The organism is Mesorhizobium sp. LNJC405B00 (genome assembly GCF_000502615.1).
Classification (GTDB): domain Bacteria; phylum Pseudomonadota; class Alphaproteobacteria; order Rhizobiales; family Rhizobiaceae; genus Mesorhizobium.
This window is the reverse complement of the sequence record NZ_AYWC01000007.1, coordinates 286,236-330,810: the sequence shown is the minus strand read 5'-3', so window position 1 is coordinate 330,810 and position 44,575 is coordinate 286,236. Positions and strand designations below refer to the sequence as shown.

Annotated in this window: 39 protein-coding genes (1 of these 39 running past the window's edge); 22 read left to right on the top strand and 17 right to left on the bottom strand. The window is 63.4% G+C overall.

What is annotated here, in order from left to right:
• Positions 1–5,624, bottom strand: a 5,624-nt coding sequence (locus X756_RS13600) for a kinesin (RefSeq protein ID WP_023730186.1), incomplete at its 3' end; no start/stop codon positions are given.
• Between the two features lie 313 nt (positions 5,625–5,937).
• On the opposite strand from X756_RS13600, the gene X756_RS149750 reads away from it, so the two are divergent.
• The 3 genes from X756_RS149750 (at position 5,938) to X756_RS149760 (ending at position 7,889) form a co-directional block, all read left to right on the top strand.
• On the top strand, positions 5,938–6,276 hold the full coding sequence (locus tag X756_RS149750) for an Hpt domain-containing protein (protein WP_023688665.1): 339 nt from the start codon (positions 5,938–5,940) through the stop codon (positions 6,274–6,276).
• Positions 6,277–6,432: 156 nt separating this feature from the next.
• On the top strand, positions 6,433–6,753 hold the full coding sequence (locus X756_RS149755; RefSeq protein WP_023707481.1) for a 2Fe-2S iron-sulfur cluster-binding protein: 321 nt from the start codon (positions 6,433–6,435) through the stop codon (positions 6,751–6,753).
• Positions 6,754–6,857: 104 nt separating this feature from the next.
• Positions 6,858–7,889, top strand: coding sequence for an NAD(P)/FAD-dependent oxidoreductase (locus X756_RS149760; RefSeq protein ID WP_023730185.1), 1,032 nt, complete (start codon positions 6,858–6,860; stop codon positions 7,887–7,889).
• A 20-nt stretch (positions 7,890–7,909) separates the two neighbouring features.
• On the opposite strand, the gene X756_RS149765 is transcribed toward X756_RS149760, so the two are convergent.
• Positions 7,910–9,394, bottom strand: coding sequence for an MDR family MFS transporter (locus X756_RS149765; protein WP_023730184.1), 1,485 nt, complete (start codon positions 9,392–9,394; stop codon positions 7,910–7,912).
• Between the two features lie 232 nt (positions 9,395–9,626).
• Positions 9,627–10,247, bottom strand: a complete 621-nt coding sequence (locus X756_RS149770; protein WP_023728091.1) for a DUF922 domain-containing protein — start codon at positions 10,245–10,247, stop codon at positions 9,627–9,629.
• Positions 10,248–10,395: 148 nt separating this feature from the next.
• Between X756_RS149770 and folP the strand changes: the two genes are divergently transcribed.
• The 3 genes from folP to folK are packed head-to-tail and all read left to right on the top strand — an operon-like array spanning position 10,396 to position 12,120.
• Positions 10,396–11,241 (top strand): dihydropteroate synthase, encoded by an 846-nt coding sequence (folP, locus tag X756_RS149775; protein WP_023730183.1) that lies wholly within the window; start codon positions 10,396–10,398, stop codon positions 11,239–11,241.
• 17 nt (positions 11,242–11,258) lie between these two features.
• A complete protein-coding gene (gene folB / locus X756_RS149780) occupies positions 11,259–11,618 on the top strand; it encodes a dihydroneopterin aldolase (RefSeq protein ID WP_023730182.1) in 360 nt (119 codons plus the stop codon).
• A complete protein-coding gene (gene folK, locus X756_RS149785; RefSeq protein ID WP_023685987.1) occupies positions 11,602–12,120 on the top strand; it encodes a 2-amino-4-hydroxy-6-hydroxymethyldihydropteridine diphosphokinase in 519 nt (172 codons plus the stop codon). Before folB ends, folK begins: the two co-directional genes overlap by 17 nt.
• On the opposite strand, the gene X756_RS149790 is transcribed toward folK, so the two are convergent.
• A complete protein-coding gene (locus X756_RS149790; RefSeq protein WP_023730181.1) occupies positions 12,117–12,665 on the bottom strand; it encodes a DUF924 family protein in 549 nt (182 codons plus the stop codon). The two genes, folK and X756_RS149790, sit on opposite strands and share 4 nt — an antisense overlap.
• Positions 12,665–14,512, bottom strand: coding sequence for a monovalent cation:proton antiporter-2 (CPA2) family protein (locus X756_RS149795; RefSeq protein ID WP_023715853.1), 1,848 nt, complete (start codon positions 14,510–14,512; stop codon positions 12,665–12,667). The genes X756_RS149790 and X756_RS149795 overlap by 1 nt, the downstream gene beginning before the upstream one ends.
• Before the next feature lie 163 nt (positions 14,513–14,675).
• Here X756_RS149795 and X756_RS149800 point away from each other — a divergent pair, with 163 nt between their 5' ends.
• From X756_RS149800 to X756_RS149810, 3 genes are all read left to right on the top strand, one after another.
• Positions 14,676–15,665 (top strand): AraC family transcriptional regulator, encoded by a 990-nt coding sequence (locus tag X756_RS149800; RefSeq protein ID WP_023730180.1) that lies wholly within the window; start codon positions 14,676–14,678, stop codon positions 15,663–15,665.
• Between the two features lie 60 nt (positions 15,666–15,725).
• Positions 15,726–16,934 (top strand): MFS transporter, encoded by a 1,209-nt coding sequence (locus tag X756_RS149805; RefSeq protein WP_023730179.1) that lies wholly within the window; start codon positions 15,726–15,728, stop codon positions 16,932–16,934.
• A 183-nt stretch (positions 16,935–17,117) separates the two neighbouring features.
• Positions 17,118–17,384 (top strand): hypothetical protein, encoded by a 267-nt coding sequence (locus tag X756_RS149810; RefSeq protein ID WP_023673496.1) that lies wholly within the window; start codon positions 17,118–17,120, stop codon positions 17,382–17,384.
• Between the two features lie 342 nt (positions 17,385–17,726).
• Here X756_RS149810 and X756_RS149815 read toward each other — a convergent pair whose 3' ends face one another.
• The 4 genes from X756_RS149815 to X756_RS149830 all read right to left on the bottom strand — a co-directional run bounded on the left by X756_RS149815 (position 17,727) and on the right by X756_RS149830 (position 21,490).
• Positions 17,727–18,275, bottom strand: coding sequence for a hypothetical protein (locus X756_RS149815; protein ID WP_023730178.1), 549 nt, complete (start codon positions 18,273–18,275; stop codon positions 17,727–17,729).
• Positions 18,276–18,357: 82 nt separating this feature from the next.
• Positions 18,358–19,425, bottom strand: a complete 1,068-nt coding sequence (locus tag X756_RS149820) for a TIGR01620 family protein (protein WP_023730177.1) — start codon at positions 19,423–19,425, stop codon at positions 18,358–18,360.
• Positions 19,422–20,900, bottom strand: coding sequence for a YcjX family protein (locus X756_RS149825; protein ID WP_023730176.1), 1,479 nt, complete (start codon positions 20,898–20,900; stop codon positions 19,422–19,424). Before X756_RS149825 ends, X756_RS149820 begins: the two co-directional genes overlap by 4 nt.
• 86 nt (positions 20,901–20,986) lie before the next feature.
• A complete protein-coding gene (locus X756_RS149830) occupies positions 20,987–21,490 on the bottom strand; it encodes a histidine phosphatase family protein (protein ID WP_023730175.1) in 504 nt (167 codons plus the stop codon).
• A 69-nt stretch (positions 21,491–21,559) separates the two neighbouring features.
• Here X756_RS149830 and X756_RS1000000168835 point away from each other — a divergent pair, with 69 nt between their 5' ends.
• Positions 21,560–21,739 carry a hypothetical protein gene (locus X756_RS1000000168835; RefSeq protein ID WP_023696495.1) on the top strand — a complete coding sequence of 60 codons (180 nt, stop codon included), beginning with the start codon at positions 21,560–21,562 and terminating at the stop codon, positions 21,737–21,739.
• Positions 21,740–21,744: 5 nt separating this feature from the next.
• The gene (gene dksA / locus X756_RS149835; RefSeq protein ID WP_023673491.1) at positions 21,745–22,161 is read left to right on the top strand and encodes an RNA polymerase-binding protein DksA; all 417 of its coding nucleotides are present in this window, start codon (positions 21,745–21,747) and stop codon (positions 22,159–22,161) included.
• 175 nt (positions 22,162–22,336) lie between these two features.
• On the opposite strand, the gene X756_RS149840 is transcribed toward dksA, so the two are convergent.
• Positions 22,337–23,053 (bottom strand): flagellar biosynthetic protein FliO, encoded by a 717-nt coding sequence (locus X756_RS149840; RefSeq protein ID WP_023693371.1) that lies wholly within the window; start codon positions 23,051–23,053, stop codon positions 22,337–22,339.
• 204 nt (positions 23,054–23,257) lie between these two features.
• Here X756_RS149840 and X756_RS149845 point away from each other — a divergent pair, with 204 nt between their 5' ends.
• Both X756_RS149845 and X756_RS149850 read left to right on the top strand, forming a co-directional pair.
• The gene (locus X756_RS149845) at positions 23,258–25,828 is read left to right on the top strand and encodes a PAS domain-containing sensor histidine kinase (RefSeq protein ID WP_023730174.1); all 2,571 of its coding nucleotides are present in this window, start codon (positions 23,258–23,260) and stop codon (positions 25,826–25,828) included.
• Between the two features lie 84 nt (positions 25,829–25,912).
• The gene (locus tag X756_RS149850; RefSeq protein ID WP_023730173.1) at positions 25,913–26,623 is read left to right on the top strand and encodes a DeoD-type purine-nucleoside phosphorylase; all 711 of its coding nucleotides are present in this window, start codon (positions 25,913–25,915) and stop codon (positions 26,621–26,623) included.
• Positions 26,624–26,628: 5 nt separating this feature from the next.
• On the opposite strand, the gene X756_RS149855 is transcribed toward X756_RS149850, so the two are convergent.
• Entirely contained in the window at positions 26,629–26,931 is a 303-nt protein-coding gene (locus tag X756_RS149855) for a ribbon-helix-helix domain-containing protein (RefSeq protein WP_023670924.1), read from the bottom strand.
• Between the two features lie 220 nt (positions 26,932–27,151).
• On the opposite strand from X756_RS149855, the gene X756_RS149860 reads away from it, so the two are divergent.
• From X756_RS149860 to X756_RS149870, 3 genes are all read left to right on the top strand, one after another.
• On the top strand, positions 27,152–27,547 hold the full coding sequence (locus tag X756_RS149860; protein ID WP_023730172.1) for a VOC family protein: 396 nt from the start codon (positions 27,152–27,154) through the stop codon (positions 27,545–27,547).
• An 80-nt stretch (positions 27,548–27,627) separates the two neighbouring features.
• Positions 27,628–28,152: a twin-arginine translocation pathway signal gene (locus X756_RS149865; protein WP_023684617.1), complete on the top strand. Its 525-nt coding sequence runs from the start codon at positions 27,628–27,630 to the stop codon at positions 28,150–28,152.
• Positions 28,153–28,203: 51 nt separating this feature from the next.
• Complete coding sequence (locus tag X756_RS149870) at positions 28,204–29,775, top strand: GMC family oxidoreductase (protein WP_023730171.1); 1,572 nt, start codon at positions 28,204–28,206, stop codon at positions 29,773–29,775.
• 64 nt (positions 29,776–29,839) lie between these two features.
• On the opposite strand, the gene X756_RS149875 is transcribed toward X756_RS149870, so the two are convergent.
• On the bottom strand, positions 29,840–31,753 hold the full coding sequence (locus tag X756_RS149875; protein WP_031238704.1) for a PhoX family phosphatase: 1,914 nt from the start codon (positions 31,751–31,753) through the stop codon (positions 29,840–29,842).
• A 118-nt stretch (positions 31,754–31,871) separates the two neighbouring features.
• Entirely contained in the window at positions 31,872–32,267 is a 396-nt protein-coding gene (locus tag X756_RS149880) for a hypothetical protein (RefSeq protein ID WP_023688644.1), read from the bottom strand.
• Between the two features lie 312 nt (positions 32,268–32,579).
• Here X756_RS149880 and urtA point away from each other — a divergent pair, with 312 nt between their 5' ends.
• The 6 genes from urtA (at position 32,580) to X756_RS1000000167565 (ending at position 39,071) form a co-directional block, all read left to right on the top strand.
• Positions 32,580–33,890: an urea ABC transporter substrate-binding protein gene (gene urtA / locus X756_RS149885; RefSeq protein ID WP_023688643.1), complete on the top strand. Its 1,311-nt coding sequence runs from the start codon at positions 32,580–32,582 to the stop codon at positions 33,888–33,890.
• A 112-nt stretch (positions 33,891–34,002) separates the two neighbouring features.
• Positions 34,003–35,619: an urea ABC transporter permease subunit UrtB gene (gene urtB / locus X756_RS149890; RefSeq protein WP_023730169.1), complete on the top strand. Its 1,617-nt coding sequence runs from the start codon at positions 34,003–34,005 to the stop codon at positions 35,617–35,619.
• Positions 35,616–36,848, top strand: a complete 1,233-nt coding sequence (gene urtC / locus X756_RS149895; RefSeq protein ID WP_023730168.1) for an urea ABC transporter permease subunit UrtC — start codon at positions 35,616–35,618, stop codon at positions 36,846–36,848. The genes urtB and urtC overlap by 4 nt, the downstream gene beginning before the upstream one ends.
• Positions 36,849–36,852: 4 nt before the next feature.
• Positions 36,853–37,599, top strand: a complete 747-nt coding sequence (gene urtD, locus X756_RS149900; protein ID WP_023730167.1) for an urea ABC transporter ATP-binding protein UrtD — start codon at positions 36,853–36,855, stop codon at positions 37,597–37,599.
• 69 nt (positions 37,600–37,668) lie between these two features.
• Complete coding sequence (gene urtE, locus X756_RS149905) at positions 37,669–38,364, top strand: urea ABC transporter ATP-binding subunit UrtE (protein ID WP_023688639.1); 696 nt, start codon at positions 37,669–37,671, stop codon at positions 38,362–38,364.
• Positions 38,365–38,894: 530 nt separating this feature from the next.
• Complete coding sequence (locus tag X756_RS1000000167565) at positions 38,895–39,071, top strand: hypothetical protein (protein ID WP_023670936.1); 177 nt, start codon at positions 38,895–38,897, stop codon at positions 39,069–39,071.
• 92 nt (positions 39,072–39,163) lie between these two features.
• Here X756_RS1000000167565 and X756_RS149910 read toward each other — a convergent pair whose 3' ends face one another.
• The 4 genes from X756_RS149910 to uvrA all read right to left on the bottom strand — a co-directional run.
• Entirely contained in the window at positions 39,164–40,309 is a 1,146-nt protein-coding gene (locus tag X756_RS149910; protein ID WP_023730166.1) for a GGDEF domain-containing protein, read from the bottom strand.
• 315 nt (positions 40,310–40,624) lie between these two features.
• Entirely contained in the window at positions 40,625–41,428 is an 804-nt protein-coding gene (locus X756_RS149915) for a DUF72 domain-containing protein (RefSeq protein WP_023693383.1), read from the bottom strand.
• A 28-nt stretch (positions 41,429–41,456) separates the two neighbouring features.
• The gene (locus X756_RS149920; protein ID WP_023688637.1) at positions 41,457–41,921 is read right to left on the bottom strand and encodes an N-acetyltransferase; all 465 of its coding nucleotides are present in this window, start codon (positions 41,919–41,921) and stop codon (positions 41,457–41,459) included.
• A 34-nt stretch (positions 41,922–41,955) separates the two neighbouring features.
• Positions 41,956–44,575 carry the 3' portion of an excinuclease ABC subunit UvrA gene (gene uvrA, locus X756_RS149925; protein WP_023730165.1) on the bottom strand. Its footprint extends 302 nt past the window's final position, so the window shows 2,620 of its 2,922 coding nt (coding positions 303–2,922); its start codon lies off the right edge, out of view; the stop codon is at positions 41,956–41,958.

Here is a 44,575-nt window from a genome sequence, read left to right as displayed (position 1 = left end):
CGGCGTACCGGCTCGGCCGGGCGCTGCACTGGCGCCTGAGGCGCCGGGCGCAGGGCGCGCGGTTCGGCATTGTCGCCGCCACGTCCCGATTTCGCAACGATATCCGAAAGTTCCTTGAGCGCGTTGATCTGCTCGGCAACGGCACGGCGGATCGCCGAGGTCGATTCCTTGGCCTCTTCCGGCATTTCGATGACGCCCTTCTTGAGCTCGGCGCGGGTGAGGTCGAGCTCGCTCTTGATCGAGCTTGCGGTGCGCCGCATCTCCTCGGTCGCATCGGCGAACCGGCTGGTTGCCGAATCGACCACTTCCGTTATGGCGATGCGGATCTTGTCGGCTGATGCCAGCGTCTTGCCTTCGGCATTCTGCATCGTCTGGCCGACAAGGTTTTCGAACGAACGCATCACCTTCTCGAGGTCTTCCGACTTCTTGACCAAGCCGACGGCGAGATCTTCGAGCGACGATTGCCGCTCAAGCGTGTGCTCCAGATTGCTCTGCGCCGAGCTCAACAGATCCGAAGCCGAGGACAGCAAGCGGCTGTGCTCGTCGAACTTGGTGGCGATCGAGGCCACTTCGCGCAGGGTCGACGACGACAGTTCGGTAAGCCGCGTCGTGTTCGAATCGACCAGGCGTGCCGAGCTGGCGAAGGTCTGCGCGGCCTTTTCGGTGGTTGCCGCGAAGCTTTGCGTGCTGCCGCTCAGACGTTCGTCAACCTGGCCGAGGTTGATCGCCGCCTGTTCGATCAGCTCACCAAGCTGCGAGCTGGAGACGCTCATGCGGCCGATGAGGTCGGCGACGCTATCGGCGAGCGACGAGCGTGCGCCTTCGACGGCCGACAGCGTTTCGGCGGTGCGGCTGGCGAGCGCGTTGACGAGGGCGGCATTTTCGCTGCGCAGCTTCTCGGTCGCGCGTTCGGTGACCTCTTCCATGCTCTTTTGCAGTTCCGAGCCGCCCTGGGCGAAGCGCTCGACCAGCGGCCGCGCGGTTTCGTCCAGGATCTTCGCCATCTCGGCCGAACGCGCCGCCAGCATCGTGTTGAGCTCGCGGGTATTGGTGCCGATTGTCTTGGCAGCGTCGTTGGTGCTTTGGCCGATGTGCTGGCCGACCGCGGTAAAAGTCTCCGCAATCGTGTTGGCGCGCGAGATCAGCTGAGCTTCTGCGCTGGAAACCTGCTCGTTGAGCTTCTGGCCCATCGTCTCCGTCGTATAAAGAAGGCGGTTCTCGACGCTGGCGACCTGTTCCTCGACGCGCGAAGCTGCGGACGCAACGCTCGCGGCCAGCCGCTCGTCGGCGCCGGCAAGAGCCTGCTCCATCTCGCGGGCGTGGACGGCAAGTTCCTGGCCGGTCTGGCGTGCGCGTTCGGCAACACGCTGCTCGGTGCTGGCGAAGGCACCGACGATGTTGTCGGCATGCTCGCCGATTGTCGACGTGGAGTCGGCGATGCGCGACACCAGGCGGTGATCGGCCTCGTCGAAGATGCGGCTGATCTCGGTGGCGCGTGCCGACAGCGCGTCCGAACCCTCGGCAATGCGCGAGATCAGTTGCTGGTCGGCGGCGTCGAAGATGCGGCCAAGGTCCGAGGCGCGGGCGGCCAGCGCTTCGGCGGATTCGCCGATGCGCATGCTCAGCCGCTGGTCGGCGCCCTCGAAGTTACGCAGGATGTCGCCGGCGCGGTCGGCCAGCGACTGCGCCGTCTCGACCGCGCGGGCGACCAGCTTCTGGTCGGCGGCGTCGAACGTGCCGGCGATCTCGCCGGCGCGGGCAGCCAGCCGTCCGGCCGTTTCTTCGGCGCGGGCGAGCAGCGAGTTCGACGTCTCGTCATGCCGGGCAAGCAGCACGCTCGTTGTGTCTTCGGCGCGAGCAAGCAAGGCATTCGTCGTATCCTCGGCGCGAGCAAGCAGGGCGCTCGATGTGTCCTCGGCACGTGCGTGCAGACGGCGATCCGCGTCCTCGAAGGTGCGGGCGATGTCCTCGGCCCGGGCCAAAAGGGCGGCCGAGGTCTGCTCGGCACGCTCGGCGATCTTGCGGTCGGCGTCACTGAAGGCAGCACCGGCCTGTTCGTGCAGCGCGCTGGTGACTTCCATCACCTTCTCGCGCAGCGCGCCGGCAACGAAGACGGCGCTCTTTTCGAGCACGCTGCGGACATTGTCGACACCCACCGACAACGCGCGCTCCATGGTTCCGGCGCGCTCTTCGATGATGCCGGTCTGCTTGCTGAAGGCCTGCTCGATCTTCTCGACATCGGCAGCGATTGCCGCCGAGATATCGGTGCTTCTGCCGGCAATCTGGTCGATATGGCCCGACAGCGAGCGGTCGACATCCTTACGTATGTCGGCGAGCTTTGCCAGATCGTCTTCCAGCGCCTGGGTCAACATGTTGCGGCCTTCGGCCAACTTGCCGACATGGCCGGCGATGATGTCGTCGACCTCACCGCGGCTTGCCGACAGCTTCTGCAGGTCGGCTTCCAGCGCACGTTTCAGGATGTCTCGGCCCTCGGCCAGCTTCTCGACCTGGCCTGCGACCAGTCCGTCGATGCTCGACCGGCTCTCGGCCAGCTTGGCGAGGTCGTCCTCGAGAGCCTTCGACAGCGTCGCGCGATCCCGGACGAGCTTGTCGCTGTGACCCTCGATCAGGCTGTTGACATTTTCCAAATCCGCTTCCAGCACCCGTGCGAACTCGCCACGGTTTTCGCTCAGCTTCTGCGACTGGTCGGCAATGGCGCTCCTGATCGCATTGAGATCGGCTTCGAGCGCCCGTGTGAGGATGTCTCGGCCCTCGGCGAGCTTCTCGACCTGTCCGGCGACCAGCCCATCGATGTTGGAGCGGCTCTCCGCCAGCTTGGCGATGTCGTCTTCCAGTGCCTTTGAGAGCGCCGAACGGTCCTGGACGAGCCTGTTTTGATGATCGGCCATGATGCCGCTGACATTGTGCAAATCGTCCTGAAGCGCCTGGGATAGCGTCGAACGATCCTGGACAAGCCGGCTCGAGTGGTCGGTGATCAGGCTGTTCACATTCTGAAGGTCATCCTTAAGCGCCTGGGATAGCGTCGAACGATCCTGAACAAGCCGGTTCGAGTGGTCGGCGATCAGGCTGTTCACATTCTGCAGATCGGCCTCCAGTGCCTTGGAAAGCTGACCGCGCTCTTCCGCCACCTTGTCGGAATGACCCGCGATGGCGCCCTTGATGGTGTTGAGGTCGGCTTCGAGCGCGCGCTTGAGGATATCGCGGCCCTCGGCCAGCTTCTCGACCTGGCCGGCGACCAGCCCGTCGATGCTCGACCGGCTCTCGGCGAGCTTGGCGAGGTCGGCCTCGAGCGTCTGTGACAACAGGCCACGATCGTCGGCAAGCCGGCTCGAATGGTCGGAGAGCAGGCCTCTGATGCCGGACAGGTCGTTCTCCAGCGCCTTGCTGAGTTCGGTGCGATCCTCGGCCAGTTTCGCAGAGTGGTTCTCGATCACGCCCTTGATGCCGATAATGTCGTTTTCGAGCGCCTTGGTCAGGATGGCGCGGCCTTCGGCGATCTTTTCAACCTGGCCGGCGACCAGCCCGTCAATCGAGGCGCGGCTGTCGGCGAGCTTGCCGAGATCGGCTTCCAGGGCGCGCGACAGAATGTTGCGGCCTTCGGCCAGCTTACCGACATGCCCGGCGACCATTTCGTCAATGATCGTACGGGCTTGCACAAGTTTTCCGGAGTCTTCATGCAAAGCCTGGTTGAGCCGGTTGCGGCCTTCTTCAAGCCGCTCGAGATGGCTGCCCAGCGACGCGTCGATGGCGGCGCGCGACTCGTTGACCTTGCGCAGATCCTCTTCCAGGGCGCGCGAGATCAGGTTGCGGCCTTCGGCCAGCTTCTGCACCTGGTTCGTTACGGCCGCATCGATGCCGGCACGGCCCTCGGCGAACTTCGCCAAGTCCGCCTGCATGGCAGCCGCCATGCGTTCGCGGCTTTCGGACAGCTTGCGGCTGTGGTTTTCGACGGCGTCCTCGATGCCGACACGGGCATCGGCAAGACGCTGGATGTCGGTGTCGAATGAGCGCGACACGACATGGCGGGCGGCTTCCATCCGGCCGGCGAAATCGCTGGCGCGGGCTTCGAGCATCGACGAGGTCGACGAGACGATGTCGGCCATGTCGGCGCCGATCTGGGTCTTGCCCTGATCGATCATGGCCGACAAATGATCCTTGCTCTCGGCAAAGGTGTGGGCGATCTCGCGGGCGCGCTCGACCAGCGTTTCGTTGATCTGGCGGGCGCGCGCCTCGAGCGCGGCGTTGAGCTTCTGCGTGCCGGTATCGAGTGCTTCGGCGCGGGTCTGGAATTCGCTGATCAGCGCCTGGCCGCGCTCGGCCAGCGTCCGCTCGATGCCGTTCAGGCTGGACTCGAATTCCGAGCTCAGGGTGCGGGCGGCGCCGCCGAGCAGCGACACCATACCGGTGGTGCGGTCGTCGAGCAGGTCGGTCAGCGACCGGGTCAGGCCGTCTGTGGTGTCCGTCAGCTTGGCGATGCGGGTGTCGAGCAGCGAAGCAAAGGCTTCGCCCGATGTCGACAGCCTGTCGGTGATTGAATCCAGCCGGGTTTCGACGGAATCGAAGATCGACATCGAGCTTTCATTGATGCGGTCGATCAGCGTGTCGCCGGAATTGGTGATCGTCATCGACAGCTTGGTCGACGCGTTGAGGATAGAGTCGCGAATAATGTCGGAGGCGGCGCCGATCTCGTCCTTCAGCGTTTCATGCGCGCCGGTGATCGAGGCGCGCACGCGCTCGGCATGAGTGACGACGGCTTCGCGCTCGCTGCCCAGCCCGTCGACCAGCGACCGGATGCGCGATTCATTCTCCGAATAGGAGCGTTCGATCTGGTTGACCTCGCTGTGGACCAGCGTTTCGAGCTCGACGGCGCGCGCCAGCGTGCGCTCGATGCCTTCGCCCATCGCCGCCACTTCACGGCGAACGGCCTGGCCGATCATCATCACGCGATCCTGGGCGAGGTTTTCCGGCTCCGCCAGACGGAAAGCCACTTCCGTCATCGACTGGGCGGCAATGCGCATTTCCTGCGCGCGGCGGATCATCGCCGCGAAGGCCCAAAACAGGACGACCGGTATGATTGCCGCGATCGCCAGGCCGATCAGTTCAGGGCGGGCCAGGATTTGATCGAAAGTACGAATTTTCCAGATGCTGGGGCCAAACAGCAGATTGGCGAGGCCGCCGGCGCCGGCGATCCAGGCCAGCGACACGAACGCCACGACCCAATAGATCGTGCTCGACGCGCGCCGGTTGAGGCTGTGCAGCAGCGTCTTGTAATCTTTTTGGCGGTCATCGTTTGCCGGCTTGAAGCCGGCTGGCTGGGCGCTGTTGCGCGATTCGACCGGGCGCAGCTCGGCGGGCTTGGCTGCCGGCTTCGCACTCTGGTTTTGTTGGACGGGCGCGTTTTGAGCGGGGGCGGGCTTCTGGGGGCGGCCTTCGCGCGCCAGTTCGTCCGCGGCCTGCGATATCTGCGCTTCCAGATCTTCCATCGACGCCGCGATATCGAGATCGCCGCTGCCGTCTCCGCTGAGATCGAGGTCTAGTGCCTTTTCGAGTTCCCTGGCTACGTCGCTGTCGAGAGTTCTGGTCGTCGTTGGTTTCTTCGCCATGCCTTCGCTACCCTGTACTAGCTGCCGAGGGACTTCTTATTTTTGCCTGATTCTGGCTCGTCTTATCCCACGCAGGAGGCTGAAAATGGACCTTCGTATCGTAATGACACACAGGGGTAAAGAAAACATGCATTCCGCGAGATACGTAAAACTTTAAATATAAGGTTAACGACAACGTGATCTAACCGCCTCAGCGGCAACAATTTTCCAGCCCATTCATTAACGCGTTGGCGACGAAAATCGCCTAGTTTTTTCGGCGATCGGCACAAGGAGTTTCAAATTGGTACGCGGTGAAAGCGGCATTGCCTTCTCAATGCCGGGCGGCGATGCGTCGGGACCGGCCCGTTCGCGCCCAGTGGATCTGGCCCATCTGGCCCGTCAGACTATGGGCGATCGCGCCCTCGAACAGGAGGTATTGGCGCTGTTCGTACAGCAGGCGCTTTCCGTCCGCGACAGAATAGTCGATGCCGATGTCAGGGAGCGACTGCTTCTGGCGCATGGGCTGAAAGGTTCGGCGCGCGGGGTCGGCGCCTTTGCCATCGCCGACTGCGCCACCTCGATCGAACAGCAGCCGGAAGATGCGCGCATCCTCAAGCGCCTCGGCACCCTGATCGAGGAAGTGCGCGATTTCATCGCCGCCATCAGCCGGTAATGGCTGCCGCTCGGCAGCGGCCACCGGGATGAATCGACGGGGCCAGGGCGTGCTTTGGCCGCTTTCCGAAAAAACGTCACAAAGCGGCGCTTTCGCGCGGCAGTTGACTTGTCCGGCGGAGTGATTATCTCGGCTGGGACTCCCTTCAGGTGACAAATGACCAAGCTGACCTTCATTGCCCATGACGGCACTCCTTTCGATGTCGAGGCCGAAAACGGCTCGACCGTCATGGAGAATGCGATCCGCAACGCGGTGCCGGGCATCGAGGCAGAATGCGGCGGCGCCTGCGCCTGCGCGACCTGCCATGTCTATGTCGACGAAGCCTGGACGGCCGAGGTCGGCGAGCCGGAGGCGATGGAAGAGGACATGCTGGACTTCGCCTATGACGTCCAGCCGAACTCGCGCCTGTCCTGCCAGATCAAGGTGCGCGACGCGCTTGACGGCCTCGTCGTGCGCGTGCCGGCTCGCCAGGGTTGATCTCCCGTAGCATCTGATTTTTCCCGCCGCCGCTTGGCAGCGGGCCAATGCTCATGCAGTCTCGCGCCAGTTTCGCCCCAGTTTGACAATGAGGCTCGCCTGGCATGACCGATATAATCAAGACGGACGCACTCATTGTCGGGGCGGGGCCGGTCGGCCTGTTCGCCGTGTTCGAACTCGGCCTCTTCGACATGAAGTGCCATCTGATCGATATCCTCGACCGGCCCGGCGGCCAATGCGCCGAACTCTATCCGGAAAAGCCGATCTACGACATTCCAGGCTGGCCCTCGATCTCGGCGCAAGGGCTGGTCGACAAACTGCTCGAGCAAATTCACCCGTTCAAGCCGGATTTTACCTTCAACCGCATGGTCTCCAGCCTGGAAAAGCTGGACGACGGCTCATTTCGGGTCACCACCGACGAGAACGAGGTGTTCGAAGCCAAGGTGGTGGTGATCGCCGCCGGTGGCGGCTCGTTCCAGCCCAAACGGCCGCCCATTCCCGGCATCGAGGCCTATGAGGGCAGGAGCGTCTTCTATTCGGTGCGCCGTATGGAGGAATTCCGCGGCCACGACCTCGTCATCGTCGGCGGCGGCGATTCCGCACTCGACTGGACGCTGAACCTGCAGCCGGTGGCAAAAAGCGTGACACTGGTCCACCGGCGCGCGGAATTCAGGGCGGCGCCCGACAGCGTCAACAAGATGTATGCCATGCAGGAGATGAAGCAGCTGGAGTTCCGGGTCGGCCAGGTGAGCGGCCTGACCGGCGCCGACGGCGAGCTGGCCTCTGCTACCATCAAGGGCGGGCCTGACGGCGACATCGAGGTGCCGTGCACGCGCATGCTGCCGTTCTTCGGCCTGACCATGAAGCTCGGCCCGATCGCCGAATGGGGGCTCAACCTTCATGAGAACCTCATTCCGGTCGATACCGAGAAATTCCAGACTTCGGTGCCAGGCATCTTTGCCGTCGGCGACATCAACTGGTACCCAGGCAAGCTGAAGCTGATCCTGTCGGGTTTTCACGAGGTGGCGCTGATGGCGCAGGCCGCCAAGCGCATCATCAGCCCCGGTGAGCGCATCATCTTCCAGTACACGACGTCGTCGACCAGCCTGCAGAAGAAGCTCGGCGTCGTGGAGTAGGTCCTACAGGGCTTTCCGGATCACTCCACCAGAACGACTGGCGCCTCGGCGTCGTCGCGGCCGCGCAGTGACTTCTCCGGCATCAGCGCCAGCGTCATCAGCGCCAGCACGAGCGTGACGGCCGCGGCAAGGAAGATCATCATGAAGGGCGTCGCCGAGACGATCTGTCCGGCAGCCGGCGCGCCTTCGCCGGCAAGCGGCAGGCCATAGCCGAGCGCGACGGCGCCGAGCATGGCGACGCCGAGCGCGCTGCCCAGCGAACGCAGGAAGGTCAGCACGCCGGTGGCAACGCCGAGATGCGCGCGGTCGACGGCGTTCTGCACCGATACGGTGGCGACCGGGAAAGTGGTGCCGCTTCCAAGGCCGATGCAGATGGTCAAGAGCTCGACCACCAGCAGCGAGGCGCGGCCAGCGACCAGGCTGAGCACGCCAAGACAGACAATGGCGAAGAGAACGCCGACCATGGCGATGCGCTTGTAGTGGAAGAAGCGCGGTATCGTGCGGCCGCTGAACGTCGCGCCGGCGACCGTTCCGAGCAGCAGGCCGAGCATGGCAAGGCCCGACTGGCTGACCGACAGGCCGATGATCGACTGCAGATAGACCGGCAGGTACACCGACAGGCCGATATTGGCGGCCTGCAGCAGGAACATCGACGCCGTGCCGGCAAGCACGATCGGATTGCTCAGCACTTCAAGCGAAATCAGCGGCTCGGCCGCACGCATCAGCCTGAGCGCGAACGCACCCCAGAAGACCGCCGAACAGGCCAGCAGGCCGACGATCTCGCGCGAGGCCCATGGATAGGCGCTGCCGCCCCAGTTGAGGGCCAAAAGCAGCAATGCCGTCGCCACCACCAGAAGCAGCGCGCCCGGCGCGTCGATGCGATGCCGCTTTGCGGCGACCGGCAGTTTGCGCAGCGGCTTGTTGATGATGGCCATGGCCAAGATGCCGAGCGGGATATTGATCCAGAAGATCAGCGACCAATGCAGATGTTCGGCAAATCCGCCGCCGAGCAAAGGCCCGGCGATGCTGGCGACCGCCCAGGTGCCCGAAATCCAGGCGGCATAACGCGCGCGTTCGCGCGGCGGCACCAGGTCGCCGATGACGATCTGCGCCAGGGCGAACAGGCCGCCGCCGCCCGCACCCTGGATCGCCCGGCCGACAACCAACACGAACATGTTGGGGGCCATGGCGCTGACCAGCGATCCCAGAAGGAAGATCAGGATCGCCGCATAGACGGTCGGCCGGCGGCCATAGACGTCGGAAATCTTGCCGTAGAGCGGCGCCATGGCCGTCGCCGTCAGGAGATAGCCGGTCACGATCCACGGCAGGTAGTCGGCATGGCCGAGCGAACGGCCGATGGTCGGCATGGCCGGCGCGACGATTGTCTGGTCAAGCGCCGCCAGCAGCATTGACAGCAGGATGCCGGCGATGATGACGTTCTTCTCGCTTTCCGTAAGCGGCGCGGCGGGAGGCAGCCTAGCCGGCTTGTCGACAGCTTGGTCCATATCAGTTCATCCATAAAGTTTGAGAGCGATTGCGCGGCGCCAAATGGCCGCTCCGCTACGCGCCGCCTCAATTGGTCTTGATCTGGTGTTTCGAAGCTCGCGCCTTGCCAGCCTGACATATCTTGCGAGCCTGACATATGTCGTCCCGTATAGGCCGATTTCGACCTATGCCCGAAAATTTTCTGGGGCTGGCCTCATGTTTCGGCAGAATTGGCTTGTATCGGTCCGTGTTTCAGCCGGGCGGAAGCTGGCCGTTCTCGACGCGCTGCATGCGGTAGCGCAGCAGCCGCAGGATGCGGCTTTCGAAATTCACGCCTTCCACGCGGTCGAAGCGCAATTGGTCCTGGTCATGCCTGGCGAGTTCGGCCGCGGTGATCTGCGCCGCCTTCGCCTTGGCCCCGGCGCAGGTCTTTTGCGCAAAGCTCGCGTTCAGCGCGTCTTCGAGCAGACGGCCGTGGTTCTTGGCGATCTCGACATGACGCTCCTCATGGCGCTTGATGTCGGCCGACAGCGTGTCCCAGAACAGCCTGACATCGGGATCGGCCTTGCGCGGCCTGCGCCACTCCGGAAGGATGACCTTGACCTTGACGGTAACGGCGGCCTTGGCGATGCGGCAGGTGTCTGCGGTTTGCGCGTAGCTGATGCGGGTGGTGAACGCCATCTGGGTGGCGCCTGGATGCCGCATCCCGGTGCTTTTCACCTCGGGTCCATGCTTCGACAATTGCGTCTCGATGTCATCGAGCGTGCTGCCGCCGATGGCAAAATAGCTGTAGGTCTTCACCAGATTGGCAGCATTCGCCGGCAGGACGGTCAAAGCCAGCATCAGGGCGCAGAGCAGGGGTCGTTTCATCATGTTGCCTCTTCACTCACCTTGCTTTACGGCCGTTGCCGGCGCAACGGAATTGATCTTCCACCGATCACGCATCGTTGATGGATTGCAAGCGCTCGATGAGCCACATGCCAATGAGCCACATGCCAATGAGACACATGGTTGAAGGACAATGACGACAAGGCGATGGCAACTGGCGCATAAGTGCCATCTCGACCTTGGCGAGAAAGCCATTGTGGTCGGCATTCTCAACGTCACGCCCGACAGTTTTTCGGATGGCGGACTGTTCATCACGCCTGACCAGGCGGTGGCGCAGGCGCACCGCATGGTGGAAGAAGGCGCCGCCGTCGTCGATATCGGCGGGGAATCGACGCGCCCCGGCGCCTCGCCCGTGACGCCTGAAGAAGAGCAGGCCCGCATCCTGCCGGTCATCGCCGCGCTCGCCGGTTCAGGCGAAGCCCTGATTTCGGTCGACACCTATCGCGAGGAAACCGCGCGCCTCGCCGTCGCCGCCGGCGCGCATATCGTCAACGATGTCTGGGGCTTGCAGCGTGAACCCGGCATCGCCCGCGTCGCCGCCGAGACCGGCGCCGGACTGGTCATCATGCATACCGGGCGCGGGCGGCAAAAACTGCCCGACGTCATCGCCGACCAGTTTTTGTTCCTCAAGGCTTCGCTGGAAGTCGCCAGGCGCAGCGGCGTTGCGGACGATCATATCGTACTCGATGCCGGCTTCGGCTTCGCCAAGGAGACGGCTGAGGAAAACCTCGACCTGATGGCGCGGTTTTCCGAGCTTAAGGAGCTCGGTTTTCCCTTGATGGCCGGCACCTCCAGAAAACGCTTCATCGGCACCGTCACCGGCCGCGAAGCCGGCGCGCGCGCCGCCGGGACGGCAGCCACCAGTGTCATTCTGAGGCTGAAGGGCGCCGATCTGTTTCGCGTCCACGATGTCGCAATCAACGTGGACGCACTGGCAGTCGCCGATGCTATGCTGGCGCGCGAAAAGCCAGGACGCTGAGCCCAGGACACTAAGAAATGTACGTCATCCGCATGAAGAACTGCGCCTTCTTTGCCCGGCACGGCGTGCTGGATGAGGAAGAGGCGCTTGGCCAGCGTTTTTATGTCGATGCCGAGTTGACGGTCGAGCCCAGCCGCCCGCTGGTGGATGATTCCATCGAGGACACCGTCAATTACGGCATCGCCTTCACGGTGATTGAAAAGATCGTCACTGGACATCGCCGCTTCCTGATCGAGGCGCTGGCGCTCGAAGTGGCGAAGGCGCTGACTTCACGGTTCCCGCAGATCAGGAAGGCCGAGATCACCGTGCGCAAGCCCAACGCACCGGTGCCCGGCGTGCTCGATTATGTCGAGGTGACCGTTGTCTGGCCAGAGTAACAATAACACGGTCTATCTCAGCCTTGGCGGCAATCTCGGCGATCCCTCGGCCTCGATGGCGGCGGCGCTGCGCCTGCTCGACGCCGACGAGAGCACGCGCGTCGTCGCCGTCTCCTCACTTTACCGCACGCCGCCCTGGGGCAAGCTCGACCAGCCGGATTTCCTCAACGCCGCTGCCGAAATCTCGACCTCGCTGGCGCCAAGGGCGCTGCTCGACCTCTGCCTCGAGGCCGAGCGCAAGCTGAAGCGGGTGCGCGAGGAGCGCTGGGGTCCGCGCCTGATCGACATCGACATATTGGTGTTCGGCGACCGCACAATCCACGAAACCGGGCTGGAGGTGCCGCATCCCCGAATGGTGGAGCGCGCCTTCGTGCTGGCGCCCTTGGCAGAGATCGCGCCGGATCTGGCGGTGGGCGGCAGGAGCGTGACCGAGCGGCTCAGCGCCGTCGATACGTCAGGCATAGAGCGGCTGGCTTCCGGCCGCGATTGGTGGCTGGGTTAACCGGAGAAGCCGCCGCCATCGAGAAATGCCTGTTCGTCCGCCGTCGTCTCGCGGCCAAGCATCTTGTTCCTGTGCGGAAAGCGGCCGAAGCGCTGGATGATGTCGCGGTGCTCGATGGCGTATTTCACATACTCCGGCGCCCTGGCGGTGGTGAGCTCGACCGATCTGTCCTGGTCGGCGGGCAGTTCCGAATGTTCGTAGGGCAGGTACAGGAAGACGCGCAGGTTTTCTTCCAGCGAAAGGTCATGGCCGGCCGCAATCGCCTTGGCGGCAAAGTGCCGTGCCAGCGGATCGGTGGCGTACATATGGCCTGAGCCGCGAAAGCAGTTGCGCGGAAACTGGTCGAGCAGGATCATCAGCGCCAGCGAACCCTCGGCATGCTCCGACCATGCGTCGCACTCGCGCCGCCCGGCGGCAAAGTGCAGGTCGAGAAACCTGCTGCGGAAATCCGCGTCGAAGACGTCGTTCTTCTCGAACCACGCGTCTTCGCCGGCCTCGCGCCAGAATTTGGTGACGGCGAGCGCGCGCTCATCCGATGCGGTCATCAGCTTTCCCCCTGATCGGCGGGCTCGGGCTTGTGCAGCACGCCGGCCGTCTCTTCGTTCAGCGCCTGGCCGGGCCGGCGCGGTTGCGTCAGCGGCGTCGGGATCGGCGTGCCGGTATTGCCCCTGAGGAAACGTTGCCCGGCGCGGACGCCTTCGGCCAGCTGCGTCTCCAGTCGGGCATTGTCGCGCCGTCGCACATCCTCGATGACATCGGCGACATCTTCCGGCTCGACGCCCAAAACCTCGAGCGCGGAACCGCCGAAGACGAGGGCCGATTCGAAGGTCTCGCGCAGCTGGAAGTCGACCCCGGCGCGGATGAGCGACAGGGCGGTGCCGCGATCGAAGGCACGCGCCAGGACAGTCAGCAACGGGAACTCCGCCTTGATCAGTTCCGCCATGCGCACCGTGGCGTCCGGCTTGTCGACGCAGATCAGCACGGCGCGCGCGCGGCCTGCACCTGCGGCGCGCAGAATGTCGAGCCGCGTGCCGTCGCCATAGTAGACCTTGAAGCCGAAATCGGCGGCCGCCTGTATCATTTCGACATCATTGTCGATGATCGACACATCGATGCCGCGCAACAAAAGCGGCTGGCTCGCGATCTGGCCGAAACGGCCGAAGCCGATGACCAGCACGCTGCCGGTAAGGCCGTCGGCGATGTCGACGCCTTCAAGCGACTGCTCGTCGCGCGGCGTCAAATATTTGAGCGCAATGATGGCCAGCGGCGTCAGCACCATGGAGATGATGATGATAGCGGTCAGCGTTGCGTTGGCCCGGCTGTCGATGATGCCAACCGCCGCCGCGGCCGAATAGAGGACGAAGGCGAATTCGCCGCCTTGCGCCATGATCACGGCGCGTTCCAGCGCTTCACGATGACCGCTCTTCAGCATGCGGGCGACGAGATAGATGCCGAGCGCATTCATCGCCATGTAGGCGACGACATAGACGGCGATCAGCCGCCAGTTGTCGGCCACCACATGCAGGTCGAGCGACATGCCGACGGCGAGGAAGAACAGGCCAAGCAGGATGCCGCGGAATGGCTCGACGTCGGCCTCCAGCTGGTGGCGGAAGGTCGATTCCGACAACAGCACGCCGGCCAGGAAGGCGCCCATCGCCATCGAGAGGCCGGAAAGCTGCATAACCAGCGCCGACCCCAGCACGACCAGAAGTGCTGCCGCCGTCATGACTTCGCGCGCCTTGGCGTCGGCCAGGATGCGGAAGAACGGGTTGAGCAGATAGCGGCCGGCCACCACCAGCCCGACGATGGCGCCAAGACCGATGCCGATTTCGGCCAGCCTCTGCTGCAGGGTCATCTCGGCGCCGCCCGGCGCCAGGAAGGCGACCAGCGCCAGAAGCGGCACGATTGCCAGATCCTCGAGCAGCAGGATGGACACGATGCGCTGGCCCTTCGGGCTGGCCATCTCGCCACGCTCTTCGAGAAGCTGCATGACGATCGCCGTCGAGGTCAGGACGAAGCCGGCGCCGGCAACGAAGGATTGCGCGATCGGAAAGCCGCCGGCGAGACCAACACCGGTAAGCAGCAATGCGCAGACGCCGACCTGCAGCGCGCCGAGGCCGAAAATCTCGCGGCGCAGGCCCCATAGCCGCGACGGCTGCATCTCCAACCCGATGATGAACAGGAACATGACCACGCCGAGTTCGGCGACATGCAGGATGGCTTCCGATTCGGAAAAAATGCCAATACCGAACGGGCCGATGACCACGCCCGCGGCGAGATAGCCGAGGATCGAGCCCAGCCCCATGCGTTTGAAGATCGGAACGGCGACGACGCCTGCGGCAAGCAGCGCCACCACCTGAATGAGATCGCTGCCCGATGCTTCCGCTGCCATGCCTCTTGTCCCTGTGTCCGACAGCACTCCTTGCATGCACTGGGAGCGGGAGGCAAGGGCGGGAAGTAGCCTGCCAGGATGGGTAGGGTGCCGCGGCAGCGATTCCCCGGTGGAACAACAGTCTGCGCTTGCCTGTCGGACGGCCGGTATCTATATCTGACAAATGCCTGATTATTCGTCCCGGCCGTCGCCGCTGCCACATATCCCGATGGATGCGCTCAGCGAAGTTCTGCAAGACTTTCGTTTGAGTGGCGTCAACTATGGCCGCTGCGAACTCCGGCACCCCTGGAGCATAGACTTTCCGCAACAACAACTGCTTCGTTTTCACTTTGTCGGCCAGGGTCCATGCTGGATTCACACCGAAGCGCAAGGCTGGCAGGAGTTGCGCGATGGCGATCTGGTGCTGCTGCCGCAAGGCATCGCCCATCGGCTGGCGAGTGCGCCGGACGTGGTGGGCGACTCGCTCGAGGGCTGCCAGGTGATCAAGTTGGGCGGCAACGTTTGCGAAGTGATACGGCAGGGAACGGGCGCGACAAGCACCCTTTTCTGCGGCTCCATGTCTCTCGGCTCCTATGCGCTCAATCCGTTGATCACGTTGATGCCGCCTCTCATCAAGGGTTGCGACGTGGCCGGCAATGACCCGATGGTCGGCCCTTTGCTGGCGGCCATGACGGTGGAGGCCGCGCAACCGCAGATGGGCAGCGCCACCATCCTGTCGCGTATGGCGGATTTGCTGACAGCCAGGCTCATACGCTGCTGGGTCAATTGCAACGGCGCCTCGACCATCGGTTGGCTTGCAGCCATCCGCGACCCCCATATAGGGCGCGCTCTGGCGGCCATGCATCGCGATCCCGGCCACAACTGGACGCTGGGAGGCCTGGCCGGCGTGGCAGGCCAATCGCGTTCGATTTTCGCCGAGCGCTTCAGCGCGGTATTGGGTGAGGGCGCCGCACATTATCTCGCCCGCCTGCGCATGCAGCTTGCCCGCGAATTGCTGGGCCAAAACGGCTTGTCTGTTGCCGAAGTCGCTACCCGTTTGGGCTATGATTCCGAGGCGTCCTTCGCCCGCGCGTTCAAGCGCATCACCAATGTCTCGCCAGGCGTTGTGCGCCGCACAATTCCCGGACGAATGGATATGAATTTCGGATTTTAAGGTACATAACATCCGGGCGGACTCGCCTATCTAAGATCTCCAAACTGTGGAGATCTTCCCGTGACTGACACAACATTACAGCTTGAAGACGCCGCCATTGGCCTTGATGCCGATGCACCAGCCGCGTGGAGCGCGGCCACCTGGTTCGCGGTCCTTTCATTGGCGGCCACCAGCTTTGCCCTGGTGTCTGCCGAATTCTTGCCGGCAGGTCTGTTGACGCCGATGGCGCGCGATCTCGGCATCAGCGAGGGAACGGCCGGACAGGTCGTCACCGCCACCGCTTCCGTTGGCGCCGTGACGGCCATGTTGAGCAATGTTCTCATCGGTCGATTGAACCGCAAGGCGGTGCTGGTTGGCCTCATGGCCCTGGCGGTCGGTTCCAATATTCTTGCGGCGCTGGCGCCCAATTTCTGGCTGCTGTTGCTGGGCCGGGCCGGGTTGGGGATCGCTCTTAGCGCTTTCTGGGCACTTTCCGTTGCCGTCGTGGCGCGGCTGGTTGGCGCCAATTCGACAGGTCGCGGCATGGCGATCGTGACCCTCGGCGTCTCGCTCGCCACCATTGCCGCGCCGTCGATGGGTGCGTTGATCAGTGACTGGCTGGGATGGCGCAGCGCCATGGCCATGACAGCGGGGCTGGCCGCGCTTGCCATGCTGCTACAGCTTCTCAGCCTGCCGACCTTGCCTGCGGCGGCAAGCAACAGCCTTGCAGACGTCTTTCGGCTGACGCGGCGGCGTGGCATCCAACTCGGCATGCTTGCCATTGTTCTGCTGATGACCGGGCATTTTGCCGGCTCGGTCTATGTGCGCCCGTTCCTCGAACAGGTGACGCTCCTCACAACCGGGCCGATTGCCCTGGCGCTGCTCGGGTTCGGCATCGCCGCTGTGATCGGCAATATTGCTGGTGGCCGCCTGGCCGACACCAACATCCACATGGCCCTCGCAGTTACCGCCGCGTTGATGGCGTTTGCGGCACTCGCTTTGGTGCTTTGGGGCGCGCAAACCGGCGTTGCCTTCGGCTTTGTTACGCTGTGGGGCTTCGCCTTCGGCATGGCGCCGGTGGTGCTGCCGACCAATATGTCCCGCGCGGCGCCTGATGCGCTGGAAGCAGCAGGCAGCCTGATGGTCACTTCCTTCCAGGTTGCCATCACCGTCGGCGCGGTTGTCGGCGGTTATGTCGTGGACACCTATGGTGCTACGGGGCCTTTGACCCTAACCGCCGTCCTTGCCGCGGCGACGGCCGCACTGGCGCTGCTGCAGCCTCGTGGCTGAAACCTCGCTTCGTCTGACACGGGCGGCCTCAATCAGGCCGTCCGCGCCGTTGCAGCAGCGCTGCACAGGTTTATGCGCCGCACACGTTGCGTTTTGCCGCAATCGGCGGCTATGGGACGCCAGGCTTCGGCCGTTGGAAGGCAGCGACGATCAAGTTCTGCCTTCGTGAGGAGAATGACTGACATGAAGAAGTTTTTGCTCGTCGGCGTGGGTGTCGCCATGCTTGCCGCATCGGCCTGTTCGAAGGCGCCTGAATGCACGCAGGAAATCGCGGCCAAGAAGGCGCAGGAAATGACCGCCGCGCTGCAGGAAGCGATCACCAAGGATCCGACCAAGGCCGCCGACCTGACCGCCAAGGTGCAGGCTGTGACGACCAAATATCAGGGCGCCACCACGCCGGCCGACGCCTGCAAGGCCTATGACGAGCTGACGGCCGCCATCAAGGGCTGATTCTTCGTTCGGAAATTGAGGAAGGCGGTGGCTCGAGTAGCCGCCGCCTTTTTTGCTGGTGTTCTTAAAGCGCATCGCGCTGACACGGAGGACCGCCGGCACGCACAGGACCATGACACGTTGGCCTTGCTGTGGCTTGGGCCATCGGAGACGCTGACATCGTCGGTTGCGCGCCACATGTCCAGTCGCGGCAGAAAGGTGCCGCCCGAGCGGCCCGTGCTTGAGGAGCGCCAACCTGGCCGCAAGGTGGCGTGTCCTTCCCGACATCGAGCTGAGCGGAACAGCTCAGCTATCGCGCAGTGCAACCCCGTTCCGCGCTTTTTTCGGGGAACCGCTTGAGAGTCAGTTTTTGGCGATGGAGCCGACTTCGACGGCGTCGACGCGCTTGAGGCTCATGCCGATGACCGGCACCAGCTGCTGGTCGACGCGCACGGCGATGGTCACCGTCATCGAATTGTCGTCGGGAATGCGGGCCTGCATGACGCCGTGCAGCTGGTTGCGGTTGATGGTGAAGACGACTTTGCGGGCATCGACCACGTTGCCGCCGATGATGTCCAGGCCCGACCCCGCGGCGCCGCCCATGAAATTGCCCTTGTAGTCGCGGCCCTTGCGCTCGACGGTCGCCGACATTTTCTGGGTGAAGACACCGACGCGGCAGCCGCCATCGAGCGTCATGCCGGTCTTGTTGTCCGGCGTCGAGCCGTCGAAGCTGCAGGTGAACTTCGTGCCCTTGTATTTGCCGGCGATGATTTCGCCCGGGCCGACCCATTTGCCTTCGACGGTGCGGAAGAACTGTTTGTCGGGCTCGGCTGCAAAGGCTTTCCCGGTCGGGCCCAGAGGTGCTGCAAGCGCGACCAGGGGCAGGACGCAGGACAAGATTACGCTTTTCATAGACGACACCCGGCAACAAGGAGGCTGTTGTTGGACGACCATGAACAAGATTGGTTAATGCTTGGTGACCGCGAGAGGGCGTTCACTTGCTTGAGGCGGGTGCTTCATTCTCTTTTTTGGCGGCAAACGAGGTCAGCGCCGACAGGAAATCGCCCATACCCGGCCGCCTGCCGGCAATGAAGGGCAGGGGCCGCGCCGTCTCCATGGCAGCAATGCCGATACGCGCCGTCATCATGCCGTTTACCACGCCTTCGCCGAGTTTCGCCGACAGCCGGGCGGCAAGGCCATGGCCGACGATCTGCTGGACGAAGCTGTCGCCGACGGCGATCGAGCCGGTCACCGCCAGATGGGCAAGAACGCTGCGCGCCAGCCGGAAAAAGCCCAGCGTGCCCGGCCTGCCGCCGTAGAGTTCGGACAAGCGGCGGATCAGGCGCCCGGCCTCGAACACGACATAGGCAACGTCTACGAGTGCGCGGGGGCTGACGGCGGTGACCAGCGACACGCGTTTGGCTGCTTCGAGGATCATCACCTTGGCTCTCGCATCGAGCGGCCCGAGAATCTCGGCCTCGGCCAGTCGCACCAGATTGCCGCCGTCGATGATCTCGCCGCGCAATTCGGCCAGGGAGCGCCTGCCGGCCGCGGTTTCGGGTTTCGCAGCGACAAAGGCCGAAAGCTCTTCGACGACGGCCCTTGCAGCCTTCGGATCGTCGCGCGCCACGGCATCGAGCGCCCGCTTTTGCAGTTTTTCGACCTCGGCCAGCCGGGCAATAGCCAGGAATTCCCGCACCAGCACGACCGCGAGCGCCAACACGACAATTGCGGCCATTGCCGCTGCCAGCCAACCCAGCCACTCTGCGCGCTCGAACAGGTCGCGGATGAGCTGGTCGGTCCACAGGCCGACGGCGAGCGAAACCAGCACGCCGGCCGCGCCGAAAAACAGGCTGGAAAACAGCGAGCGCCTGCGCGGTGCGGTCGCCGGCGGCGGTTCGGCGGCGACAATGTCCGGCTCATCGAAGACATCGATCTCGGCCGGCACGACGACGGTGCGCGACTTGCGTGCCGGCGGCTCGGCATGGGGGCGGCGCGTTTCCTGCTTCGGTTCGGCCTCCGGCTCGATGCGGAAAGCTGCCGGTCTGCGGGGCGCGGTCATGCCAGATGGTCTCCGATCAGGAACTGCAAGGCGCGGTCGAGCCTGATATGCGGCAGCGACAGCGTGACGCCTTCAGCGGTGCGTTCGAGCTTTGGCGGGCGAAAGCGCACGAAACGGATCGCCGGATCGTCGCTGCTCTGCCGGTGGTCGGCTTCGGAAACGTCGAAAACCGCGTCAATTTTCTCCGGCAAGTCCCCGGGAAATATGGCCGTTTCGGCTTTGCCATCAAAGGTTTCGCCGTTGATCTTCTCGCCCTTCAGCGGCGTGCCTATGATCACCGGCAGGGTTTCGCGGCCTTGCTTGACCGTGCCTTCGCGCGTCGCGCGCACCGCCGCCATGGCGACCACGTCGACATCGGCGCCGGTGAAATTTGCCCGCGCCACGGCGCGGTCGGCAAGCCGCCGCACGATTGCCTGCAGCCGGTCATGGCTTTCGTGATGCAAATGGTCGGCCTTGGTCGCGGCAACCAGAATGCGGTCGATGCGGCGTGAAAACAGGTCGGTGAGGAAATTGCCTCGGCCAGGACGGAAACAGGAGAGGATTTCGGTCACCGCGCGTTCCAGGTCGGCCATCGCGCCGGGGCCGGCGTTCAGCGCCTGCATGGCGTCGATCACCACGATCTGGCGGTCGAGGCGGGTGATGTGTTCGCGGAAGAACGGTTTCACCACATGCGTCTTGTAGGCCTCGTAGCGGCGCTCCATCATCGCTTGCAGCGAGCCGGACCGCGGCCGTTTCTCACCCTTGAGCAGCAAGGGCGCGAAGGTCAGCGCCGGCGATCCCTCGAGGTCGCCAGGCATCAGGAAACGGCCGGGCGGCAAGGTCGAAAGCGCCCGCTCGTCGAGCTTGCAGGCCTTGAGGTAGGCGGCAAAACTCTCGGCGAGGCGCCGCGCCGTCATCTCGTCGGCGTCGGCATTGGGTTCGATCCTCGCCGACAGCGCCCGCCAGTCCTGCGACAGGTCGGCCCGCACCGGCAGCATCGCCATCTCGAACGCCTCGCGCGAAAAATCTGCGAAGGATTTGCCGAGCAGCGGCAGGTCGAGCAGCCATTCGCCGGGGTAGTCGACGATGTCGACCGACAATCGGCCGCTGGAAAACATCCGGTTCCAACCGGAGGCAGACTCATATTCGATGGTGAGCCTGAGTTCCGAAATGGCGCGCGTCGAGTCCGGCCAGGTGCGGTCGTTGACCAGGGCGGAGATATGGTCCTCGTACTGAAAACGCGGCACGGCATCGTCCGGCTGTTCCTCGAGGAAGGCGCGCGCGATCCGTCCCGACTTCTGCGCCTCGAACAGCGGCAGGCGCCCGCCATGGATGAGATTGTGGACGAGAGCCGAGATGAACACCGTCTTGCCGGCCCGGGACAGGCCGGTGACGCCCAGCCGAAGCGACGGCGAAAAAAGCCCGCTCGCACGCCCCGACAGCGTATCCAGGGCAATTCTCGCTTCGTCGGTGAAAGTGGTCAGCGATGATGCCAAAATCTGTTCTCTCAGGCGTGCTCTTGCGCCCGATATAGGCTTTGCGGTTCAAGTTTGAAATGGCGCCCGGCCTCGGCCGGCTCGGCTCAGAGATCGACGGGCGTCAGGAAGGCTTCGAGGTAGCCCGCGCCTTGCGCAGCCTCGGTGAGGGTGCCGTCGAAGCGCACGACCGCAAGGCCGGAGGTCGGGAAACCATGGTTCATGATGGCCCGAGCAGCCTCGTCGCCGTCGCCCGAGACCGCCATGGCAAGGTCTTCCGTCATCGGATTGTGGCCGATGACCAGCAGCGAGCCGAGGCCGCCATTGCTGCGGATGATGGCGAGGTAGCCGGCGGCATCCTCGCTGTAGAGCGTGTCGAAGAACAGCACCCGGCCGGTATCGGTGTGGCCGGCGATGCCTTCCAGCGTCTGGCGCGCCCGCTTGGCGTTGGAGCAGAGCGTGATATCGGGGATGTAGTTGCGGGCACGCATCGCCGTCCCCATCATTTCGGCATCGGCAATGCCGGATGCGTCGAGCGGGCGATCGAAGTCGCGCACGCCGGGAAGGGCCCAGCCAGCCTTCGCATGCCTCAACAGATACAGTCTGCTCACCGGACCCCCAATGGTGTGCTGCCCACCAATGACACAACTGGATTAGCCACGAGAAAGGCCTGAGGCACAATGGGCGGCGACGCCCAAGCGCAGCGAATCATGTGCGAATTCGCCCGCGCCCTTGCTATGGAAGGCTTTGCTGAGGATCGCCCGCGCGGCATTAACAATTGCGTGAAACGCGCGCGGATTACGCTTGTGCAGCCTTCTCTGCGCGAATATATAGGCGCCAAATTTGGGGTTGTTGGGTGAGTCGAATGAACGATATCGTTACAGCCAATTACGTACCCTCCGAAGACGAGCCGTTCATGAACGAACGGCAGAAATCCTACTTTCGCCTGAAGCTCGTCACCTGGAAGACCGACATACTGCGCGAAGCGCGCGAAACCCTCGAAATCCTGCAGCAGGAAAACGCCAACCATCCCGATCTCGCCGATCGCGCTTCCTCGGAAACCGACCGCGCCATCGAGCTTCGGGCCCGCGACCGCCAGCGCAAGCTCATTTCAAAGATCGATTCGGCGCTGCAGCGCATCGATGAAGGCACATACGGCTATTGCGAGGAAACCGGCGAGCCGATCGCGCTGAAGCGGCTGGATGCGCGTCCGATCGCGACCTTGTCGATCGAAGCGCAGGAGCGCCACGAACGCCGCGAGAAGGTCTATCGCGACGATTGAGCCGCTGCCGTCAGGCAGGACTGTTTCATCAGAAATGGCCGGGTTTCCCGGCCATTTCTGTTTTTGGCCGAAGGGTTTAGTCCGCCCCCAAGTTAAAGCGCGTCGCGCTGAAACGGACGACACGCTCAAGCGGCGTTCGATCGGGAATCGGCAAGATGTGACGGTTCGCCGGGCTTTATCGTTTCTGGCTGGCGAGTTCGCCGAGCAGCTTGGTCATCTCGTCGTCGAGAGACTGCGGTGCCTTCGCAGCCGGCTTGCTTGCCGGTTTGGGGTGCGAATCGTCGAGCGAGACCTCGAGTTCCCGCATCAGCGTATCGTCGATGGACTCATGCTTCGGTGGCGGGGCCTGCCGGGCAGTATTGGCGGCGGAGCCATAGGCCGGCAGCGGTGTCACATTGCTCGCCTGGTAGATTTGAGCCGGTTTCGGCGCCGGTGCGGCCTGGCGCGGCGGAACGGCGGCTGGAGCAGCCCTTACCGGTTGCGGCGGTGGCGCCTGCCTTGCGGGCGCGGTGGGAGCGGGTTGTGCTGCGCGCGGCCGCGGCGCCTGTTGCTGCTGGCCAACACCGCCATCGCCGGTCAATGCCGGACGGCGTGGCGCTGCAAGTCTGATATCGCGCTCGACGACAACGTCGGTCGGGCCGCCGATCAAAAGCAGGTGTTCGATGTCGTCGCGACGGATGAGCACCAGCCGGCGGTGGCTGTCGACCGCCGTGGCGTCCATGACCGCCAGCCGTGTCTTGCGGTTCCTGCCGCCGGCAACGAAGGTGCCGAAGGTCAGGTTGCGGACCAGCCTGATGATGATGAGCACGATGACCAGCAGGACAAGGGCAGCAAACGTCCACAGCAGCGCTGCGGCATATCCGGGACCCGCCACATTATCCAGCCACTGCATCGGTGCCCCCAATCGGCTTTTGAAGTGGAGGGACACTAGACCGTTGCGGCCAGCCACCGCAAGTTGCCTTCACGCTTCGTGAACAGCTTGAAAACACCGACGCGTCATTTTTATCCGACATTTGCCGCCAAGGCCTTTTCCGGATTAGGAGAATGTGATTCAACCGGCCGGGGGCGGTGTCGACAACTCACGAGCAGGGGGCATATGGCCAGGGAAACGCGCGGCGATTTCTATCCGGTACCGATCGTCGATCAGAACACGCGGCCAGGCGCGGTTACCCGGCTCATCGTGTTCATCATCGTCCTGACCGGGGCCGCGATCGTTTTCGGCATTTTCCGCGAGCGTCTTGGCGATCCGTTCCTGCTCGGCATGCTGGGCGTGCTTGCCATGATCGGCGTCGGCTTCCTGTTCGCCACGGCCATCGGCTTCGTGCAGATCGCGCCGCGTTCGACCGGGGACGAACTGTCGAAGGCCTTCGTCGATTCGATGTCGCAGGGCCTGATCGTCACCGACACCAAGGGCCGCGTCGTGTACGCCAACCGGGCCTACGCCGAGATGATCGGTGCTGCGTCGGCCGCCGATCTGAAGACGGTCGAAGGCCTGCTTTCCGATGTCCCCGAAGCTTCGGTGACCATATACCGGCTGGCCTCGGGCTTGCGCGATGGCCAGGCCGGCGACGGTGAGTTCCGGCTGGCACAGTCGATCCGGCCGGGCGCCGAACCCGGCGCGCGCTGGTACCGGGCGCGGGCCCGGACCTTCAGCGTTCCCGGTCAGCGCCTGCCGATGCTTGCCTGGCAGCTTGCCGACATCTCGCAGGAACGGGCCGAGCAGGAGCGTTTCTTCCTCGACTTGCAGAAGGCCATCGACCATCTCGACCATGCGCCGGCCGGTTTCTTCTCGGCCGACCAGGAAGGCCGTGTCACCTACATCAACGCCACGCTCGCCGAATGGCTGGGCATCGATCTGGCGAGCTTCACCCCTGGCGCCGTGACACTCCCGGAAATCGTCGCCGGCGACGGCATGGCGCTGGTGCGCTCGGTCAAGGCCGATCCCGGCACCACCCGCAACGCCGTCATCGATCTCGATCTTACGACGACGACCGGCGAGGCGCTGCCGGTGCGCTTCATGCATCGGGTCTCGGCCAGCCGCGAGGGGACCAACGGTCCCACCCGCACCATCGTGCTCAACCGCACGCAGGGCGAGGACGCATCGGCCGATCTTCGGGCTTCGGAGGTACGCTTCACTCGCTTCTTCAATTCGACGCCGATGGCCATTGCCGCCGTCGACAATGGCGGCCGCATCCTGCGCACCAATGCGCCGTTCCTGTCGCTGTTTTCCTCCGTCGTCGACGGCGACGCGGTCGACCGCCGCGTGCGGCTGGACACCGTGATCCACGAGCGCGACCGGCCGGCCTTTGCCGCCGCGTTCGAAAAGGCGCGGCTGAGGCAGGCCGACATCGAGCCGATCGACACGCTGCTGCCCGGCAATGAGGAGCGTCACATCCGCTTCTACGTCAACGCCGTCGCCGACGGCACCGGCGAGGGCGCCGAGGAATCGGCCATCGTCTATGCCGTCGAGACCACCGAGCAGAAGGCGCTCGAGGGCCAGATGGCGCAGAGCCAGAAGATGCAGGCGGTCGGACAGCTCGCCGGCGGCATCGCCCACGACTTCAACAATGTGCTGACCGCCATCATCATGGCGTCGGATCTTTTGCTGACCAATCACCGGCCGTCGGACCCGTCCTTCCCCGACATCATGAACATCAAGCAGAATGCCAACCGGGCGGCCTCGCTGGTGCGGCAGTTGCTCGCCTTCTCGCGCAAGCAGACATTGCGGCCGGAAGTGCTGAACCTGACCGACGTGCTTGCCGATCTCCGGATGCTGCTTGCCCGCCTGGTTGGCAACGAGATCAAGCTGAAGGTCGACCACGGCCGCGATTTGTGGCCGGTCAAGGTCGATATCGGCCAGTTCGAGCAGGTGGTGGTCAACCTGGCCGTCAACGCGCGCGACGCCATGCCGGCCGGCGGCGACCTCACCGTACGCACCCGCAACGTCACCGCCGAACAATGCAAGAGCTTCTCCTACCGCGAGCTCACGCCTGCCGACTATGTCGTGGTCGAGGTCGAGGATAGCGGCTCGGGCATTGCCCCGGACGTGCTGAAGAAGATTTTTGAGCCGTTCTTCACCACCAAGGAAGTCGGCAAAGGCACCGGCCTTGGCCTGTCGATGGTCTATGGCATCATCAAGCAGACCGGCGGCTTCATCTTCTGCGATTCCGAAATCGGCAAGGGCTCGACCTTCCGCATCTTCCTGCCGCGTCACATCGTCGAGGCGAAAAAGCCCGGCGACGTCAGCGAGGCGCCGGTTGCGCCCGTGAAAGCCGCCGACAGCGCCAAGGACCTGTCGGGCTCGGCCACGGTGCTGCTGGTCGAGGACGAGGACGCCGTGCGCATGGGCGGCTCCCGGGCGCTTACATCGCGCGGCTACACCGTCCACGAGGCCTCCTCGGGCGTCGAGGCGTTGGAAGTCTTCGAAGCGCTCGGCGGCAAAGTCGATATCGTCGTGTCCGACGTGGTGATGCCGGAAATGGACGGACCGACGCTGCTCGGCGAACTGCGCAAGCGCCAGCCCGACATCAAGTTCGTCTTCGTGTCCGGCTATGCCGAAGACGCTTTCGCCAGAAACCTGCCGCCGGACGCGCAATTCGGCTTCCTGCCGAAGCCGTTCTCCCTCAAGCAACTGGCCACCGTGGTCAAGGATGTATTGGAGTCCTAGGGCGCCCTAATTCAAAGCTTGCGCAATGACGTGACACTGCCATTATTGCAGGCGAAACGGGCGGCGGGTTTTGGGGAGCATGTCGTGACGCCGCACAACGAGGCTGCCAGGGGCGACTATGCCGCAACGGTGCTGTTGCCGGGCGATCCACAACGCGCCGAGTGGATGGCAAAGACATTTCTTGAGGCGCCGCGCTGCGTCAACCGCCGCCGGGGCGTACTCGGCTTCACCGGTCTCTATCGCGGCCGTCCCATCAGCATCCAGGCCACCGGCATCGGTGTCCCGTCCTTCCTGGTCTATGCGCATGAACTCCTGGATGTTCACGGCGTAAAAACGCTGATCCGCACAGGCACCTGCGGCGGCCTGACACCCCGCGTGCCGCTGCGCTCCTTGGTGATCTCGCAGTCGGTGCGCGCCGAAAGCGACCAAAGCGGCCAGGTCTTCGGCCTCTACGATGCTGCCGCCGGGCCCGATCCCGGCCTGTTCGCCCACGCTTTGGGCTGCGCCGCCCAGCTCGGCATCGACCACCAGGCCGGGCTGACCATCTGCAGCGATGTCTTCTACCACCCTGAAGGGCGCGACCGCTTTGCCGAAGCGCAGGCGCTTGGGGCTCTCGCTGTCGATATGGAAACCAGCGCACTCTACCGAATCGCGGCGCATTTCGGCGCCCGCGCGCTGTCGCTGCTGACCGTCGTCGACAACATCGTGACCGGCGAACAGACTGCCTATTCCGAACGTCAGGCGCTGTTCACCGATATGGCGCGGCTCGGGCTCGACGTTGCGGCGGAACGCTAGCTTCCTCAGGCCGCTTCGCGCTTCGGCGTCAGCTCATCCATGTCTGGCCGGTGACCGCGCAGATAGAGCGCGCAGGTGGTACGCAGCATCGACGCGAAGTTGGGAATGGCGCCGTTGATCTCGATCGCCTCGTCATAGAGTTTTGAGATGAACTTCGGCGTCGTCAGGCCCTGGCTGTCGGCAATTTCGTCAAGCAGCGCCCAGAACGTTCCTTCAAGCTGGATACTCGTAGAGTGACCGTCGATGCGGATCGACCGGTTGATCTGTCGATAGCCTTCCGGATCCTGCCCGGCAAAAACCCTGCACATCCTTACCTCCCGATATTGTTGGTTTTGGGCGCAGCGTGTCGCGCCTTCAAGTTGTGGTTGTCCCTGCATGTTCGGCCTTGTGGGCCGAATCGGCAATCGGACTTTCGTCTTTAGGCGCAGGCATAGCAGCGATTGCAAATTTAGCCGTGGTAACCGGCTGCCACCACCTTTCGCGCGTGCCGCCCATAATCGCCTCCAACATGCAGCGGCGGAGACTGATTTGGCGAAGGCAATCCATTCCATGATCCGGGTTCTCCAAGAGGCCAGATCCGTCGATTTCTACAGAAACGCTTTCGGGCTCGACGTCGCCGACAGGCTGGATTTCGAGACATTCACGCTGATTTACCTTGCCAACGCCGAAACGGGGTTCGAGCTCGAACTCACCGTGAACAAGGGCCGCACCGAGCCTTATGGGCTTGGCGACGGTTACGGCCATCTGGCGGTCTCGGTGTCCGATCTCGACAGCGAACACGACCGGATCGGCGCGCTCGGCCTCAACCCCAAGAAGATCGTCGAATTCAACCGCGACGGATCGCTGATCGCCCGCTTTTTCTTCATCGAGGACCCCGACGGCTACAAGATCGAGGTTCTGCAGCGTGGAGCGCGCTTCCAGTAGGGGATTATCAGCCGCATTCAGCCGCGCGGCGCCAGCAACGGCGCTGTTCAAGGGCGCAAACAGCAAGCAGGGAGGAACAAATGGTCACGATCTATGACGCGAGGCTCTCACGTCGTGAACTTCTCAAACGCGGCGGCATCGGCGCGTTGCTCGTCATTTCCGGCAGCGCCGTCATCAGCCCTGAAAATGCCTGGGGGCTCGAGACATCGGCGCTCAAGCCCGAAACCATGGCAACGCTGATCCAGATGGCGCGCGACATCTATCCGCACGATCAGGTGCCCGACAAATACTACGCCATCGCCGTAAAAGGGCATGATGAGCAGGCCGGCAAGGACGCTGCCTACAAGACGATGATCGAAGACGGCATCGCCAACCTCGACAAGAAGTCGGGCGAGGGCGGCTATCGCGGCCTCGGCTGGGAGGAGCAGCGCGTTGCCGTGCTGCAGCAGATCGAGGCGACGCCGTTCTTCCAGTCCATCCGCGGCGGCCTCGTCGTCAGCCTCTACAACCAGCAGGAGGTGTGGCCGATTTTCGGCTACGAGGGCGAATCCTACTCCAAGGGCGGCTACATCGCGCGCGGTTTCGACGACATAGAGTGGCTCTGAGCCCTTCCGTCGTTCTGAAACCCCGCAAACAGGAATTCATGGGAGGAAACCATGGCAGCTTCATTTGATCTCAACAACGACGGCGTGGTCGTGATCATCGGCTCCGGCGCCGGCGGCGGCACGCTCGGCAACGAACTCGCCCAGAAAGGCGTCGATGTCGTCATCCTCGAGGCCGGCGCGCGCCACGAATACGAGGATTTCATCAACGACGAGTGGGGTTCCTTCAGCCAGCTCGCCTGGACGGACAAGCGCACAACCTCAGGCGACTGGCGGGTGTCGAAGGATTTCCCCAGTTTGCCGGCCTGGATCGTCAAATCGGTCGGCGGCTCGACCACGCACTGGGCCGGCGCCTCGCTGCGCTTCCAGGAGCATGAGTTCAAGACGCTCTCGACCTACGGCAAGCTGGAAGGCGCCAACCTGCTGGACTGGCCGGTCACATTGGCCGAGATGGAGCCTTACTATGCCAAGGCGGAAGCCAAGATGGGCGTCACCGGCACCAATGGCTGGCCGCGGCTGCCCGGCAACAACAATTTCAAGGTGCTCAAGGCCGGCGCCGACAAGCTCGGCTATAAGGAATGTCATACCGGCAACATGGCAATCAATTCGGTCGAGCGCGATGACCGGAACTCCTGCCAACAGACCGGCTTCTGCTTCCAGGGCTGCAAATGGGGCGCCAAATGGTCGACGCTCTACACCGAGATTCCCAAGGGTGAGGCGACCGGCCATCTCGAGGTCCGGCCAAACGCCATGGCGATCAAGATCAACCATGACGCTAGCGGAAAAGTGACCGGCGTCGTCTATGCCGACAAGGACGGCAAGCTGCAGGAACAGAAGGCCCGCATTGTCGCCGTCGCCGGCAACTCGATCGAAAGCCCGCGCCTGCTGCTAAACTCCGAGTCAGCGAAGTTTCCGCAAGGGCTTGCCAATTCGTCGGGGCAGGTCGGCAAGAACTACATGCGCCACACCACCGGTTCGGTCTACGCCATTTTCGACCAACCGGTGCATATGTATCGCGGCACCACCATGGCCGGCATTATCCGCGACGAGGCGCGGCACGATCCCTCACGCGGCTTTGTCGGCGGCTATGAATTCGAGACGCTGTCGCTCGGCTTGCCCTTCATGGCCGCCTTCCTCAATCCCGGCGGCTGGGGCCGTTCATTCACCACCGCGCTCGACCACTATGATCACATGGCTGGCCTGTGGATCGTCGGCGAGGACATGCCGCGCGCGGAAAACCGCGTCACGCTGCACAAGGACGAGAAGGACGCGCACGGTATGCCGATCGCGGACGTGCATTTCGATGATCATCCCAACGACACGGCGATGCGCAACCATGCCTACAAGCAGGCCACAGCGCTTTACGATGCGGTCGGCGCGACGCGCTCCTTCCCGACGCCGCCCTATCCCTCAACCCACAATCTCGGCACAAACCGGATGAGCGAAAAGGCGGAAGACGGCGTCGTCAACAAGCACGGCCAAGCGCACGACATCAAAAACCTGTTCGTGTCGGACGGCAGCCAGTTCACCACCGGTGCGGCTGAAAATCCGACGCTGACGATCGTGTCGCTGGCTATCCGCCAGGCCGAATACATCGCTTCGCAAATGTCGGCCAAGACGATCTGAGCCGTCCTCCGGGATCGCTACGCGGAACGCGCATGGCGCGTTCCGCCTTTTTCACTAGGACTCACTATGCGCCGACCGGCTGTCCGTCCTTGCGGCGGATGGCGACGACGGACGGTCGCGGCAGCTGGCCATCCCTGAAGTCGGGCCACAGCGTCTGCGCCTTGTCGAGCGTCTCTGCATCTTCCGCAGGGTGCTGCACCGACAGGAACAAAGTCGTGCCGTCCGGCGTGAAGCATGGGCCGGTCGCTTCGGCGCCATGCGGGCAGGTGAACAGCAGCTTCGGCAGGCCGCGCGCCGCACCTTCGGTGTCGACGCCATAGACGCCGTCCGGCAGGTCGAAATCATTGGCGCCGTCCGTCGCCACCCACAGCCGCCCGGCCGGGTCGAAGGTGATGTTGTCGGGGCAGACGAACCAGCCATTGTCCGACGTATCCGGATGAAAAGTGGCGCCGACATTGGCATCTTTCGGGTTGCCGCAGAGCACGAACAGGTCCCAGGCATACTTTTCCGCCGTGTGGTCGGCATCCGCGCCGCGGCCGCCGGGCGGGATCAGTTCGACAATATGGCCCCAGAGATTTTCCGGCCGCGTGTTGGCCGGATTGACCTTCGACTGGTCGCGCTTCTTGTTCTTGGTCATCACCGCATAGACGCGGCCGGTCACCGGATTGGTCTCAATGTCCTCGGGCCGGTCCATCGGCGTGGCGCCGAGCGCATCTGCCGCAAACCGCGTCTTCAACAGCACCTCGGCCTGGTCGGCAAAACCGTTCTCGACGGTAAGCTTGCCCTGGCCGTGCACCAACGGCAGCCACGTCATCGAGCCATCGGCATCGAAGCGGGCGACCGACAGCACGCCATCGTCGAGCAGATCGGCGCCGGAGGCCGGGTTGGCCTTGTCATAGGCCTTGGCCGAGACGAAGCGGTACATATATTCGAAATAGTCGTCGTCACCCATATAGACGACAACGCGGCCGTCCTTGTTGAGGACCACGGTCGAGGCCTCATGCGACATGCGGCCAAGTGCCGTGCGCTTCACCGGCCTGGACTGAGGATCGTAAGGGTCGATCTCGACCACCCAGTCGAAGCGGTTGGCCTCGTTCGGTTCCTTGTCGAGGTTGAAGCGGTCATGGAAGCGGCCGCGGCCATAGATATCGGAGCCGTCGAAGCCGTAACGGTCAAGCAGGTCGGCGGTCGGCGCCCTTTTCGGGTCGCCGCCGAAAATGTCGGACACGCCTTCCTCGCAGGTCAGCACCGTACCCCAGGGGGTGAAACCGCCGCTGCAGTTGTAGCTGGTGCCGAGCACTTTGGTGCCAGTCGCGTCGGCCGAGGTTTTCATCAGCGCATGGCCGGCAACCGGTCCGGAAACGGTCATTTCGGTGTTGGCGGTGATGCGGCGGTTCAGCGGACTGTCGGCTACGGTTTCCCACTTGCCGTCCTTCAATTGCACCTCGACGATCGAATGGCCCATCGCGGCCATGCCGAGATCGACCTGTTCCCTGGTCATCGTCTTGCCGGCATCGCCCTCGGTCATCCCCGGAAACATCACATTGGGCGAGATGTATTCGTTGTTGACGCAGAGCAGGCCATGATCAGAATTCACCGTGCCCTTCGGCAGCGGCATGAAGGCGATGTAGTCGCAATTGTAGCCGAAGCGCTTTTCCTGTTCCTCCGCCGCGACCTTGTTGCCGTCGAATTCGGCGAGGCCAGCTGCAAGCGGATCGCCCCAGCGCGCGACGATGGTCGTCTCATAGCCTTCGGCGGCGGCATGGGTCTTGTCGTAGACCCGCTTCAGCTCGGGAAAGCCGAGCGTCGACTGCGCTGCGGCGGCATGCGTTTCGCCGGCAAACAAGGAGCCGACAAAGCTGCCGCCGGCAATCAGCGCGCCGGAGGCGAGGCTGCCTTTCAAAAGAGACCGGCGCGAGACGCGCTCGGCAATGATTTCGCGGATGACGGGGGAGGATGAAGACGGTGTATTGGCCATGGTGTCTGCCTCTCAGGGTGGATGTTACGGCGCACCGTTGCCCCTAGTCTGCTTAGGCAACATTCACATGACATAAGAGGAAGGTTTTGCCGCAACTGGGCGCGGCACTACGCATCGCTCAGCCCTTGGTGCAGGTCGAGGCGGTGAAGGCGCCGTCGGGCTGCTTCAGAATGATGTCGAATGACGGGGCGGTCTCGCCGTCCAGTGTTGCCTGTGTCATGGAGACGGAGTTGCCACCGGTGGTATAGCCGCCCAGCGGCCCGAGCCAGGTGATCTCGCCATTGGCATTCATCTGATAGTTGTAGCCTTGCGTCGCGGTGCCGAATGTCACCGGACCACTATAGACATTGCCCTTGATAGTGATGTCGCCGAGGTTGAGGAAGGCGCCGAGCAAATAGACCTCGCAATGATAGGTGCCGTCCGGAAGCTTGCCCTCGCTGAAATCGGCGCGCGCGGCGCCGCTCGTTGCCATCAGCAGCAGGATGCCGGAAATGCATGAGGTGCGAGATGTCATGACGTCACTCTTTTGAAGGGCGAGCTTGCCCTATTTTTGCGCGGTACCGCAACATTGTTAGCCCGGAACACACGGCCGGAGATCAAAAACTAGGCATTTGTCTCAATTGGGCAAAAATTAGGCAAAAGCCATGTGCGCTGCGCAAATTTGCCTCAATCAATTTTCGCCGGCTACCACTGTTTTCTCGAGGCTAATATACCAACCGGCTGATAACGCTCGGCTATTCCATCTTCGTGAGCGGCGCCTTTGCGTTTGGCACGGCAGTTGCATTGCATTATCGCGGTGCAATCAAACAGCTTGGGAGTCTTCGGTATGAGGGGTAATTTCTCCACAATAACAAAAATGTTTTCGGCCGGCGTGGTCGCCGCCGGCCTGTCGATGTCGTCTCCGGCCCAGGCCGCCGAAGACACGATCAAGGTCGGCATTCTGCATTCGCTGTCGGGGACCATGGCGATTTCGGAGACGACGCTGAAAGACGCCATGCTGATGCTCATCGAAGAGCAGAATGCCAAGGGCGGTCTGCTCGGCAAGAAGCTCGAGGCGGTCGTTGTCGATCCGGCCTCCAACTGGCCGCTCTTTGCCGAAAAGGCGCGCGAGCTGATCTCGAAGGACAAGGTCGCCGCCGTGTTCGGCTGCTGGACCTCGGTGTCGCGCAAATCGGTGTTGCCGGTGTTCTCGGAACTCGACAACATCCTGTTCTACCCCGTCCAGTATGAGGGCGAGGAAAGCGAGCGCAACGTGTTCTACACCGGCGCCGCCCCGAACCAGCAGGCGATTCCTGCCGTCGATTATCTCATGAGCGAGGACGGTGGCTCGGTGAAGCGCTGGGTGCTGGAAGGCACCGACTACGTCTATCCCCGAACCACCAACAAAATCCTCGAGGCCTATCTGAAGGCCAAGGGCGTCGCCGCCGAAGACATCATGGTCAACTACACGCCGTTCGGCTTCTCCGACTGGCAGACCGAAGTCTCCGCAATCAAGAAATTCGGCTCGGCCGGCAAGAAGACCGCCGTCGTCTCGACCGTCAATGGCGACGCCAACGTTCCGTTCTACAAGGAACTCGGCAACCAGGGCATCAAGGCCGAGGACATCCCGGTCATGGCCTTTTCGGTCGGTGAGGAAGAACTGGCCGGTCTCGATACCGCGCCGCTGGTCGGCCATCTCGCTGCCTGGAACTATTTCGAGAGCGTCGACACACCCGAAAACAAGAAGTTCATCGCCGACTGGCACAAGTTCATCAAGAATGACAAGCGCACCACCAACGACCCGATGGAAGCTCACTATATCGGCTTCAACATGTGGGTGAAGGCGGTCGAAAAGGCCGGCACCACCGATCCCGACAAGGTCATCGACGCCATGGTCGGCGTGTCCGTGCCGAACCTCACCGGCGGCTATTCGACCATGATGCCGAACCATCACATCACCAAGCCGGTGCTGATCGGCGAGATCCAGGCCGACGGCCAGTTCGAGACCGTGTCGCAGACGCCCGGCCTCGTGATGGGCGACGAATGGTCCGACTATCTGCCCGATTCCAAGGACCTGATTTCGGATTGGCGCGCGCCTCTGTCCTGCGGCAACTTCAACGTTGCCACCGGCAAATGCGGCGGCAAGGGCACGAACTGATCCCTCCCGGGACCGACCGATCGTGGACGCGTCCACGATCGGTACCGCCAAGCGTCCGGGCGCTTCAGCCCGCCCGGACGCGGAATTTCCCCACAGAAGAGTATCTGAACGGATGATCCTGTTGCGCACTCTCGGCCTCATGCTGGTGTTCCTGGTGGCAAGTCTTTTGCCGTCGAACGCAGCCGAAGCCGATCTGCGCGCCATCGTCGCCAAATTCGCCACCGGCACCGGCTTTTCCGCCACGGAGGCCGTCGTGCGCGAGCTTGCCGCCACCGGCGATCCGCTGGTCGAGCGCCCGCTTGCAGCGCTCGCCGAAGGCAACCTTTACATCCGTAAAGCCGATTCAGCCGTCTTCGTCGGCAGTGAGGCCGCTGACAGCGTCACGCTGCTCGACCCGCTGAGTGGCGAGAAAGCCGGCGACGCCGCCAAGGCCGACATCACCAAGATCAAGGTCAACAACACGCTGCGCCGCGTCATCCGCGATGCGCTGGGAACGCTGACGTTGCGCGCGAAAGATCCTTCTGTCCGCATCGCCGCCGCCGACACCATGTTCAAGACCCCCGATGCCGCCAATATCGAGCCGCTCGATGCAGCCATCGCCGCCGAGACCGACGCCAAGGTCAAGGCATTGTTCGAACAGGCGCGCGCGGCATCGGTGCTGGTCTCCGATAAGCCGGAGGCCGACAAGCTTGCCGCCATTGCCCTGATCGGCGCGCGCGGCGACCGCGACGCGGTCTCGCTGCTCACCGCGGTCGAGGCCAATGCGCAAGGCGCGGTCAAGGATGCCGCGACGGCGGCAATCGCCAGCATCAATTCGAGCCTGGCGCTGTGGGATGCCGGCCAGAACATATGGTACGGCATCTCGCTTGGCTCGGTGCTGCTGCTGGCCGCCATCGGCCTCGCCATCACCTTCGGCGTCATGGGCGTCATCAACATGGCGCATGGCGAGATGGTGATGCTCGGCGCCTACACCACCTTCGTCGTCCAGCAGGTGATCCGAACCTCATTCCCCGGCCTGTTCGACTGGTCGCTGGTGATCGCGCTGCCGCTCGCCTTCCTGGTTGCCGCTTCCGTCGGCCTGATCATCGAGCGCGGGGTCATCCGTTTCCTCTACGGCCGGCCGCTGGAAACGCTGCTCGCAACCTGGGGCGTCTCGCTTGTCCTGCAGCAGGCGGTGCGCTCGATCTTCGGACCGACCAACCAGGAGGTCGGCAACCCCTCCTGGATGTCGGGATCGTTCGATGTCGGCCAACTCGCCGTCACCTGGAACCGCCTCTGGATCCTGGTCTTCGCGCTCACCGTCTTCGGCGTGCTGCTCTTTGTTATGAAGCGCACGCCCTGGGGCCTTCAGATGCGCGCCGTCACCGCCAACCGCCGCATGGCCGCCTCGATGGGCATCAGGACGCCTTGGGTCGATGCGCTGACCTTTGCGCTCGGCTCCGGCATTGCCGGCATTGCCGGCGTCGCGCTCAGCCAGATCGACAATGTCTCGCCCAATCTTGGCCGCGGCTACATCATCGACAGCTTCATGGTCGTGGTCTTCGGCGGCGTCGGCAATCTCTGGGGCACGCTGGTCGGCGCCTTCTCGCTCGGCATCGTCAACAAGGTTCTCGAACCCTATGCTGGCGCGGTGCTCGGCAAGATCGTCGTGCTGGTGCTGATCATCCTGTTCATCCAGAAGCGCCCGCGCGGCCTGTTCGCGCTCAAGGGCAGGGCGGTGGAAACATGATCACGGGACGCTTCTTCGCCGCGGGTGCCGACCGTCGCATCGCCATCACTATTTTCATCCTGCTGACGGCCGCCATTATCGTGCCGCTGCTCAACCTCGCAGTGTCGCCGCAAAGCGCGTTCTATATTCCGTCCTACATCGTCGCGTTGACGGGCAAGTACCTCTGCTATGCATTGCTTGCCTTGGCGCTCGATCTCGTCTGGGGCTATTGCGGCATCCTCTCGCTCGGCCATGGCGCCTTCTTCGCCCTCGGCGGCTATGCGATGGGCATGTACCTCATGCGCCAGATCGGCTCGCGCGGCGTTTACGGCAATCCGATCCTGCCCGATTTCATGGTGTTCCTGAACTACAAGGAATTGCCCTGGTTCTGGACCGGTTTCGACCACTTCTGGTTCGCCGCCATCATGGTGCTGGCGGTGCCCGGCCTGCTCGCCTTCGTCTTCGGCTGGTTCGCCTTCCGCAGCCGCGTCACCGGCGTCTATCTCTCCATCATCACCCAGGCGATGACCTACGCGCTGCTGCTCGCCTTCTTCCGCAACGACATGGGTTTCGGCGGCAACAACGGCTTGACCGATTTCAAGGATATTCTGGGCTTCAACGTGCAGGCCGACGCCACCCGCTCGGCCCTGTTTGCCGCCAGCGCCATCATACTCGCGCTCGCCGTCTTCATCACCTGGGCGATCGTCGGCTCCAAATACGGCAAGCTGCTAATGGCGGTGCGCGACGCCGAGAGCCGCACCCGCTTCCTCGGCTGGCGGGCGGAGAACGTGAAGCTGTTTGCCTTCACCGTCTCGGCTGTCATGGCCGGCATCGCCGGCGCGCTCTATGTGCCGCAGGTCGGTATCATCAATCCCGGCGAATTCGAGCCGTCCAATTCCATCGAAGTCGTGATCTGGGCAGCCGTCGGTGGGCGCGGCACCATTGTCGGCCCGATCGTCGGCGCGCTGCTGGTCAATGCCGGCAAATCCTGGTTCACCGGCCTGCTGCCGGAGTTCTGGCTGTTTGCGCTCGGCGGCCTGTTCGTCGCCGTAACCCTGTTCCTGCCCAAGGGCATCGTCGGCATGTGGGATTCCTGGCGCGGTAACGCTCGGGCGATGCGGGCTGCAGCGATTGCAGAGGAAGCGGGCACAGACCCTGATGCCCCGCCGCCATCGAAGATCGTGCCCAGCGCAGCAACAACGCCCGGTGCCTGGTCCGCGTCCGGGCCTGAACCGCAGCCGGCGGAATAGAGCGATGTCGAAGTCCAACACCATCCTCTATCTCGACGGCGTCTCGGTCTCCTTCGACGGTTTCCGCGCCATCAACAATCTGTCGCTGGTGCTCGACAAGGGCGAGATGCGCGCCATCATCGGTCCCAACGGCGCCGGCAAGACGACGATGATGGACATCGTCACCGGCAAGACCCGGCCCGACGAGGGCGAAGTGTTCTTCGACGGCCAGGTCGATCTGACCCGGCACGACGAGGCGGAGATCGCCATGATGGGCATCGGCCGCAAATTCCAGAAGCCGACCGTCTTCGAAAGCCACAGCGTCGAAGACAATGTGATGCTGGCGCTGAAGGGCCCGCGCTCGATCTTTCCGGCGCTGTTCCATCGCCGCTCGGCCGCCGAAGCCAGACAGATCGACGACATCCTCGGCATCATCCGGCTGGGCGACAAGCGCCACGATCTGGCAGCCAATCTCAGCCATGGCCAGAAACAGTGGCTGGAGATCGGCATGCTGCTGGCGCAGGACCCGAAGCTGCTTTTGGTTGACGAGCCGGTCGCAGGGATGACCGATGCCGAGACCGAGGAAACCGCGCGGCTGCTCAAGGACATAGCGCGCGAGCATTCGGTCATCGTCGTCGAGCACGACATGCATTTCGTGCGCGAACTCGGCGTCAAGGTCACCTGCCTGCATGAGGGCTCGGTGCTGTCGGAAGGCTCGCTCGATTTCGTCTCGGCCGACGAGCGGGTCGTCGAAGTTTATCTCGGGAGATGAGCATGGTCTGGCGGGTGCAATTCCATCGCTTCGACTTTTCGTTCCTCCGCTTCTGGAGAAGGCGCTGACATGCTCGAAGTTTCCAACGCCACGCTCCATTACGGCGCCGCCCAGGCGCTGCGCGGTGTGTCGCTGACGGCGGGTGCCGGCAAGATCACCTGCGTGCTCGGCCGCAACGGCGTCGGCAAGACCAGTTTGATGAGATCGATCGTCGGCCACCACCGGCTGACGAGCGGAAGCGTTGCCTTCGAGGGGAAGGCGCTCGACCGGAGCGCGGCGTATGACCGCGCCCGGTCGGGCATCGCATTCGTACCGCAGGGCAGGGAGATCTTTCCGCTGCTGACGGTGCGCGAAAACCTGGAGTCCGGCTTTGCGCCGTTGAAGCGCGCCGACCGCAACGTGCCGGCGCATGTCTTCGAACTGTTTCCGGTGCTGAAGCAGATGCTGGGGCGCCGCGGCGGCGATCTCTCCGGCGGCCAGCAGCAGCAGCTCGCCATCGGCCGGGCGCTCGTCATGCGGCCGAAACTGCTGGTGCTCGACGAGCCGACCGAAGGCATCCAGCCCTCGATCATCAAGGACATCGGCCGCGCCATCCGTTATTTGCGCGACCAGGCCGGTATCGCCGTTCTGCTGGTCGAGCAATATCTGGATTTCTGCCGCGAGCTCGCCGACGAGGTCAACATCATGGACCGCGGCCAGATCGTCCACACCGGCCCGGCCGAAGATCTCGACCGGGCGGACGTCAGGAAGTTTCTGACGGTTTAACGCAGGTCGACGGCTGCACGGATCGTACACGTCGAAGATTGGCTGAAATGCCCACAACCACTTCGTCATTCTAGGGCGGAGCCAAGGAGCGGAGCGACGCGCGCAGACCCTAGAATCCATGCCGCGACATCAGCCAAAGAGTGCCGCGATGCAGAACAAGATCGCTTCTGCGGCACATTGGCATTCCAAATTCTGCACCGTTAATGACGCTTCTTCGTCCCGGCATGGATCCCTGGGTCTTCGCTCCGCTTCGCGTCGCTACGCCCAAGGATGATGAAGTCGCGAAGATCCGCGCCCGTTGCGTCGGACTTTCGTCCGAGGCCGCCACCTCTGGCACGCCGAATACTGCATGCTAGTCTTTCCTAGGCCTCGGTGAGTCGGCCGCTTCCGTATCAGTCTGGTTCTGTAGCAGATCGAGGGAATATGCTGGCTCAGCCTGCAAGTTCCACGCAAGCAAGCCACCCTAGCTTCCCTCGCAGTTCTGATTGTCGGTCGATGCGTTCAGATAATCTTGCCAGGAGAATAGGGCTATGGAACGGTTCGTCGAGGACCACCAGAAACGACGGCTGACAGAGCGTGTCGACATCATCACCGCCATCAACATTCTGCGCTCGCAAGGCTACCAGCAGGATGAGCTGATCGGCGAAATCACCAAGGTTTTCTACGTCGACCTCGACACTTACAACGAGATCGTCATAGCGGCCTAAAAGCGCGTCGCGCCTGAACGGCCTCATGCGACGCGCTTTGGGGTGTTGTTTTACGTGTGGTGAGGTTCAGGCCGGCTGAATATCAGCCCAGCCTACCCGGCGCGCCGGAAGGCGAGCACACGGTTGCGGCCGCCGCGCTTGGCGCCGTAAAGCGCTTTGTCGGCGGCGCTGAGCACCTTGTCGAATTTGGTGCCGCCCTCGCTGCCGAAGGCGTAGCCGGCGCTGACCGTGCAGGAGAGCAGGCGGGTCTCGGTATCGATCCGGCGCATGGCAAAACTGGCCCGGATGCGCTCGGCTATGAATTCCACCTTTTCAGGCAAGGTGCGATCGAGCACCAATGCAAATTCCTCTCCGCCCATGCGCGCGGCGACATCGCCTGGCTGGAGATTGGCGGTCAAATCCTTGGCGAATAGTTTCAGCACCTCGTCGCCGGTGGCATGGCCGAACTCGTCATTTATGGCCTTGAAGCCGTCGAGATCGAACACGATCACGGCGGTGAAGGACCGGACCGGTGTTTTGCCGTGCAGGTCGAACAAAGCGCGCCGGTTGAGCAGTCCGGTCAGCGGATCGGTCAGCGCTTCGCGGCGATGATGCTGCGCCAGGCGTCCCTGGTTAAGCGCCAGCGAGAGCGCGCCGATGCCGGTCATGCAGGCGATGACGACGATGAGGCTGAAATCCTCGGCCCAGTTGCTCGGCGCATGGCCAAGCACCAGCCTGCCATCCCAGACAAGTGCACCGGAGCACAGCACGAAGGAAATTGCGGTGGCGGTGTAGAGCCCGGCAATGCCGAGGATCGGGGCAGGGAATTCCGTGCGGCCCTTCCAGTATTCATGGGCCGTCGCAAACAAAAGCAGCGCGGCGAAGGCATTCTCCAGCATGAAGCCCAGCCCGTCATAGCCAAGCGCCATCGGCGGCAAGGCGACTGCCAGCGAGACGCCGGCGCCGACAGCGATGCGCGGCAATGGCGAGCGGCCGGTCGTGAATTGATGGGCCGCGCCCAGCATGGTCGCGAAGCCGAGCAGCAGGAACGTGAAGCTGGCGAGGCCGAGCAGGCGCCCGGGCGCGTCGATATAGGCCTGGTAGGCGAAGACGTCGGCAACGATCAGAAGCACGCTGACGGCCCAGGTCAGCAGGAATTTTTCCGAGCGCGCGGTAAGCCAGATGCCGAACAGCGTCAGGCCGAGGCAAGCGGCGGAAAACCCGACAGCCAACAGAAGGGAACTGTAGTCGAGCGACATGCCCTCGTCCTTGCGCGCGGCGGCCGGCCTCTAGAAAGGACCCGCACCGGATTTATGCAGGAAGGAGGTATCGATAAGGTTACGATGCGCATAAGCTATCACGCTTCGGTTGATCGTAGCAATTCTGGGTTGAAACCCTTTTCAAGGGAAAGCGCTACCCGGATTTCCGGGAAAACCGGTCCACACTTTTCCTGGAATTGCTCCTAATGCATGTCGCCCAGAAGTGTGCCGCGGTTCTGGGACAACGGCATGCATCAAGACAAAGACTTAAATCGCGTCGTATGAATCCGTTTCAGCGCGACGCGCTTTAACCGATCAGCTCACCCGCTTCATCAGCGCCATGGCGCCGAACGGCGCGCGCACCTTGCCCTCGGTGATGAAGTAGACGAACACATCGCGCGGTTTCACCGGCGCGTCGAAAGTCGGATCGGCGCGCCGCAGATCGGCCGGCTGCTTGCCTTGCGCCCAGGTCTTCACCCGCGCTGCCCATTCGTCCAGGCCATTCGGCGTATAGCAATCCGGATTGTCGTCGCTGCCGGTCTGCAGCCGCGCATAGATAAAATCGCCGGTGATGTCGGCGATACCAGGATATTTGGCATGGTCGGCATAGACGATCGCCGCCTTGTATTTGCGCGCCAGGCCCACAAATTCCGGCACGCTGAAACTGTCGTTGCGCACTTCCAGCGCATGGCGCAGCGCCACGCCATCCTGCTTTTCCGGCAGCAGCTTCAGGAAGGCCTCGAAATCGTCGGCGTCGAACTTTTTCGTCGGCGCGAACTGCCAAAGGATCGGGCCCAGCTTGTCGCCCAGCGCGGCAATGCCGGAGCCGAGGAAGCGCGTCATGGACTCGCCGGCTTCGCCAAGCACGCGCCGGTTGGTGACGAAGCGATTGCCCTTCAGCGAATAGACGAAACCGTCCGGCGCCTCGCCCGCCCATTTGACGAAGGTCGGCTCCTTGAAGCTGGAATAGTAGGTGCCATTGACCTCGATGCTCGGTACCTGGCGGGTGGCGTAACTTAGCTGTTTGGCCTTGGAAAGCTTGTCCGGGTAGAAAGACGTATCCCAGGGTTCGAAAGTCCAGCCGCCCATCCCGGCGCGGATTGTTCCTTGGCTGATCATCGTCTTCCTCCCAGTTCTAAAAATGCGGTCAGGCTATTTTTCCAATCGGTTTGATCATGTCGACCACGGTCCATCCGGGACGGTGGGGATTGGCTCGGCGGCCCGTTTCGTGGAAGCCATAGGCCGTATAGATCTCGATGTTCCGCTCCATGCGCGAATTGGTGTAGAGCCGCACCTCCGGCACACCCCATAGCCGCGCCTGTTCCTGGGCGAAGTCGAGCAGCGCGGTGCCGAGTTTCCTGCCCTGGAAAGCGGGGGAGACCGCGACGCTGAAGATCATCGCATGATCGGGATGGCGCTCAATAACGATCAGCCCGGCGAGTTCCGCGCCGCTCTCCAAGAGCCAGACCTCGCCACGCTCGATGCGTGGCGCATAGTCCTCGGTGACTGGGAGCGGCGGCGCGCCTAACAGGGGCGTGTAGTGCTCATAGGCGGTCTGCGTCAGCGAGACGACTGCGTCGAGATCACCGGCAAGCGCCTGTCGGACTGTCATTCAAAGCTCTCCAGGCGCCCGACCGGTCTGTCAGTTACTCCGCCGCTTCGCGCTTGCCTCCGGGCCGCCGCTCCAAAAGCTCCTTCAGGAACTTGCCGGTGTAGCTGCGCTTTTCGCGCACGATGGCTTCCGGTGTGCCCTGTGCCACCAGTTCGCCACCGCCATCGCCGCCTTCGGGGCCGAGGTCGAGCACCCAGTCGGCGGTCTTGATGACTTCGAGATTGTGCTCGATGACCACCACCGTGTTGCCCTGGTCGACCAGTTCGTGAAGCACTTCCAGCAACTTGGCGACGTCGTGGAAGTGCAGGCCGGTGGTCGGCTCGTCGAGGATGTAGAGCGTCTTGCCGGTCGCCTTGCGCGACAATTCCTTGGCGAGCTTGATGCGCTGCGCCTCGCCGCCCGACAGCGTCGTCGCCTGCTGGCCGATATGGATGTAGCCGAGGCCGACCTGCTTCAGCGTCTCCAGCTTGTCGCGCACCCCGGGCACGGCGGCAAAGAAATCGACGCCTTCCTCGACCGTCATGTCCAGGACGTCCGCGATCGACTTGCCCTTGAACACGACATCCAGCGTCTCGCGGTTGTAGCGCTTGCCGTGGCAGACGTCGCACGTGACGTAGACGTCGGGCAGGAAGTGCATCTCGATCTTGATGACGCCGTCGCCCTGGCAGGCCTCGCAGCGGCCGCCCTTCACGTTGAAGGAGAAGCGGCCCGGCTGATAGCCGCGGGCCTTGGCCTCGGGCAACCCGGCAAACCAGTCGCGGATCGGTGTGAAGGCGCCGGTGTAGGTGGCCGGGTTCGAACGCGGTGTGCGGCCGATCGGCGACTGGTCGATGTCGATGACCTTGTCGAGGAATTCGAGGCCCTCGATGCGGTCGTGATCGGCCGGATGCTCGCGCGAGCCCATGATGCGGCGCGACGCCGCCTTGAACAGCGTCTCGATCAGGAAGGTCGATTTGCCGCCGCCAGACACGCCGGTGACGGCGGTAAAAGTGCCGAGCGGGATTTCGGCAGTGACGTTCTTGAGATTGTTGCCGCGCGCGCCGACGATCTTCAGCCGGCGGTTTTTCTTGGCCTCGCGCCTGACACCGGGCGTGGCGACTTCGAGCGCGCCCGACAGATATTTACCGGTGATCGAGTTGGGATTGGCCATCACCTGCTGCGGCGTGCCCTGGGCGATGATCTCGCCGCCATGAATGCCGGCGGCCGGACCCATGTCTACGACATAATCGGCATGCAGGATGGCGTCCTCGTCATGCTCGACGACGATCACCGTGTTGCCGATGTCGCGCAGATGCTTGAGCGTGTCGAGCAGGCGGGCATTGTCGCGCTGGTGCAGGCCGATCGACGGCTCGTCCAGCACATAGAGCACGCCGGTGAGGCCGGAGCCGATCTGCGACGCCAGCCTTATGCGCTGGCTCTCGCCGCCCGACAGCGTGCCGGAATTGCGCGACAGCGTCAGATAGTCGAGGCCGACATCGTTGAGGAAGCGCAGGCGGTCACGGATTTCCTTGAGAACGCGCACCGCGATCTCGTTCTGCTGGTCGTTGAGATGTGGCGGCAGTTCGGTGAACCACTGGTCGGCCTTGCGGATCGACAGCTCTGTGACTTCGCCGATATGCTTGCCGGCGATCTTCACCGCCAGCGCTTCCGGCTTCAGCCGGTATCCCTTGCAGACCGGGCAGGGCGTCGCCGACATGAAGCGCTCGATCTCCTCGCGCATCCAGGCGGATTCGGTTTCCTTCCACCGCCGTTCGAGATTGGGAATGACGCCCTCGAACGTCTTGGTGGTCTTGTAGGAGCGCAGGCCGTCATCATATTGGAAGGTGACCTCGCGCTCGCCGGTGCCGCGCAGGACGGCTTCCTTGGCCTCTTCGGTCAGGTCTTTGAACTTGTCGCCGAGCTTGAAGCCGTATGCCTTGCCCAGCGCTTCCAGCGTCTGCGCATAATAGGGCGAGGTCGATTTCGCCCACGGGCTGACGGCGCCGTCGCGCAGCGAGACGTTTTCGTCCGGCACGATCAGGCTGGCGTCGATGGCGCGCTGATTGCCGAGGCCGTCGCAGGTCGGGCAGGCGCCGAACGGGTTGTTGAACGAGAACAGCCTGGGCTCGATCTCCGGAATGGTGAAGCCGGAAACCGGGCAGGCGAATTTTTCCGAGAACAGGATGCGCTCATGCGTCTCGTTCTTCGATTTGTTGACCGAGTCCTCGCCGGTCTGGCTGGCGTCGAGCGGCCGGTCGGCGAACTCGGCCACCGCCAGCCCTTCGGCGAGCTTCAGCGCCGTTTCGATGGAATCGGCAAGCCGTGTCGCCAGGTCGCCGCGCACGACGATGCGGTCGACGACGACGTCGATGTCGTGCTTGTACTTCTTGTCCAACGCCGGCACATCGGCGATCTCATAGAAGACGCCGTCGACCTTGACGCGCTGAAAGCCCTTCTTCTGCAGCTCCAGCAGTTCCTTGCGATACTCGCCCTTGCGGCCGCGCACGATCGGCGCCAGCAGGAAAAGGCGCGTGCCTTCCTCGACCGCCAGCACCCGGTCGACCATCTGTGAAACCGTCTGGCTCTCGATCGGCAGGCCGGTCGCCGGCGAATAGGGGATGCCGACGCGCGCGAACAGCAAGCGCATGTAGTCGTAGATCTCGGTGACGGTGCCG

Bases quoted from the DNA above. Each gene is read 5' to 3' on its own strand.
- urtE (WP_023688639.1), top strand. From the start codon at position 37,669: ATGCTCGAAGTTTCCAACGCCACGCTCCATTACGGCGCCGCCCAGGCG.
- X756_RS149845 (WP_023730174.1), top strand. From the start codon at position 23,258: ATGGCCAGGGAAACGCGCGGCGATTTCTATCCGGTACCGATCGTCGAT.
- urtC (WP_023730168.1), top strand. From the start codon at position 35,616: ATGATCACGGGACGCTTCTTCGCCGCGGGTGCCGACCGTCGCATCGCC.
- X756_RS149875 (WP_031238704.1), bottom strand. From the start codon at position 31,753: ATGGCCAATACACCGTCTTCATCCTCCCCCGTCATCCGCGAAATCATT.
- X756_RS149910 (WP_023730166.1), bottom strand. From the start codon at position 40,309: ATGTCGCTCGACTACAGTTCCCTTCTGTTGGCTGTCGGGTTTTCCGCC.
- X756_RS149820 (WP_023730177.1), bottom strand. From the start codon at position 19,425: ATGACCGCGCCCCGCAGACCGGCAGCTTTCCGCATCGAGCCGGAGGCC.
- X756_RS149790 (WP_023730181.1), bottom strand. From the start codon at position 12,665: ATGACCGCATCGGATGAGCGCGCGCTCGCCGTCACCAAATTCTGGCGC.
- X756_RS149795 (WP_023715853.1), bottom strand. From the start codon at position 14,512: ATGGCAGCGGAAGCATCGGGCAGCGATCTCATTCAGGTGGTGGCGCTG.
- folB (WP_023730182.1), top strand. From the start codon at position 11,259: ATGTACGTCATCCGCATGAAGAACTGCGCCTTCTTTGCCCGGCACGGC.
- folP (WP_023730183.1), top strand. From the start codon at position 10,396: ATGACGACAAGGCGATGGCAACTGGCGCATAAGTGCCATCTCGACCTT.
- X756_RS149765 (WP_023730184.1), bottom strand. From the start codon at position 9,394: ATGGACCAAGCTGTCGACAAGCCGGCTAGGCTGCCTCCCGCCGCGCCG.
- X756_RS1000000167565 (WP_023670936.1), top strand. From the start codon at position 38,895: ATGGAACGGTTCGTCGAGGACCACCAGAAACGACGGCTGACAGAGCGT.
- urtD (WP_023730167.1), top strand. From the start codon at position 36,853: ATGTCGAAGTCCAACACCATCCTCTATCTCGACGGCGTCTCGGTCTCC.
- X756_RS149915 (WP_023693383.1), bottom strand. From the start codon at position 41,428: ATGATCAGCCAAGGAACAATCCGCGCCGGGATGGGCGGCTGGACTTTC.
- X756_RS149855 (WP_023670924.1), bottom strand. From the start codon at position 26,931: ATGTGCAGGGTTTTTGCCGGGCAGGATCCGGAAGGCTATCGACAGATC.
- X756_RS149865 (WP_023684617.1), top strand. From the start codon at position 27,628: ATGGTCACGATCTATGACGCGAGGCTCTCACGTCGTGAACTTCTCAAA.
- X756_RS149870 (WP_023730171.1), top strand. From the start codon at position 28,204: ATGGCAGCTTCATTTGATCTCAACAACGACGGCGTGGTCGTGATCATC.
- dksA (WP_023673491.1), top strand. From the start codon at position 21,745: ATGAACGATATCGTTACAGCCAATTACGTACCCTCCGAAGACGAGCCG.
- X756_RS149760 (WP_023730185.1), top strand. From the start codon at position 6,858: ATGACCGATATAATCAAGACGGACGCACTCATTGTCGGGGCGGGGCCG.
- urtB (WP_023730169.1), top strand. From the start codon at position 34,003: ATGATCCTGTTGCGCACTCTCGGCCTCATGCTGGTGTTCCTGGTGGCA.
- X756_RS149770 (WP_023728091.1), bottom strand. From the start codon at position 10,247: ATGATGAAACGACCCCTGCTCTGCGCCCTGATGCTGGCTTTGACCGTC.
- X756_RS149800 (WP_023730180.1), top strand. From the start codon at position 14,676: ATGCCTGATTATTCGTCCCGGCCGTCGCCGCTGCCACATATCCCGATG.
- X756_RS149880 (WP_023688644.1), bottom strand. From the start codon at position 32,267: ATGACATCTCGCACCTCATGCATTTCCGGCATCCTGCTGCTGATGGCA.
- X756_RS1000000168835 (WP_023696495.1), top strand. From the start codon at position 21,560: ATGGGCGGCGACGCCCAAGCGCAGCGAATCATGTGCGAATTCGCCCGC.
- X756_RS149755 (WP_023707481.1), top strand. From the start codon at position 6,433: ATGACCAAGCTGACCTTCATTGCCCATGACGGCACTCCTTTCGATGTC.
- X756_RS149810 (WP_023673496.1), top strand. From the start codon at position 17,118: ATGAAGAAGTTTTTGCTCGTCGGCGTGGGTGTCGCCATGCTTGCCGCA.
- urtA (WP_023688643.1), top strand. From the start codon at position 32,580: ATGAGGGGTAATTTCTCCACAATAACAAAAATGTTTTCGGCCGGCGTG.
- X756_RS149750 (WP_023688665.1), top strand. From the start codon at position 5,938: ATGCCGGGCGGCGATGCGTCGGGACCGGCCCGTTCGCGCCCAGTGGAT.
- X756_RS149815 (WP_023730178.1), bottom strand. From the start codon at position 18,275: ATGAAAAGCGTAATCTTGTCCTGCGTCCTGCCCCTGGTCGCGCTTGCA.
- X756_RS149920 (WP_023688637.1), bottom strand. From the start codon at position 41,921: ATGACAGTCCGACAGGCGCTTGCCGGTGATCTCGACGCAGTCGTCTCG.
- X756_RS149840 (WP_023693371.1), bottom strand. From the start codon at position 23,053: ATGCAGTGGCTGGATAATGTGGCGGGTCCCGGATATGCCGCAGCGCTG.